At 48.7% G+C, this 57,671-nt stretch carries 52 protein-coding genes and 1 tRNA gene (2 of these 53 only partly in view); 35 read left to right on the top strand and 18 right to left on the bottom strand.

Annotation, left to right across the window (positions count from 1 at the left end):
* The 4 genes in view from I8H75_00865 to I8H75_00880 are tightly spaced (at most 27 nt apart) and all read left to right on the top strand, a layout consistent with a single transcriptional unit that may run on beyond the window.
* A protein-coding gene (locus I8H75_00865; GenBank protein ID MBH2005892.1) for a hypothetical protein crosses the window boundary here: on the top strand, positions 1-420 show its final stretch. Its footprint begins 1,041 nt before the window's first position; 420 of the gene's 1,461 nt are visible here — the last part of the coding sequence; its start codon lies off the left edge, out of view; its stop codon occupies positions 418-420.
* The gene (locus tag I8H75_00870) at positions 413-1,810 is read left to right on the top strand and encodes a DUF1566 domain-containing protein (GenBank protein MBH2005893.1); all 1,398 of its coding nucleotides are present in this window, start codon (positions 413-415) and stop codon (positions 1,808-1,810) included. The genes I8H75_00865 and I8H75_00870 overlap by 8 nt, the downstream gene beginning before the upstream one ends.
* A gap of 27 nt (positions 1,811-1,837) precedes the next feature.
* A complete protein-coding gene (locus tag I8H75_00875) occupies positions 1,838-3,385 on the top strand; it encodes a group II intron reverse transcriptase domain-containing protein (protein ID MBH2005894.1) in 1,548 nt (515 codons plus the stop codon).
* A complete protein-coding gene (locus I8H75_00880) occupies positions 3,382-3,840 on the top strand; it encodes a DUF1566 domain-containing protein (GenBank protein MBH2005895.1) in 459 nt (152 codons plus the stop codon). Before I8H75_00875 ends, I8H75_00880 begins: the two co-directional genes overlap by 4 nt.
* Before the next feature lie 109 nt (positions 3,841-3,949).
* On the opposite strand, the gene I8H75_00885 is transcribed toward I8H75_00880, so the two are convergent.
* Together I8H75_00885 and I8H75_00890 are read right to left on the bottom strand one after the other, a co-directional pair.
* Complete coding sequence (locus I8H75_00885; GenBank protein ID MBH2005896.1) at positions 3,950-4,906, bottom strand: Rpn family recombination-promoting nuclease/putative transposase; 957 nt, start codon at positions 4,904-4,906, stop codon at positions 3,950-3,952.
* A 62-nt stretch (positions 4,907-4,968) separates the two neighbouring features.
* A complete protein-coding gene (locus I8H75_00890; protein MBH2005897.1) occupies positions 4,969-7,746 on the bottom strand; it encodes a valine--tRNA ligase in 2,778 nt (925 codons plus the stop codon).
* A 40-nt stretch (positions 7,747-7,786) separates the two neighbouring features.
* Here I8H75_00890 and I8H75_00895 point away from each other — a divergent pair, with 40 nt between their 5' ends.
* The 4 genes from I8H75_00895 to I8H75_00910 all read left to right on the top strand — a co-directional run bounded on the left by I8H75_00895 (position 7,787) and on the right by I8H75_00910 (position 11,733).
* Entirely contained in the window at positions 7,787-8,320 is a 534-nt protein-coding gene (locus I8H75_00895; protein MBH2005898.1) for a hypothetical protein, read from the top strand.
* Positions 8,321-8,333: 13 nt separating this feature from the next.
* Positions 8,334-8,975, top strand: coding sequence for a hypothetical protein (locus tag I8H75_00900; protein ID MBH2005899.1), 642 nt, complete (start codon positions 8,334-8,336; stop codon positions 8,973-8,975).
* Positions 8,972-9,649: an SRPBCC family protein gene (locus tag I8H75_00905; GenBank protein ID MBH2005900.1), complete on the top strand. Its 678-nt coding sequence runs from the start codon at positions 8,972-8,974 to the stop codon at positions 9,647-9,649. The genes I8H75_00900 and I8H75_00905 overlap by 4 nt, the downstream gene beginning before the upstream one ends.
* 491 nt (positions 9,650-10,140) lie before the next feature.
* Positions 10,141-11,733, top strand: a complete 1,593-nt coding sequence (locus tag I8H75_00910) for a hypothetical protein (protein ID MBH2005901.1) — start codon at positions 10,141-10,143, stop codon at positions 11,731-11,733.
* Positions 11,734-12,410: 677 nt separating this feature from the next.
* Here the strand turns inward: I8H75_00910 and murJ are convergent.
* Both murJ and I8H75_00920 read right to left on the bottom strand, forming a co-directional pair.
* On the bottom strand, positions 12,411-13,970 hold the full coding sequence (gene murJ, locus I8H75_00915; GenBank protein ID MBH2005902.1) for a murein biosynthesis integral membrane protein MurJ: 1,560 nt from the start codon (positions 13,968-13,970) through the stop codon (positions 12,411-12,413).
* Between the two features lie 4 nt (positions 13,971-13,974).
* Complete coding sequence (locus I8H75_00920) at positions 13,975-15,684, bottom strand: 30S ribosomal protein S1 (GenBank protein ID MBH2005903.1); 1,710 nt, start codon at positions 15,682-15,684, stop codon at positions 13,975-13,977.
* Between the two features lie 92 nt (positions 15,685-15,776).
* Here I8H75_00920 and tilS point away from each other — a divergent pair, with 92 nt between their 5' ends.
* The 6 genes from tilS to miaB all read left to right on the top strand — a co-directional run bounded on the left by tilS (position 15,777) and on the right by miaB (position 21,244).
* On the top strand, positions 15,777-16,709 hold the full coding sequence (gene tilS / locus I8H75_00925; GenBank protein MBH2005904.1) for a tRNA lysidine(34) synthetase TilS: 933 nt from the start codon (positions 15,777-15,779) through the stop codon (positions 16,707-16,709).
* A 41-nt stretch (positions 16,710-16,750) separates the two neighbouring features.
* The gene (secY, locus tag I8H75_00930; protein MBH2005905.1) at positions 16,751-18,106 is read left to right on the top strand and encodes a preprotein translocase subunit SecY; all 1,356 of its coding nucleotides are present in this window, start codon (positions 16,751-16,753) and stop codon (positions 18,104-18,106) included.
* Positions 18,103-18,651, top strand: a complete 549-nt coding sequence (locus I8H75_00935) for an adenylate kinase (protein MBH2005906.1) — start codon at positions 18,103-18,105, stop codon at positions 18,649-18,651. Before secY ends, I8H75_00935 begins: the two co-directional genes overlap by 4 nt.
* A 37-nt stretch (positions 18,652-18,688) precedes the next feature.
* A tRNA-Leu gene (locus I8H75_00940) sits at positions 18,689-18,773 on the top strand.
* A 1-nt stretch (position 18,774) separates the two neighbouring features.
* A complete protein-coding gene (tig, locus tag I8H75_00945) occupies positions 18,775-19,923 on the top strand; it encodes a trigger factor (protein MBH2005907.1) in 1,149 nt (382 codons plus the stop codon).
* 16 nt (positions 19,924-19,939) lie between these two features.
* Positions 19,940-21,244, top strand: a complete 1,305-nt coding sequence (miaB, locus tag I8H75_00950; GenBank protein ID MBH2005908.1) for a tRNA (N6-isopentenyl adenosine(37)-C2)-methylthiotransferase MiaB — start codon at positions 19,940-19,942, stop codon at positions 21,242-21,244.
* Position 21,245: 1 nt separating this feature from the next.
* Here the strand turns inward: miaB and I8H75_00955 are convergent, their stop codons facing one another.
* Both I8H75_00955 and I8H75_00960 read right to left on the bottom strand, forming a co-directional pair.
* A complete protein-coding gene (locus I8H75_00955; GenBank protein ID MBH2005909.1) occupies positions 21,246-22,220 on the bottom strand; it encodes an AAA family ATPase in 975 nt (324 codons plus the stop codon).
* Positions 22,221-22,322: 102 nt separating this feature from the next.
* Positions 22,323-24,425, bottom strand: a complete 2,103-nt coding sequence (locus I8H75_00960; protein MBH2005910.1) for an AAA family ATPase — start codon at positions 24,423-24,425, stop codon at positions 22,323-22,325.
* Positions 24,426-24,533: 108 nt separating this feature from the next.
* Here I8H75_00960 and I8H75_00965 point away from each other — a divergent pair, with 108 nt between their 5' ends.
* Positions 24,534-25,031, top strand: coding sequence for a peptidylprolyl isomerase (locus I8H75_00965; GenBank protein ID MBH2005911.1), 498 nt, complete (start codon positions 24,534-24,536; stop codon positions 25,029-25,031).
* Positions 25,032-25,058: 27 nt separating this feature from the next.
* Complete coding sequence (gene rpmF, locus I8H75_00970; protein ID MBH2005912.1) at positions 25,059-25,247, top strand: 50S ribosomal protein L32; 189 nt, start codon at positions 25,059-25,061, stop codon at positions 25,245-25,247.
* A 125-nt stretch (positions 25,248-25,372) separates the two neighbouring features.
* Here rpmF and I8H75_00975 read toward each other — a convergent pair whose 3' ends face one another.
* Positions 25,373-25,843: a 50S ribosomal protein L9 gene (locus tag I8H75_00975; GenBank protein ID MBH2005913.1), complete on the bottom strand. Its 471-nt coding sequence runs from the start codon at positions 25,841-25,843 to the stop codon at positions 25,373-25,375.
* 2 nt (positions 25,844-25,845) lie between these two features.
* The gene (gene rpsF, locus I8H75_00980) at positions 25,846-26,283 is read right to left on the bottom strand and encodes a 30S ribosomal protein S6 (protein ID MBH2005914.1); all 438 of its coding nucleotides are present in this window, start codon (positions 26,281-26,283) and stop codon (positions 25,846-25,848) included.
* A gap of 127 nt (positions 26,284-26,410) precedes the next feature.
* Here rpsF and I8H75_00985 point away from each other — a divergent pair, with 127 nt between their 5' ends.
* Positions 26,411-28,084: a long-chain fatty acid--CoA ligase gene (locus I8H75_00985; protein ID MBH2005915.1), complete on the top strand. Its 1,674-nt coding sequence runs from the start codon at positions 26,411-26,413 to the stop codon at positions 28,082-28,084.
* Here the strand turns inward: I8H75_00985 and I8H75_00990 are convergent.
* Positions 28,081-29,328 (bottom strand): APC family permease, encoded by a 1,248-nt coding sequence (locus I8H75_00990; GenBank protein MBH2005916.1) that lies wholly within the window; start codon positions 29,326-29,328, stop codon positions 28,081-28,083. The genes I8H75_00985 and I8H75_00990 overlap by 4 nt on opposite strands.
* 184 nt (positions 29,329-29,512) lie before the next feature.
* Here I8H75_00990 and rpsO point away from each other — a divergent pair, with 184 nt between their 5' ends.
* The 4 genes from rpsO to I8H75_01010 are packed head-to-tail and all read left to right on the top strand — an operon-like array spanning position 29,513 to position 34,990.
* Positions 29,513-29,776, top strand: coding sequence for a 30S ribosomal protein S15 (gene rpsO, locus I8H75_00995; GenBank protein MBH2005917.1), 264 nt, complete (start codon positions 29,513-29,515; stop codon positions 29,774-29,776).
* 12 nt (positions 29,777-29,788) lie between these two features.
* Positions 29,789-31,915, top strand: a complete 2,127-nt coding sequence (locus tag I8H75_01000) for a polyribonucleotide nucleotidyltransferase (GenBank protein MBH2005918.1) — start codon at positions 29,789-29,791, stop codon at positions 31,913-31,915.
* Positions 31,893-34,634, top strand: coding sequence for a hypothetical protein (locus tag I8H75_01005; protein MBH2005919.1), 2,742 nt, complete (start codon positions 31,893-31,895; stop codon positions 34,632-34,634). Before I8H75_01000 ends, I8H75_01005 begins: the two co-directional genes overlap by 23 nt.
* Positions 34,622-34,990 (top strand): Smr/MutS family protein, encoded by a 369-nt coding sequence (locus tag I8H75_01010; GenBank protein ID MBH2005920.1) that lies wholly within the window; start codon positions 34,622-34,624, stop codon positions 34,988-34,990. The genes I8H75_01005 and I8H75_01010 overlap by 13 nt, the downstream gene beginning before the upstream one ends.
* Positions 34,991-34,998: 8 nt before the next feature.
* Here I8H75_01010 and I8H75_01015 read toward each other — a convergent pair whose 3' ends face one another.
* From I8H75_01015 to coaBC, 4 genes are all read right to left on the bottom strand, one after another.
* The gene (locus I8H75_01015) at positions 34,999-35,892 is read right to left on the bottom strand and encodes a hypothetical protein (protein MBH2005921.1); all 894 of its coding nucleotides are present in this window, start codon (positions 35,890-35,892) and stop codon (positions 34,999-35,001) included.
* Positions 35,893-36,244: 352 nt separating this feature from the next.
* Positions 36,245-38,284 carry a polyphosphate kinase 1 gene (gene ppk1 / locus I8H75_01020; GenBank protein ID MBH2005922.1) on the bottom strand — a complete coding sequence of 680 codons (2,040 nt, stop codon included), beginning with the start codon at positions 38,282-38,284 and terminating at the stop codon, positions 36,245-36,247.
* 11 nt (positions 38,285-38,295) lie between these two features.
* On the bottom strand, positions 38,296-39,711 hold the full coding sequence (locus tag I8H75_01025) for a DEAD/DEAH box helicase (GenBank protein MBH2005923.1): 1,416 nt from the start codon (positions 39,709-39,711) through the stop codon (positions 38,296-38,298).
* Positions 39,704-40,885 carry a bifunctional phosphopantothenoylcysteine decarboxylase/phosphopantothenate--cysteine ligase CoaBC gene (gene coaBC, locus I8H75_01030; protein ID MBH2005924.1) on the bottom strand — a complete coding sequence of 394 codons (1,182 nt, stop codon included), beginning with the start codon at positions 40,883-40,885 and terminating at the stop codon, positions 39,704-39,706. The genes I8H75_01025 and coaBC overlap by 8 nt, the downstream gene beginning before the upstream one ends.
* 61 nt (positions 40,886-40,946) lie before the next feature.
* Between coaBC and pdxH the strand changes: the two genes are divergently transcribed.
* From pdxH to I8H75_01075, 9 genes are all read left to right on the top strand, one after another.
* On the top strand, positions 40,947-41,543 hold the full coding sequence (gene pdxH / locus I8H75_01035; protein ID MBH2005925.1) for a pyridoxamine 5'-phosphate oxidase: 597 nt from the start codon (positions 40,947-40,949) through the stop codon (positions 41,541-41,543).
* A 27-nt stretch (positions 41,544-41,570) separates the two neighbouring features.
* The gene (locus I8H75_01040; GenBank protein MBH2005926.1) at positions 41,571-41,966 is read left to right on the top strand and encodes a sulfite exporter TauE/SafE family protein; all 396 of its coding nucleotides are present in this window, start codon (positions 41,571-41,573) and stop codon (positions 41,964-41,966) included.
* 61 nt (positions 41,967-42,027) lie between these two features.
* Positions 42,028-42,264 (top strand): preprotein translocase subunit SecG, encoded by a 237-nt coding sequence (gene secG / locus I8H75_01045; GenBank protein MBH2005927.1) that lies wholly within the window; start codon positions 42,028-42,030, stop codon positions 42,262-42,264.
* A gap of 4 nt (positions 42,265-42,268) precedes the next feature.
* Positions 42,269-43,048, top strand: coding sequence for a hypothetical protein (locus I8H75_01050; protein MBH2005928.1), 780 nt, complete (start codon positions 42,269-42,271; stop codon positions 43,046-43,048).
* On the top strand, positions 43,041-43,280 hold the full coding sequence (locus tag I8H75_01055; GenBank protein MBH2005929.1) for a FliM/FliN family flagellar motor switch protein: 240 nt from the start codon (positions 43,041-43,043) through the stop codon (positions 43,278-43,280). The genes I8H75_01050 and I8H75_01055 overlap by 8 nt, the downstream gene beginning before the upstream one ends.
* Position 43,281: 1 nt before the next feature.
* Positions 43,282-43,539 carry a flagellar biosynthetic protein FliO gene (locus tag I8H75_01060; protein MBH2005930.1) on the top strand — a complete coding sequence of 86 codons (258 nt, stop codon included), beginning with the start codon at positions 43,282-43,284 and terminating at the stop codon, positions 43,537-43,539.
* Between the two features lie 38 nt (positions 43,540-43,577).
* The gene (gene sctR, locus I8H75_01065) at positions 43,578-44,357 is read left to right on the top strand and encodes a type III secretion system export apparatus subunit SctR (protein ID MBH2005931.1); all 780 of its coding nucleotides are present in this window, start codon (positions 43,578-43,580) and stop codon (positions 44,355-44,357) included.
* Entirely contained in the window at positions 44,354-44,629 is a 276-nt protein-coding gene (sctS, locus tag I8H75_01070) for a type III secretion system export apparatus subunit SctS (protein MBH2005932.1), read from the top strand. The genes sctR and sctS overlap by 4 nt, the downstream gene beginning before the upstream one ends.
* Before the next feature lie 3 nt (positions 44,630-44,632).
* The gene (locus tag I8H75_01075; GenBank protein MBH2005933.1) at positions 44,633-45,406 is read left to right on the top strand and encodes a flagellar biosynthetic protein FliR; all 774 of its coding nucleotides are present in this window, start codon (positions 44,633-44,635) and stop codon (positions 45,404-45,406) included.
* On the opposite strand, the gene mnmA is transcribed toward I8H75_01075, so the two are convergent.
* On the bottom strand, positions 45,327-46,502 hold the full coding sequence (mnmA, locus tag I8H75_01080) for a tRNA 2-thiouridine(34) synthase MnmA (GenBank protein ID MBH2005934.1): 1,176 nt from the start codon (positions 46,500-46,502) through the stop codon (positions 45,327-45,329). The genes I8H75_01075 and mnmA overlap by 80 nt on opposite strands.
* 79 nt (positions 46,503-46,581) lie before the next feature.
* On the opposite strand from mnmA, the gene I8H75_01085 reads away from it, so the two are divergent.
* A complete protein-coding gene (locus I8H75_01085) occupies positions 46,582-47,109 on the top strand; it encodes an OmpH family outer membrane protein (GenBank protein MBH2005935.1) in 528 nt (175 codons plus the stop codon).
* On the opposite strand, the gene I8H75_01090 is transcribed toward I8H75_01085, so the two are convergent.
* The 3 genes from I8H75_01090 to I8H75_01100 all read right to left on the bottom strand — a co-directional run bounded on the left by I8H75_01090 (position 47,080) and on the right by I8H75_01100 (position 49,362).
* A complete protein-coding gene (locus tag I8H75_01090; protein ID MBH2005936.1) occupies positions 47,080-48,306 on the bottom strand; it encodes a hypothetical protein in 1,227 nt (408 codons plus the stop codon). The two genes, I8H75_01085 and I8H75_01090, sit on opposite strands and share 30 nt — an antisense overlap.
* Complete coding sequence (locus I8H75_01095) at positions 48,303-48,911, bottom strand: hypothetical protein (GenBank protein MBH2005937.1); 609 nt, start codon at positions 48,909-48,911, stop codon at positions 48,303-48,305. The genes I8H75_01090 and I8H75_01095 overlap by 4 nt, the downstream gene beginning before the upstream one ends.
* 190 nt (positions 48,912-49,101) lie before the next feature.
* Positions 49,102-49,362 carry a hypothetical protein gene (locus I8H75_01100; GenBank protein ID MBH2005938.1) on the bottom strand — a complete coding sequence of 87 codons (261 nt, stop codon included), beginning with the start codon at positions 49,360-49,362 and terminating at the stop codon, positions 49,102-49,104.
* A gap of 546 nt (positions 49,363-49,908) precedes the next feature.
* Between I8H75_01100 and I8H75_01105 the strand changes: the two genes are divergently transcribed.
* The 4 genes from I8H75_01105 (at position 49,909) to I8H75_01120 (ending at position 57,011) form a co-directional block, all read left to right on the top strand.
* A complete protein-coding gene (locus tag I8H75_01105) occupies positions 49,909-52,266 on the top strand; it encodes a DUF1566 domain-containing protein (GenBank protein ID MBH2005939.1) in 2,358 nt (785 codons plus the stop codon).
* Between the two features lie 402 nt (positions 52,267-52,668).
* Positions 52,669-55,209, top strand: a complete 2,541-nt coding sequence (locus I8H75_01110) for a DUF1566 domain-containing protein (GenBank protein ID MBH2005940.1) — start codon at positions 52,669-52,671, stop codon at positions 55,207-55,209.
* Between the two features lie 398 nt (positions 55,210-55,607).
* On the top strand, positions 55,608-56,672 hold the full coding sequence (gene rseP, locus I8H75_01115) for an RIP metalloprotease RseP (protein MBH2005941.1): 1,065 nt from the start codon (positions 55,608-55,610) through the stop codon (positions 56,670-56,672).
* 75 nt (positions 56,673-56,747) lie between these two features.
* Positions 56,748-57,011 carry a hypothetical protein gene (locus I8H75_01120; protein MBH2005942.1) on the top strand — a complete coding sequence of 88 codons (264 nt, stop codon included), beginning with the start codon at positions 56,748-56,750 and terminating at the stop codon, positions 57,009-57,011.
* On the opposite strand, the gene I8H75_01125 is transcribed toward I8H75_01120, so the two are convergent.
* Positions 56,968-57,671, bottom strand: partial view of a hypothetical protein gene (locus I8H75_01125; protein ID MBH2005943.1) — the 3' portion only. Its footprint extends 115 nt past the window's final position; only the last 704 of its 819 coding nucleotides appear in the window; its start codon lies off the right edge, out of view; the stop codon is at positions 56,968-56,970. The two genes, I8H75_01120 and I8H75_01125, sit on opposite strands and share 44 nt — an antisense overlap.

Below are 57,671 nucleotides of genomic sequence, written 5' to 3' on the forward strand. Positions count from 1 at the left end.
TATATGATGATGATTAAGACCTTGTTTGACATGGGTTTGCGCGTCAAGAGTTGGTACGATCGATACTACCGGCTCCATTCGGTTTCACTTCCGAAGCAGTCTGCTGGGTTGTCCACCCCGCAGCAAAATACGCCGTTGGAGGAGATGCTATCGGTTGCTTTCGTACCGCCTTCGCAAGATACGTTGGTGGGTGAAATGCTACCCCTTGCTTGTGTACCGCTTTCGCTGGACTCCTTGGAGCCTATTGTTCCAGAGGCTTTGTCTCCGAGCGCATCGGTGTCGGGCGAAGAAAATTTGAAAGCGACTTTAGTCAGCGACTTTGGTTTCTTGGTCGAACAGAGCTCTTCAGTGGCTCCTGTGCCCAAAAGTTTAAATGAGGTCATTGCCGAACTGATGCAACAGGAGAGTGATCTTGAATAAACAATGGCTGTTTTGTTTGTTGTGGTTGTCCCGTTTTGGGTTGGCTGGATATTTCAATGTGAGCGAAGTGCAGGACTCCATGGCGAATGAAGCGCTTTTTCAGCTGATTTCGAATCAGACCTGGACTGTGAACCAACAACAAGCATTGATGTCGACGGGTCTTCGCGCTCTATTTCAATCGGTTTCGCCGCAAATCAAGTCGATGCCCGATTACACCGGGCAGTTTGTCGCAAATTGTTCGATTTTTCTGAATCTGCGCATCGAAGGAGTCGCTTGTGACGTGACGTCGGTCTCGACAGCGATGAAGCCGAGCGGTTATGATTTGAACTCGGCCCTTCGCTTGCCTCTGGAATACGCGACGCAGATCACACAAAGCGACATCATCTTGGTCAATCTTTACGCGGATTGGAGAGGTAAGACGACGGCTTACTCGGAGCAATATACGCTTGGTCCATTTGCTCGAATGCGAACTTGTACGTCAACGCTCAGCGTGACGGATTCACCCGAAACCCCAAGCGGTTTGCTGAGTTCGAGTGAGAGCCTCGAAGAGTCTCAAACAGCCGCCCCGAGTGTGTCCAAACCCTTCAGTCTTAGTCCCAATGTTCTGGTTTCGGATTCTCACAGCATGAGTTCTACGAGTTCTGGCAGTAGTGCGTCGGTATCACTTTTGGTTTCTTCAAGCGCGAGTTCATCCGGCTGGTTCAGCGAGTCCAAAAGCCTGACCGAAGCCTTATCACTCAGCCAGAGTTCAAGTATTCAGGTTTCGGACTCTCGCAGCATGAGTTCTACGAGTTCTGGCAGCAGTGTATCAGCATCGCTTTGGGTTTCTTCAAGCGCGAGTTCGTCGGGTTGGTTCAGCGAGTCTCAAAGCTTGAGCGAAGCCTTATCACCGAGCCAAAGCTTCAGCAAAATCCTTTCGGGGACTTGTAGTCCGAGTGTGTGGGGCAGTTGCTTGGGCAATTCTACGGGTTTGGCTTATATTTGGTCTGGTAGTGCCATTTATTCAAACCCAACCAATCAAGCATCGCGTTATACGACCCCTGCGTCCGGGGTTGTAGGAGATAGTTTAACCGGTTTGCAGTGGGAGCAAGCCGCAAGTAGTAGCACGATGACTTGGAGTGCAGCAGGGACCTATTGTGCGGGCCGTACGACGGGTGGATTGAGCGGCTGGCGTTTGCCAAACGTGGATGAGCTTCAAACTTTAGTGGACTACACCACCTCCAGCCCAAGTATTAACTCGGCCGCATTTCCCAGTACACCGAGTAACTATTTTTGGACCTCGACCCTCTACCAACCGAACCCAACTTCCGCGTGGCTCGTCTATTTCTTTCGTGGCGACGTCGGCTTCAGTGATATGAGCAATAATGGCTTTGTCCGTTGCGCGCGTTGAGGATGGGAGAATGAACAGGATGGGACTGTGAAAAAAGGTTGGCCAACTTGGGAAAGCGTCGATCGAGCTGCGGCTGCTTGCGCCAAGCGCAAGCGAAGCAGACCCGATGCGATTGTTTTTCGGGCCCGCTACACAGAAGAGGTGCTGGACTTGTGCCAGCGCATTCGATCGGGAGAATACCGGCCCTCCTCGGGGACGGTTTTCGTGACCGATCGCCCAAAGACTCGTGAAATACACGCCTCTCATTATCGAGATCGAGTGGTTCACCACCTGCTCCATGACCTGATTGAACCGCACTTTGAACAATCGTTTATTAAAGATTCGTACGCTTGTCGTAAAGGCAAAGGTTCTCATGCTGCGGTAGAAGCCTTGCAAAAACACATGCAGCGAGCGACCTGTTATGGCAAAATACGTGCTTATGCCCTGCATCTCGATATTAGAAGTTTTTTCTTCTCCATTCATAAACCCACCTTGCTGGCTATTTTGGAGTCGAAGCAATGGTTTCGTGAGCAGGCGGAATTGCGGCATTTGACCACTTTGGTGATCAATCACCCCACTGCGCTGCATGCGAAGCCCTTGGGGCCACCAAGCTCGTTTGAACGAATTCCTCCGTTGAAGCGGCTTGGAGCTTTGGGGGAGGATCGAGGACTCCCCATCGGCAATCTGACCAGCCAGTTGTTTGCGAATATCTACTTGGATGTCTTGGACCAGATGATCAAGCGTACTTTAGGGGCTCAATATTACGTCCGGTATTCAGATGATCTGGTCTTGTTGCACCGCGATGCGGATCAGCTCGCGAGCTGGAAGCAACAAATCATCGAGTTTTTGCAGCAAAGGCTAAAACTGGAGACGCATGAGAAAGCGCCAATTCATCCGGTGAGCGAAGGTGTCGATTTTGTCGGGTATGTCATTCGTCCTGCTTACAAATTGTGCCGTGCACGCGTGATTCGGCACGCTCACCAACGTATTACCGAGCTCGAAAAACCGCTACACCCTGAAGAACGAGAAGGTTATCAGTTCTGGCGAGTACGTCACAAGGACATCGAGGCTTTGCGTGCTTGTTGGGCAAGTTATGCGGGTCATTTGAAACATGCCAGTGCTTATCGAGTGGCTCAAAAGTTGCTCAAGCGGCACCCTATCTCTCAATTCTATTTGCGCTTTGAGATTGCGAAGCATGGAATTTCTGTGGCTCGGCGATTTGCTTTGCCTAAGATTGAGTCTTGTTGGAATCACCAAATCCATTCGTTGCATCAGAGCGTCTCGAAACCAGCGCTCCGATCGGCAGAGGGTTCTGCGGTGTTGTTGGTTCAAGTGGGTCGTTATGCCGAGTGTCCTTTGCAGAAGGATGCAGAGCGTTTGGAACTTCGTCGGGGCTTACCGTGGCGTCGCTTGCCTGAGATCATCGACCGAGCGGTTCAAAAGGGTCTGAAAGTGGCAGTGGCTGTTGAGTTTAAAAAATGCACAGGGCGTATTAGAGCTCGTTATTTGGCGTACTGGGTAGAACCCGTGGCGCGGCCGGTACTGCTTTCTGAAGGTTCTCCCAAGGCTGTGCAGTTGGAATTCGGGTTTTCATGAAATTTGCACTAGGTTGCCGAATCGCTTTACTCTTGAATATTGGCTTGCTCGCTTGGCCCTTGCTGGCCATTTGTCGTTATACCAATGAAAATGGAGCAGCTCTGACCCCGAGTGATCAGACCGTTCGAGACAGCGTGACAGGGCTAGTCTGGCAAAGAACTCAAGCTGCTTCGACCATGTCTCAAACGTCTGCAGCCAGTTACTGCGCGTCTTTGAATCTCAATGGCTTTTCATTCCGTTTACCGACGGTTCGTGAATTGTCCAGCCTCGTGGACTTCAATACCTCCAGTCCCAGCATTGACTCAACGGCTTTTCCGGGAACCTCTTCTAACTATTTTTGGACCTCGACTACTTACCAACCGATCCCAACTTACGCGTGGGTCGTCGATTTCTATGGTGGCTTCGTCGACTTCAATGCTATGGGCGGTGATAACTCTGTCCGTTGCGCGCGCTGAGGATGGGATGTTGACCCTTTGCCTCTTCGACCTTTTAAAAAGGAAACGGAAGACAAGGGGGGCGAGACAAGCTCATGATGGACGATACTCTCTGCCAATCGCTTGTCGTTTAAGGCAATTGAGCCGGGTCAATTAATCCAGCTTCGAGCTGCTCAATTTGCTCTCGCGGTAACTCGGTGGCGGTTGCGATAACAGACTTATCGAGCCCCAACTTTAAGAGTTTCACCGCTGTTTCTACCTTGGCCTCTGCTTTGCCTTTCTCCAATCCGATAGCTTTGCCTCTTTCGAGTCCGACGGCCTCTCCTTCTGCTTGCCCCTGCGCCCGTCCTTTTGCTTCAGCGCAGAGATAGTAGTCTTGTTCTGAGACGCTTTGTTTGAGGTAGCGCCAATACTCGTTGCGTTCGGCATCGGTCATCTTGAGGACTTGAAGGCGTTCAGCCACTTTGTCCATGCCTTTGGACTGAAAGTCTGCTCGGATTTGTTCGTTTTTGGCCATGTAAAGCCACTCATCGATTTCGCTTTGCACTTCATCGTTAAATTTTGGAATGCAAATGAAAAAATATTCTGGAAACACATTGTAGATATCCAAGTTTTTCGAAGCGCGAGTGGACAGATGCAGCGATACCGGGTTTTGGGTGTCTATTTCATGAATAATCGTTTGCCCAAAGGCCAAGGCGTGGTTCATCTGAGGGACTTCAAAATACAACAAGCTGATGTGAAAGACTTTCTTAATCTGGGTAAAATCTTGACCTAACTCGAGACTGTCGATGATTCTGCGGGAAGTGTTAAAACAGGCTTTATGAGCAAAGTGGGTGGTATAAGAACGTTCAATCTCAACCATGTATTTGACACCATTGGCGTCTTCTACCACCAAGTCTGCGATGCTTCGTTTTTGATTTTTGGCTTCTTTCTGGCTTTCTGGATCGATTAAGGCCTTAATCTTAACGGGTGGGTAACCCTCGGTGGCTAAAAGAGCGGATAAGAAACTTTCAATAATGTCATAATCGGCCTGGTTTTTGAGCAGGTACTTAATGGCATAATCGAAACTGACTAAGGGCTTCTCCATAGGTACTGTATAGCATATTCCGGGATTGAACTCAAGATGAGGAGCTTTTGTGAAACCCAGGCCTAGCCGTTTTTTAAGCGATTGAGGCTGTCGGAGATCTGGCCTTCGCGTTCTGCTAAGAGCGACTGCTGTTTGCGATATTGCTCTAGAATCTCGACTGGCGCTTTCGCAATAAAGCCTGGGCTTTGAAGCCGCTGTTCGAGACCTTTTCGCTCTTGAGTGATTTTCTCAAGCTCTTTTTGAAGCCGACGGGTTTCGGTCGCTAAATCGAGCAAGCCTTCCAGGGGAAGCACGATATCGTAGAGGCCATTCGTGTGAGTGGCCGCAAAGCGAGGAGTCGTGTAGTCTTGCCTTGTTCGGAAATCGACCGAATCCAAAAGAGCCAAGCGAAGCAGAGCTTCTTTTTGCTCGGCCAAGAAGTCCAAGTCGGCTGATTGCTCTGCTAGAATCACGGCTGAAAGACGCTTTTGAGCGGGCAAGTTCGATTCTTGTCTGGCGTTTCGAATCATGCCAATGACTTCTTGCAATTGAGCAAAGCTTTTTTCAGCCGCTGGGTCGAGATAAGCTCGATTGGCAACCGGAAATGAGGCAAAAGAACAAGTCCCTTCGGTGCCAGGCAAATGAGACCAAATTTCTTCGGAGACAAAGGGACAAAAAGGGTGCAAGAGCCGGACGCTGGTGGAGACCAGCTCAACCAAGATCGAACGAACGGCGGGAGAATCCATGCGAATCTTCGCAAGCTCGATGTACCAGTCGCAGACCTCGGTCCAGAAGAATTGATAAAGCGCATCGGAAGCGACGCTGAATTCGTAATGAGACAGGCTTTTGTCCACTTGCTCGATGACCTGTTGAAGGCGCGATAAAATAAAACGGTCTTCCAGCATGAAGAGCTCTTGGACTTGCGTGAGGGGCAGAATCGGCTCTGGGCCGATGCGCATGAGCACAAAGCGGGTGGCGTTCCAGACTTTATTCAAAAAGGCTCGATACCCAGAAACTCGAGGAATGGCGAGTTTGACATCTTGGCCTTGGCCCGACAGCATCGCCAGGCTAAGACGTAGACCGTCTGCACCGGAGGCAGGAATTCCGTCTGGGTAATCTTTTTTAAGGCCTTCTAAAACGTGATTGAGCATTTTAGGAGGAACCGGGTAATTTTTGGTTTTGACCAACAAGTCTTCCAGAGAAATCCCTTCGATGACATCGATGGGGTCGATGGCATTGCCCAGAGATTTCGACATTTTTCGGCCGTGAGCGTCTCGTACCATGGCATGCAAATAGATATCCCGAAACGGAACTTGCCCCATAAAATGCAAGCCAAACATCATCATGCGGGCCACCCAAAAGAAAAGAATGTCAAACCCCGTTTCCAGCACGCTGGTGGGGTAGAAGGTTTTCAGGTCGCTGGTTTCATGAGGCCAACCGAGTGTTGAGAACGGCCACAAAGCGGAAGAAAACCACGTATCCAAGACGTCTTCTTCTTGGCGATAGCGCTCTGGGCCAAATTTTTTGACGAGATCCTCACGGCTCGCGACGGAAATTTCACGCATTTCAGCATCGCTTAAGGAGTTCAAATCTCGATCCCCAAGCTTTTGCAGGTCGTAATAGACCGGAATGGGGTGTCCCCACCAAAGTTGACGCGAAATGCACCAATCTTGGATGTTCAAGAGAAAATGGTCGTAGGTTTTTTTCCAGCTTGCAGGCAAAATCCGAGTTTCGCCATTCTCAACCGCTTGATAGGCTTTTTGAGCCATCGAGTCCATGCGAATAAAGTATTGTTTGCTGAGCATGGGCTCAATATCTTCCCCAGAACGTGAGGATACCGAGACTTTGTGTTCGATGCTTTGAGCCCCTCGAACAAGACCCAACGCTTCTAAATCTTTTTTAATTTGGCTGCGCGCTTCTTGCCGAGTGAGGCCTTGGTAGGAACCTCCTTGATGGTTCACCTTGCCGTCTCGTGTGAAAATCGATATTTCCGCTAAACCATGGCGTTTCCCTGCGGCGTAGTCGTTTGGATCGTGCGCAGGCGTCATTTTGACCGCTCCGGTTCCAAAATCCACGTCAACCAGAGTGTCCGCGATGATCGGAATCACGCGGGATTCGAAAAACGGATGCCTGACCTGACGGCCTTGCAAATGTTTGTATCGAGGGTCGTCTGGATGAACCGCAATGGCGGTGTCGCCCAGCATGGTTTCGGGTCGGGTGGTTGCGACAACGATTTCTTCTTCGAGGCCGATGATTGGATAGGCAAAATGGAACAGCTCTCCTGTGCGGGCCACGTGCTCGACTTCTTCGTCGCTGAGCGCTGTCTGAGAACCCGGATCCCAGTTCACCAGGCGCTCTCCTCGGTAGATGAGGCCCTCGTCCCAAAGTCGCACAAAGGCTTCGTTAACGGCTTCGCAGAGTTCGGGATCCAGCGTGAATTTATGCCGGTTCCAATCCGCGGAAGCCCCCAACTGCTTCATTTGGTGAACAATGGTTTTGCCGTTTTGGTCAACCCATTGCCAAATTTTTTTCACAAATTCAGGACGACCGATTTCGTGGCGGGTTTTGCCTTCTTGTTTGAAGACTTCGCGCTCAACGACCGTTTGCGTCGCGATGCCCGCATGATCGGTTCCTGGGAGCCAAAGGGTCTTTCGCCCTTTCATGCGATGATAACGTACCAAAATATCTTGCAGTGTCACGAAAAGCGCATGCCCATTGTGAAGAACGCCTGTCACGTTGGGAGGCGGCATCATGACGGTGTAAGGCACACCGGTTTTTTCATCGGGTGAAAAGAAACCGGGCTTGTCAAAGAGTGCGCGCCATTTTAGCTCAAGGGTCTTTGCGTCGTATTTCGGATCCATGGGGTCTTTAAGATAGCACGCTCAGCTTAGGAGGAAAGACATGTTTCGAGTTCCGGGTAGACTTCTGGCTTTCATGTTCATCGCGCTATCCAGCATGGCGGAAAAATTCGAACTTTCAGAAGGCAGCATGAGCGCTGGCGGGCAGGCCATGCTGAACTATTCAAGTCCGGATATCAGCGACTGGAATGCCGATTATTTGAATTTAGGAGTGGCCGTAAACGGGGGCTTTTTCTTTTTGAAGAATTTGGCTGGGGTGGTCGATGCACAACTGACGGGCCAAATTTCCGATAGAATGGAATCCAAGCGGCGCTATCAATTTGCAACCGGAATCTGGTATGCTGTGGATACGAAGAGCAACTATTACCCCTATGTTCAGCTGCTGGGGTACGTTTCGAACGTCGCCAGTGGCTGGTCTGCTGGACTGATGCCTTCACTTGGATTATTGGTAGGGCTCTCTGCGCAGCTGGCGCTCGATTTTGGGTTTATCTCTCGGATCGATTTTGCGATTTCGCGGGAAGGGTCGACGGCCCTTGAGTTGGGAACTGGTTTTGTCGGGATTCGAGCGTTTTTCTAGAGGAGTTGCATACATGGTACTCAGAGGCTTTATTTGGCTGCTGCCCGCAGCGTTGGCGGTTGCGCAAGACAAGCGTGTGCAGCCTTTCACGGAGCCGCCCAAAATAGATTGGACGACCGAGCAAAAATCAAAACTTGAAAAAGGCGAACTCGTCTTCATCGAACGGCAAGAAGACCGGCCTGGTTCACGGTATTATCGAGAGGGAAGTGCGGGCTTTCGGCTGGATGCGAGCTTTGAGCGGGTTTGGAAAGTGCTCGGCGATTTTGAAAAATACCCGGATTGGGCGTATAAAATCGCATCGGCTGAAGACTATGAACCCGCGCAGAAGAAAGACGGCCACCGGTATTTGGAGTTTAAGGCAGCGGTGGTTGGAAAGAAGTATTACGTCGATCACGACCTTTCGAACCAAGAAAAGGGTTGGATTGTTTGGCAAACCGATCACGCGAAAGCCAATGATTGTGTGTTGGATACAGCGGGAGTGTGGCGCTTAGAACCGGTCAAAAATACGCTTGAAAAAACGGATGTGTTCTATTCGGGAAAAGTGGTCTTAAACAAGCTTTGTGCCAAGGGGTTTCTGGGGATGGGTGGCTTCAATGGCCAAGATATGGCGAAGCAGATGCATCAAGAGCTGAAGAAGCGCGTATCGTCCAAATGATGGCTCAAAAAAGCCTACGGAATCTGATCTGGGTTGGCTTTGGGTGGATCGCGTCCTTTGGGCTTTGGGCGGAATTGAAACCGTACGAAGCAGAACCGCCGGATATCGTCCTCACCGCCCCACAGCAAGCAAATATGGCAGCGGGGAAGCTGGTCTATGTGATGGATCATACGCTGGGCCAGCTCAAAGAAGTGGCGATCGCTTTTCGAGTGAAAGCGTCTCCTGAGAAAGTTTGGCGTGTTTTGAGTGACTTTGGTCAGTATCCCCAATGGTCGTACCGTGTTGGAAGTGCGGTGGGACAATTTTTGGGGAATGATCACTGGTTGGTCGACTTTACAACCCATCTCAAGCAACACTATTATCTCGTTCACCATGTTCCCATGAAAGATTGGCTGAGCTGGCATACCGATCATTCTCAATTGAACGATTGCGTGTTGGATACGGTTGGATTTTGGCGCGTGAAAGCGGTCGAGGGTTTCGATCATCTTTCCGATGTATTTTGGTACGGGAGGATGCGTTTCAGCAGACTGTGTGCGAACGGAATTTTTGAAATCGGAGGATTTGATGCGCGCAGCATGGGGCAGATCATTTACAAAAACCTTCGTTTGCAGGCAGAGTCTCTGTTGATTTCTGGCCCTGATCCTAAGCACACCGTTTTGCCGATCGAGCCATAACTTGCTACGTTGGCTGCGCGCCTCTTCGAAATCGTAGATGTCAGGTAACTGCATAAAGAATAGAAGTGTAGCACACGAGGCTGTAGCTCAAATTATCCAAACGTAGGAGATAGCAAGCTTGAATGAGTGCCGAAGGCGATAGCTGCTTTCGGCCTGAACTAGAAAGCGATTTCATTCTTTGGGTGGATCATGTTTTGATTTTCTTAGCAATAAGCTCCAAAGTTTACGAAAGTAATTTAGAAGCTCATTTATTACAGTGCGTCTAAACGCCATAATTTATTTTGGCGGGCATCGCTGTTGAACCCGGACAATTTCTTGACTGGTTATCTAAAGAAGAGTAGAGATTTTATCAGATTGTTGACGTTGCTAAAAAAACCAGTTTTTCTAATTCTCGATCTGGATAAAATCTAGTCCTATAGTGGGGTAGATTACGATTTTTCCAACAGAATCAAAAGCTGTTTTATATTTCCTAGGGGAAGGTGAGGTGTCATATGGTTATTCTATTTATTCTTCTGTTCTGTCTTTCTCCTCTGGCTGAAGCTCAGCTTTGGACCCTTCAAAATGCAAATCAGCCCTATGTATGGTGTGATTCTTACAAGAATCATCGTTGGGATGATTGGTCTTGGTCTACCTCTGATCCCGAGGAAGACAAATGCCGCTCTCGTCTCTGGAAATTGAAGGTGGAAAATTTCGGGGCCTCTAACAACCCTTGTTTTAAGGAAATATGGGGATTGCTGGAGCCTCAGTCTGGGACCGTGTCTTTTGTCAATGTGTCCATGGCCTATATTCAAGACATGTCTATTGCTAAAAGGCTTGTTGCCTTGGCTGGAAATGGCGCAAAGATTTTTGTGCAGCAAAATGCGAAACCAGAGCAAAACAGTGACGGACAAGATAACTTCTGCGCTATTAAGGTTCGAGAATTTTTTAAATCGAATGAAGGAATCCCCAACTTCAGTTGGGCTCTTAAAAATCTTGGTGAGTACAACCTATATCACCCCAAAATTCTTCAGGTGACCCATGTTGATGAAGGAGGCGTTCAGCAGCATTTTCTGCTCCAGGGGTCGTATAATTTTAACCCTGCGGCTTGGAAAAGCAATGTGGAGGTGATTACGATTCTTAAAAATTCTGGAAACCCACCCCTGAACCCTCTTCTTGAGCAACCATCTGAGACTTTAGGAGAGTGGACGGTGCTTCATCCTTTGTTGGATTGTCTTCCTCAGAATGTCCGGCCCTTGGCATGGAATGATCTTCATAGTGCAGCCTCTTACCCGCCAGGTAACGCTGTATCGCCTGGTTACAAAAATAATCGCTGTTTTAGAATGATATATAACTTGTTAAATCCAGAAGATAAAACACATATTTCTGTAGAAGTGAAAACAGGATATTTCGAAGACAAAAAGCTCGCTCAAATGCTAAAAACACTTATTGACCAGGGGGTTTCCGTTTCTGTAGAGGCGGATCAATCGAAAATATCAGGCATTGATTCGGAAGCGATTCGAACAGAAATCAATGAGCTAAACGCGAAAAAAAAGAACCCGGATGATCCGAAGTTAAAACGCTTGATTTCTGAACTCAAAAAAATTGATGCAATTCAATACATCAAGACTTTGTTGGGTGAAAATGCTACATTCTACGATAAATTTCCTTCGGGTGGCATTTACCACCCTAAATATATGAAGGTTATGTTTGAGAAAAAGGAAGCCGATGAAAAGACATACGTTTATACCTACATCATCGTAGGGTCTTATAACTTTACAGTGGCTGCGTGGCGATTGAACCAAGAGTCTATGACGGTTCTCCTGAAGAAGGAAGAAAAGAAGAAGCAAGAAAAACCTGCTGTATTGTCAGAAGCCCTGGCTGCCACCGATGCAAAGAAACTAGAGGCAGAATTCGAAAAACTAGAGATTCCATCGTTTTCTCAAGGCGTCGTTTCTGGACGACAGAGTACTCGGTCCTTGGATAAGAGTTCTCAGTTGGAGGATGTTGATTCCTTTCTGCCAATGCCGATGGGCACAGGAATTATCGGAGAGCAGCAAAAACTTGGGGGTCTTCTAGAATTTCTTGCCTCGAATAGAATGCTATGAGTCCCGGCATGCTTTCTGGTGGGCTTGTAGGCAGGGCTGTAATGAGTGGGACTCCAAATTACCTTCGTGAACTTTCACGGGGGTAGTTCGCTCTCATGTGTCGGGTGTCACCCAACGTTATTGCTTCCTAAATCAAGTGCGCCTCTAAATTACTTTCTTTTACTCCAAGTGAAATATTCACGACGAAGCTCTAAAATACGCATTCTGTTTCCGAATAGCTAGGATTTTAATCTCCTTGAATTAGTAGCTCTAACGGGTGATCGAGCATCCAAACGCCTAAAATTCTGATAAGCCGTGTGAAAAGTTCGCGTCAATCAATTCAAGAACCCCTCAGGTCTTCTAAAAAAAGCTCCATCTGATGTTCGTCTTTGAGGCTTTCAAAACGGGCTGCAGGGGGGTAAGATACTACGTGTCCTTCGTGCGTGTTGAGCCAGGCAATCGGATCGCTGACTCGAACAAGCGATTACCGAGCAGGATGTTCTCATGGTCTAAGATCACTTCTTTTTTGTCGATCGGGGAATGGATTGCTTCGTTGGCTACGCCGACGATGTTCTAGTTAGACAGAAGTCTCATGAGCCCACTACCGGACCCGGCTTTTCACGAAATCCTGCAATGTAAAATTGCAGGATTTTGCAGGATTAATGAAGCGTGATATTTTTCAGATGATCAGCGCGCTTCTATTTCTTGAGTTTTTTCAAGAAGATTGCTTGAATCAAGGAGGCTTCTTCCATTCTAGAGAAAAGGGTTGCAGCCGCATAAAACCCAATGCTTGAAGTCAGAGCGAGGCCCAATATAGCGCTATTTTTGAGCGTGGGGCCTTCTTGCCAGCTTCCCCAAGAACAAATGCCGTAGGCGATGGCTCCCATGAAGGCAGACAAAATCATTTGTTGAAGCATGGATCGAATGAGTACTCGCCCGCCTAAGAGTCCGATTTTGCGTTTGAGAAAGAACGCAAGTAAGAAAGCTTGAATAAAACTCGACAACGTGAGCGAGCCGGCGAGCCCCACCACTTCATAAGGCATTAATAAAACTCCAAGGGCGAAGTTGACCAGCAGAACGACCGTTGCCACCAAGACGGGAGTACGCATGTCTTGAAGCGCGTAAAACGCTTGAACGGTTGTGCGGCAGAAAGCAACGGTAATAAGTCCGGGCGCAAAAGCGATGGTTGCCCAAGCGGTCAGCTCAGTGGCCTGCCAATCGTAAGCTCCGTGAAAGAAAAGCACGGAAACAATCGGAAGGCCGATCGTGGTTAAACCGATCGAGGCTGGAATCGTAATAAAATTCGTGAGCCGAGTGGAGAAATTCCAGGTCTGAAGGAGCTTGGCATGATCCTGGGATTGTTCGCTCATGGCAGGCAGTGTGGCGGTTGCAATCGAGATGGCAAAGATTCCCAAAGCCAGCTGCATGATTCGATCCGCCGTGCTGTAGCAAGTGATCTGACCTTCGGGCAGATAGCTTCCCAGCTGCCGTAAGACCATGAGGTTGATTTGGTAGATGGCGACCCCAAAAACCGAAGGGAGAAGCATGCGGAGTAATTTTTCCAAAGGCTTGGAGTGAAACTGAAACGAAGGTTTCAACAGCAAACCGTAACGCGCTAAGGTCGGCAATTGAGCTGCTAACTGCAAAATGCCGCCTAGAATCACTCCTAAAGCCAGCGAGTAGATCGGCTGCTGGAAGGCTGTATAAAAGTAGATTGAACATCCCACCATGGAAACATTTAAAAGAACGGGTGAGAAAGCAGGGGTGCTGAAGTGCTTGTGGGAATTCAGAGCGCCCATGGCAAGAGCGACGAAGCTAATAAAGAACACGTAGACAAACATCCAGCGCGTGAGTGAAGTCGCTAATTCGAGCTGGCCTGCATGCTTCGCGAAGCCACTGGCAAAGGCGTAAACCCAATAAGAGGCCCCTAAAATACCCACCAGGACTAAAAGGGTTAACGTGATCAGCAAGAGCCCCAACACCGAACGATAGAACTTCTTGGCTTCTTCCAAGCCATCGGTACGCAAGACTTCGGTGTAAACGGGTATAAACGCGACCGTCAGGGCTCCCTCGGCTACAAACCGACGAAGTGTGTTGGGAATTGTGAAGGCAATATTGAAGGCGTCCATGACCGCATTGGCGCCGAAGAGGTGAGCGGTGACCATGTCGCGTATCAGGCCTGCGAAACGCGAAAGCGTGGTGAAGAATGCCACCACGCCCGCGTTTTTGGTCAATTCAGAGTGAGAGATTGGACTCAAGAGATTATTCGCCCGAAACGTTAAATCCCTTTAAAGCATCTCCCAAAGTTCCCATTCCACCCTTGCTGATTTTCGCCACAGAGCTGTTTTGCTGGGACAAGTAGCTTCGATAATCGAATCCTTTTTCGGCTTTTCGGATGGCTTTCATCGATAAGCCAATTTTGCGATCTTCGGAATCAATATCGATGATCATGACCTCGACCTCATCGCCCGGTTTCACGAATTCATGCGGATTTTGGATGTGTTCATCCGAGAATTCCGACACGTGGCAAAGCCCATCGATGCCGGGTTCAATCTCGATAAACGCACCGAAATCGGTCACCTTAGAGACCAGGCCCTTCACACGGGCACCGCGAGGATACACGTGCGGAATGCGACCCCAAGGATCTTCGTGAAGCTGCTTAATTCCCAAAGAGAAGCGTTCATTGTCTACGTCAATATTGAGCACCACCGCTTCGACCTCGTCCCCTTTTTGGAAAACTTCGGATGGATGCTTCACGCGATGTGTCCAGGAAAGATCGCTGATGTGTACCAAGCCATCGATTCCATCTTCAATGCCGATAAAGATACCGAAGTCGGTGAGATTTCGGATTTGTCCTCGGATAACAGTTCCAACCGGGTATTTGTTTTCCAACAAGGTCCAAGGGTTGGGTTCGATTTGTTTGATTCCCAGCGAAATGCGCTTGTTGGTTTGATCGATATCCAGCACCATCGCGTTCACTTCATCCCCAATGTTCAAGACCTTGGAGGGATGTTTGACGCGTTTGGTCCAGGACATTTCCGAAACGTGGATCAAGCCCTCAATGCCTGGCTTTAGCTCAACAAATGCCCCGTAATCGGTGAGCGATACGACCTTGCCTTTCACCTGAGTCCCAACCAAGAACTCCTGAGGAGCTCCCAGCCAAGGATCTTCTTGAATTTGTTTCATCCCCAAAGAGACACGTTCGTGCTCTGGGTCGTACTTGAGTACTTTGACGCGGACTGGGCTTCCTACTTGAAAAAGCTCGGATGGATTCTGGATGCGTCCCCAGCTCATATCGGTGACGTGTAGCAAGCCATCAACACCGCCTAAGTCCACAAAGGCGCCGTAATCGGTCATGTTCTTGATGGTTCCGTCTAAAATGGCGCCTTCTGCCAAGAATTGCAGCGTGCTTCCACGTTTTTCTTCTCGTTCTCGTTCCAACAAAGATCGTCGGCTAAGAACAATATTGCCGCGCTTCTTGTTGAATTTAATGACTTTGAACTGGAAGCGCTCGCCGATCATCTTGTCCAGATTTCGAATGGGCCGTAAATCAACTTGGCTTCCGGGCAAGAAGGCTCGCACGCCAATGTCTACCTGAAGGCCGCCTTTGACTCGTCCGGTGACAGTGCCTTCCACGATTTCGTCTCGTTCACAGGCGAGTGAAATTTCATCCCAAACCTTCACGCGATCGGCTTTGTCTTTGCTTAAAATGAGGTGACCGGATTCGTCTTCGCGCGACTCCACCATGACGTCAACTTTGTCTCCAACTTGAATTTGGATTTCGCCGTTAACGGAAGGGAACTCGGAGGCAGCGATCAAGCCTTCGGACTTATAGCCAATGTCTACAGACACAAAATCACGGCCCACGGACAGAACGGTGGCCGATACAATTTCGCCTTCTAAGACTTCATCACGGGCATAACTTTCATTCAACAAATCTTCAAACGATAGGGTTTCTTCTTGGGTTCTCACTCAATTTCCTTTAAGATGACCTAACTGAAACGCCTCTTAAAGGAGCGCTCAATTCGTCATGAACGGGTTTCGTACCACGTTCTTATGCTATTATGAAAACGAAAACAAGACGATTGTTACAGCCGCTTTGGAACGCTTTTGAGCGTTCTTTGGGAGCTGCCCCCGTTCTCTTGTGCGTGAGTGGAGGGGCAGATTCCAGAGCGCTTTTGGAGTCGATCGCTCTGTGGCCCAAGCGGCACGCTGGGATTGGCGTGATATCGATTGATCATCGCGTTCGTTCCGAAAGTTTGGCGGAGTCCGAATACATCAAGGCTCGAGCGCGTGCTTTGGGATTTGATGCGGATTGTTTCTCGATTCCACGGACTGAGCGTTTCAACGAAGCCGTGCTTCGCCAAGAACGCTACAGAGTCATTTGGAAAGAAGCCGAGCGCTTAGGAATCCAATCGATTGCGCTGGCGCATACCCAGGATGATTTGGCCGAAGGAATGCTGATGGACTTGATGGGCGTTGGAGGGGGCGCAGAGGGCTCAGCGATGCCTGAAATAGCACAACAGGATCGCGGCCGAGTTTTACGCCCTCTGCTGCGTTTTTCGCGATCTTACCTGATCGCGGTTTTGACGGAGCTGGATCAATTAGACTACTTCGAGGATCCGACCAATGATGAACCTGTTGCAAACCGCGTAAAAGTTCGGGAATTTTTAAAAATTCATCCTTACCCGTCTAAGCGTTTGGCGAAATTATCTGAGCGTCGACGATTGGAAAACGAAGCTTTGGATCATTGGGCTTTGGATTTGATCCAGGAGCGCTCGGCCAAGACCGTGACGATTCGCAATGAACCAAGGATTCCGATGGCCGTTCGAATTCGAAGCGTGAAGCGGGCACTTCAGCTCCTGATGGAAGGACAAGACTTTCGAAGCAGCCTGCCCGTGATCGAGCAAGCGATTAGCAAAGAAAAAGGACACTTTGATCTACCGGGTGTTTGCCTTCAACTGAGCCCAGGAACCGTTTTTATCGAGCGCAAATAAAGTGCTGAAAGAACAGGAAATTGTGTTATAGAAGGGGTCTTATGATGAATCGTTTGGTAAGCTTGTTTAAGATTCCAGAGCTTCGAGTTCGGATGCTTTACACTTTGGGGATGCTTGCGGTCTATCGGATTGGGATTTTTGTCACCACCCCCGGTGTTGACCGAACCGCGACCAAAGCCTATCTGCGCGCTCAAGAGTCGAGTGGCGGCGGATTTTTAAGTTTGTTTAACTTTTTTTCGGGCGGTGCGCTTGAAAATGCCAGTATTTTTGCCCTAGGAATCATGCCCTACATCACGTCCTCGATTATTATGACCATGATGGCGGTCGTATTGCCTGCGGTTGAGCGCATGCAGAAAGAGGGGGAGCAGGGTCGTCGAAAAATCAATCAGTACACCCGTTATGGCACGATTTTGATCTCTGTTGTGCAAGGCGTCATGATTGCCCAGTCTTTTAAAAGCAACGGCGTGGTAAACCCCGATTGGGCCTATGCTTTTGGTGGATTTGGATTTATTTTGATCACCGTCATCACTTTAACGGCTGGAACGGCCTTCATTATGTGGGTGGGTGAGCGAATTACGGAGCGAGGGATTGGAAACGGAATCTCACTGATTATTTTCGCTGGGATCGTCGCGCGTTTGCCGCAGGCAATCTATGCAACCTTTCTAGGGGTTAAGAACCAGACTTACCAGCCTTCTGAAATGTTGTTGCTGGGCTTGGTGATGTTGGCTTCATTGGCTGCGATTGTGTTCATGGAAAAGGGTCAACGTCGCATACCGATACAGTATGCCAAGCGCGTGGTTGGCAATCGTCAGTATGGAGGGCAAGCCACTCACCTTCCTCTTAAAATTAATGTGGCAGGTGTGATTCCTCCCATTTTTGCGAATACAGTTTTGATGTTTCCCATGACGGTGGCTTCCTTCTTGCAAACAGGCTGGCTGCAGTCGGTTCAGCAGTGGCTGATGCCCGGCGGTTGGCACCATGAAACCTTGTTTGTTCTCATGATTATCTTTTTCGCTTACTTTTATACAGCCGTTCAGTTTAATCCGGTGGATGTTGCCGATAACATGAGAAAATCCGGGGGCTTCATTCCGGGTATTCGCCCCGGCAAGCCAACGTCGGACTTTATTGATTTTGTGCTCAGCCGATTGACCTTCTCTGGGGCCTTGTATTTATCCGCTGTTTGCATCATGCCGATCGCGACTCAACAACTGACCTCGAATCAAACCCCTTTCTATTTTGGAGGGACTGGTTTGTTAATTGTCGTGAGCGTTGCTTTGGAAACAGTTCAACAAATCGATGGCCATTTTATCGGCAAGCAATACGAAGGCATGACCGGTGCAGATGTCTCGCAAGGTCCGGTACGTATCCGGGCGCGTGTCGAAGAGAGCCTTGCGTGAGACTGGTTCTATTGGGAGCTCCGGGGTCTGGGAAGGGCACTCAGGCTGCGAAGCTTGTTCAGCGTTTCGGGCTCCGCCACGTGAGCACAGGCGATATCTTTCGAAAGGCAATTTCGGATCGAAGTTCCCTGGGCTGTGAAGCAAAGCGTTATCTCGACGAGGGTTTGCTGGTTCCGGATTCGATTGTTTTGGGAATGATTGGAAGTATTTTGGATGAGCTTTTCAGTACGAGAGGTTTTATTTTAGATGGCTTTCCTCGAACGGTGGCCCAAGCTGAGCAGCTGGATCACGTCTTAGCGAATCAAAAACAGCCTTTGGACGCGGTCGTGGATTTAAAAGTAGCCGATGAGGTTCTTTTTAAACGATTGCTGGCTCGAAAGCGCGGGGATGATACGGAAGAAACGATCCGAGTTCGTCTCAAAACCTTTCGTGAACAAACCGAACCCCTTCGACATTATTACGCGTTGAGGAATCGTTTAAAAGCAGTCGAGGGTGCTCGATCGGTGGAAGAAGTCTTTGAGTCGATCGTAGAACATCTCTCTTGAAACTTGTGCTCAACCTGATACCGTGAAGCCTTGCGTTGCGAGCGTGGCGGAACTGGTAGACGCGCTGGATTTAGGTTCCAGTGGAGCAATCCGTGGGGGTTCGATTCCCTCCGCTCGCACCATATGCATTGTAAATTGGAAGAAGTGTCAACGGTTGTCCGTAAGTTGTCTTTTGTTGTGCCTCAGGAGCGGGTCAATACCTATTTTGATCGAGCCTCTCAACGTGTGAATCAAAAGGTTCGGGTAAAAGGCTATCGGCCGGGCAAAGCCCCCAAAGCTTTGGTGGAACGATTTTATGGATCAGAAGTTCAGCAAAGCGCTGTTGAGAAGTTGGTGGCTGATTTTGTTTCTGAAGCGCTTCGTCAAAATTCGATTCGGCCGATTAGCAAGCCAAAAGTGAATGCAGAAAAGCCCTTGGTGGTGAATGAAGATTTCGCTTTTACGGCTGAAGTTGAGATTATGCCGGAAGTCGTTTTAAATAAATGGGAAGATCTGGAAATTGTGTTGCCGGTTCGATCTGAAATCGACGATCTGGCGATTGCGGAAGAACTAGAGCGGCTTCGGACACGAGCTGCTACCTTTGAAGCCATTGAAGAGCGTCAGGTCGTGGAAGCGGGGGATTACGTCGATTTCGTATTCGAAGAAAAGTGCGAAGATCACGATCACTCGGATCATGACCATAAGCCTCAAAAACGTTTTATCCAACTTGGTACAAAGCTGTTTTACCCAGAAAAACCCGAATACGAACAGGCTTTGATCGGAGCGACGGTCGGCCAACCGGTCGAAGTTGGGGCGATGAAGATGACGGTTGAAATCATCAAACGTTGCCTAAAACCCGAGCTGGATGATGAGTTTGCCAAGGACCTCTCGGAAGAATTTGAGACCTTAGACGATCTCAAGGCCGATGTTCGCGAAAAGCTGATCGAAAACCGAGCCACTCAATTAGCAAACGACCGTCAAGAATCGGCGATTCATGCCTTAATCGAGCAAAATCCAGTTGAAGTTCCAGAAAGTCTTGTCTTGGAGCAGGCTCAGCATATGGCCGCGAATAATTTGGCTCGTTTTCCGAAAGAGATGGCTTTGCAGATGTGGAAAATGTATGGAGCTAGCTTGATTGAATCTGCCAAGCCTCATGCCGCTCGCTTGCTCAAGGCGAATTTGATCATCGATGAAATCGCAAAAACTCAAGGTTTAGAGCGCGATGAAAAAAATGCGAACGAATATTTTGAAAAGATAGTCAATTTGGTTTTAGAACGTGCGCGTTTATCTTGAAACCTTTGGCTGTCAAATGAACATCTTGGATAGCGAGCTGATCCGCAATCAGCTCTTATCCAGAGGTCATGAGTTTGTTTCCGATTCGGGCCAGGCGAACGTGGTTCTTTACAATACCTGCTCGGTCCGGGATTTGAGCGAGCAAAAAGTATTGTCTCGACTCGGGGTCTTAAAAGAACGTAAGGACGCCGGCGAAGATCTAACCGTTGGGCTTCTTGGTTGTATGGCGGAGCGGGCTCATACCGATGTTCTGGAACGCAATCCTCATATCGATTTAATGGTCGGCCCCAGTCGATTGGGTGAACTGGCCGGTCTTTTGGAGAAAGTTCGAGCAGAAAAGATCGGTCGCGAAATTGCGCTGTCGAATTTTCGATCCCGAAAAGGCAAAAGCATCGAATTTGAAGCGATGGACAGTCTGGAAGCTTTGGATGCTGCTCGGTTGAGTGGGCTGAAAGCAGAAAAGAGTCAGGCTTATATTCGCATTACGCGGGGTTGCAATAAATTTTGTTCGTTCTGTGTGGTTCCTCGTACCCGAGGTCCTGAAGTGCATCGAAGCCTCGAGTCCATTTTGGTGGAAGCGAAGCATCTGGTGGATGCTGGTGTGATTGAAATCACGCTGTTGGGTCAAACGATCAATCATTATCCGGAATTCGCAAAGCTGCTTCGAGAAATTCACGATCAAAACCCAAACCTAAAGCGGCTTCGTTTCTTAACCAGCCACCCCAGAGATTTTACCGACGAGGCATTGGATGTCATGGCTTCGTCGGAGCGTATTTGCCAATACCTTCATATTCCTGCGCAATCCGGCAGTGACTCCGTTTTGAAGCGTATGAATCGAGGCTATACGCGGGCTCAATACATGAATCTCATTGAGCGTGCACGGATTCGAATGCCTCATATCAGCATTGTTGGAGATATGATCGTTGGATTTCCCGGTGAGACAGAAGAAGATTTTGAAGCGTCTTTGAGCTTGATTCGCCAAGTCCGTTATCAAAATATTTTCGTCTTTAAATATTCGCCAAGACCTGGGACGGTGGCTGATCGCCAAGAAAAGGACGATGTGCCGGTTTTGATTAAAAAAGAACGAAATAATCGAATGCTAGCCGTGCAAAAGGAAGTCGCACTCGAAGATCACCGACGCGTCATTGGAAAGCGTGTTCGGGTCTTGGTAGAAGGGCCTGCGAAAATCGGTTCTAAGCTTCTGGCTCGAACCGAAGGCGATCAGATTGTTTTGTTTGATGGACCAGATTCTTTAATTGGTCATTTGGTGGATGTGGAAATCCAAGAGGCTTCGGCTCTCACTCTCATGGGAGCCTTGTAAGCTAGTCACGAGAAGTATGGCTGAGAATGTCGATGGTCTCTTTCAAGCGATAGACAACGGGTTCCGTGCTTAGTTTGGGGATCTTTTTCAATTCCTCTTCCTCAGCGCCCATATCTTTGGCCTGTTGTTCCGTCAGACCGCAATAAGCCTTGTGCGGAGAATCAACGGAAATTCGAGAGACGATTCCCAAGGGTTTAAGCATTTTGTAGCGATCCTCTCCCCCTGCAAAGACAACACGGTAGACAGAACGGTTGTCTTTCAAAGCGACTTCAAAAAATCGGGTGAGAAAAGCAGCGACATCGGTTCCAACGAAATCATCCGATGCGTCGGAAGCAGGATTGTCGTAATCATCCAACAAAACGATTACTTCACGTGAATTCGCTACTTGTCCGTAGTGCCTTTCGAGCAGCCCCGTTAAAAACACGAAGTCCATGCCGGCTTGTTCGGCAGAGCGGTTGACCAAATTTTGAGCAATCTCTTGATATTTTTTGCGATCTTCTGTCGGAATTTTAGTGCTGCTGTCCAGCGCCATCTTGAAGTTCCTGAACAAATCGTGGATCTTGCCAGAAAAACTAAGCTGAAAACCTGCAAAAGAAGCGCGATCGATATTCCTGAACGATAGATCAATGACGGGATGCTTGCCAAACTCTCGTCCCGGGTCATGCTGCTCCGCCCCTACATTCAAAGAAGCAAACAGAACCTTTTTATCTCGAGAGTTTTCAGGATCGTAATAGGCTTTGAGCATGCTCAACATCGCGGTTTTGCCCGATTGAGAAGGGCAGGAGATGAGCATAAACGCGCTTCGGCTTTTATCGATGGTTGAAACGAGTCCCGAACGATCGGAAAAAGCGCCTTCCCGAATCAGGGATTCAAAACGGCTCTTTCCCCACACAGGTTTAACAAAACCCGTGCTTGCAATCGCAGACGGTGCGAGTGCAAACCAAAACGCTATCGTCGAAAAGCTAGGTGCATACATTTGTAAAAACCATTCCAAAAAATAGATCTCATTCCAAGATTTCGAACCCGAATGTATCATGCGCAAGAATCAGGTGCAACAAAAAAGGATCGCCGCAGAGGGTCACAGATCGGCATTTTTCCTGCTTTCAGAGCCGCACAATGAAAAAGAAATTGCCCTCATAGAAATGTATGGCATATCCAATGGCTTAAAATGAATTTGAGAGATTAATGGATGATTCTGGCAGGCATTGAGTGTGACATAAGATTCGGGATTGTAACGCAAATACTTTTCAAACTGAATCAGATTCGAAAACTTTTCTGGCTTCGAAATATCAACACTATCGGTCTGGGTGACACAGTGAATGATGATCCCGCCTGTCAGCCCAGCCACCGTAGCGATTAACTTCGAGTAGGCCAGCATAAATGGGCTTAACTTTTCCTTATTCCATTGAAGGATTCCTTCGAATACAGCCACTGCAGCGGCTGCGATGACCGTCTTGCCCGCTACATTCACGGTGTCCATCGACGGAATCGAGAAACAAGAGGGCTGCATCGAATCAATTCGCAATCTTTTGCTGTTCCCGGAACGACCCTGGCCGCCTAAGAATTCAAAGTCATCTCTTCCAAGGTTTTCCCGTGCAAGGAGAGCTTCTTGCTCAGGGAAACGTTTGGCTACCAGATCGTAGACGGCTTTGTTTTTGGCAAGGCTAGCAATATGGAGCCAGTTAAAGTTCCAACGGCCGTCAAATTTGGGAGCGTCTATTTTCAATAGAAGCGATTGTAATTCATCCACTTTCTCTTCAGCGATCAAGGAAAAAACGAGCTCAATTTCTCGGATGATGCGTTCGCTGCCGAGATTTTTGGATTCCAGCCAGCGTCTGAAAAAGTTTGTGAAGGCCGTATGCACTTCCCGGTTTGGAATTTTCAGTGCCGGTAATTGGGTTTCGGAAGGATCTGGAATCTCGGATGAGGTTTCGAAGGTCAGATACCCTGTGTAAAATAGCAATGACCAGAGTGCTTCGTCCGATTGTTCGATATCCGCTAAGAGTAAATTTGTTCGAATTGGCTTAAAGACCGCGTTGCCGGCTCGAAGTGTTTCCAGTTCATTTTGAATGGATTCGCTCAAAATAGCTCGATCAATCATATCGGTACTTCCGGTGTCTACCCAGTAAGGCTCTAGCCTGCCCTCGGCCAAAAAGTTGGCAATCGACCAAGGGTTGTAAAGTTTTACACGATTGATTTGATAGCCATTGTACCACTCTCTGACTTCGTCCAAACGATTCTCTAAACCAGCTTGTTTGAGCAGCTTCTGCGTTTCCGGTTCTGTAAATCCGTAATGAGTGGCATAGCGTCCATTAATAAGATTGGCTTCGACGAAGTTGTTGATACCCGAGAAAAGATTTGCTTTGGCAAAACGGAGAATGCCTGTGAAAACCCCTTGCTCCAGGTGAGGGTTATCTTTTAGCGCTGGGCCTAGAATATCTCTCATGAACTCCAGGGCTTCTTCCGCGTAGTGCTTGTGGAACGCATGGTTGATCGGCGTATCGTACTCATCCACCAAAATGATGACCTTCTTTCCCGTGTGAGCATGAAGAAACTGGCTCAGAACCAGCAGAGAGTCCGATGCGTCGATGGAGCGAATGATATTTTGGTCGTAAACCCCGGTCGCGCACTGGCTGAATGTTTTGAGCAAAGCGGCATACTGTTCTGCTCGCAGCCCGTGATTGTTAAGAGCCGGACTTTCCATTAAGTAAGAGTGCCTAGCGTATTCGTGATACAAGGTTCGAATCAGCTTGTACTTCATTTGAAAGAAATCTTCTCCGCGGATATCTTTGAGTGTCATGAAGATAACCGGGTATTTTCCTTGATACTTATCGACAAATGTCAGCTTCGTGCCTGGGACCATCCGTGAGCCAATGGTGAGTTCACTAAACAGTTGCCTGTAAAGATTGGTGGATAAGGCATTTCCATTTCGATCCACACCGATTTCAAAGAAATACTTCAGCATGCTCAGGTTGGTTGTTTTTCCCCATCTTCGAGGACGTGTGATCAGAGTCACCAGTTGGTTTGACTTGATCAAATCTTCGATGAATAGGGTTTTATCGATTGGAGCGACACTTCCGGAGTGCAGGGCGATAAAGTCGCCGCTGCCAGTAACCGGCGCTTCGGCCAATGTGGTGAGTCCAAAAAACGCGAAAATGAGTGAACACAGTAGCTTTGTCATACAGTTATCCAGCGATTCGATAGTGATTGCGCTCGATATAGCCTGCAAGCACGGATAGCACAAGAAGATCATATTGCCAGATCCCTTAAATATTCTATAAACGGTCCAATGACATCCAAGAATAAGAAAGCGCGTATCAAGACCAATTTGGGAGAACTCGTTCTAGAGTTGTTTGCAGATAAAGCTCCGAAGACGGTTGAGAACTTTGTGAAGCTAGCGGAAGAAGGTTTTTACAACGGGACAATCTTCCATCGAGTGATTCCCGATTTTATGATTCAGGGCGGTTGCCCAGAAGGCTCTGGCCGAGGAGGTCCAGGTTATCGTTTCGCCGATGAGTTTCACCCCGAACTTCGACACGATAGCGCTGGAATACTGTCCATGGCGAATGCAGGTCCCAATACCAACGGTTCGCAATTCTTCATCACAGAAGCCGCCACGCCCTATTTGGATAACCGTCATGCTGTGTTTGGGCGAGTCATTGAAAATCTCGAGTTGGTTTCTCAAATCGCTCGAGTGAAACGCGATCGCCATGACAAGCCTTTAGAAGACATTGTTGTGCAAGAAATCGCGATCGATTTGACATTGATCGAAAAGCTCGATAAGTGAGTCCAGTCTTTTTAAGGAGTTTTTTCCATGGCAGTCCCTTATGGTCGTAAATCCAGAACCCGCAGCCGCATCCAACGCGCGGCAAACATGCGCTATACAGCCAAAGGCCATAGCGTCTGCTCTCATTGCGGTGAGCCCAAACTAGCGCATCACATTTGCAACAAATGCGGTCAGTACGCAGGCCGACAAGTTTTTGAAATTCAAACCGAAAACTAAGATCTAAGCCAAAAACAAAACCAACAATAACCTTGCTAAGCAGAAGGTTTTGTTGGTTTTTTTTATTAAAAAAGCCTCCAAAGTCGGATAAAAGACTCTGGAGGCTGTGGGAGAGATCGAAAAAACTAGGCTGTGGCTTCTGCTTCGGGTACAACCACAAGGTTGATCAGGGCTTTCACATCTCCTTCGAGACGAAGTTCGATGGAATGAAGTCCAACAGACTTGATCGGTTGTTCAAGCTTGATATCTCGATGCGAGATGTTGTGATTTTGAGAGGCAAGCGCTTTCTCAATATCTCGAGTTCCAATGGAACCGAACAACTTGCCCTGTTCGCCAACCTTGACAGAAATCGTCAACTGAGTTTGATTGAGTTTTTGAGCGAGGTCTTGTGAATGTGCTTTACGTTTTTGACGTTGATGCTCAATCAAGCGCTTCTGGTGGTCGAACTGCCTGACGCGCTTTTCTGAAACCGGAAGAGCCAGAGATTGGGGGAATAAAAAATTTCGTGCGTAGCCTGGACGAACCTTAACAACGTCTCCTAAACGTCCCAGGTTCAAAACATCTCGAGCTAAAATAACATTTACGTTGGCAGCCATGATTAATACTCCTGCATCTCGTCGAAATTGCCGTCCATCACGCCTTCATCAAAACGATCAAAATCGGAGGCAAACTTTTGAGGTTCTTTGCGTTCTCGAACAACGACGACTTCAAATTGATCGGCTTGTTCTTCTCGGCTGGCTGGGTCGACATCTTTGGCCAGCAAGACGCTTTGTCGCAAAATAATCGATTCATCGATAGCAAGGCTACGTTCGTATTCCGCCACAAGGCCTGGATTGCCCAGATAGCGATGGTGCACATAAACCCCACGCTGATGGTTACCGCGTTCCCAGGCAAGTTTGCGGCGTCCCCAGCAATCTGCTTTAATATTTTTGCCGCCTTCTCGTGTGACCAAGTCTTTCATCTTGATCATGAATTCTTTGACCCCAAGGTCTGTGACTTCAGGGTTCAATACGTAGATGCTTTCATATTCGCGCATAAACGCGACTTAGAGCACGGTTATAGGTAACTAGCAAGTGGGATCCTCCCGTGAACAAGGAGTCTATGGTCCCAAATATTGTTGTTCGAGACTTGAGTCCCATAGGTACCAGTGCTATGCAGTTTGGATGGCACGATCGGTCTTTGGATTATTGGACGAGGCTGCAACTCATTTTCCCAATCGAACAGCCTTGAAGTACAAAGAGAAGGACGTTTGGAAGGAGCTTAATTGGCGTGAAGTGCGCGATCGGGCCTGCGCGGTTGCTTCTCAATTAATTGAACGAGGGATCCAAAGTGGTGATCGAGTCGTGATCTTATCTCAGACCCGCTTTGAGTGGGCGATTGCTGACTTGGGGATTTTGGCTGCTGGGGGATGTACGGTTCCCATCTATCATTCCAACATCGCATCCGATGTGGCTTATATTGCTCAGGATTGCGATGCTCGATTGGCCATTGTGGAAAACAGTCTTCAAGCTGCCAAGCTTCCCCATCTCCAACAAATTCGAATCGATGACTTGAATCCAACCATCACTCAAGAAAAAGAAATCCGAAAGCGAGTTGCGGCAACGAAAGAAAGCGATTGGGCAACCATTATCTACACTTCAGGTACCACTGGCAATCCCAAAGGCGCTTGTTTGACACACAGCAACCTTCTGTATGAGGCAGAAGCGATCGAAGAGATTGAACTCCTTTCTTCTTCGGATGTTCAGTTGATTTTCCTTCCTTTGGCGCATGTCTTTGCGAGAGTGATGGAAATCGCTTGGCTCAAGACCGCGCATGTTTTGTGTTTTGCCGAAAGCGTGGAAGCCGTTGTCAGCAACATGAAAGAGATTCAGCCCACCTTCATGGCGGCTGTTCCACGAGTCTATGAGAAAGTCTACGCTCGAGTCCTGGTGAAAGCACGTTCGGGGCGTTATTTAAAGCGTCAAATTGCGAATTGGGCCTTCGAGAAACAGAAAAAACCACAGGGTTTAGCCTGGTTGCTTGCCCGTTACCTTGTCTTTTCCAAGATTGAACAGGGCTTTCAGGAGATGTTTGGGAAGCGGCTGCGATTTTTTATTTCGGGCGGAGCGCCATTGAACCCAGAGATAGGAGCTTTTTTTAAGGACGCAGGCGTTCAAATTTTAGAGGGTTGGGGCTTGACCGAAACAGCGGCTGCAACGTGTGTCAATCGGCCGCAGCAAAATCGCATGGGAACAGTCGGTCAACCTTTGCCTAGAACAGAGCTTCGCATTGCAGAAGACGGAGAGGTCGAGGTTCGTGGACCTGGAGTGTTCCAGCAATATTGGAATTTACCCCAGCAGACTGCGGAGGCTTTCAAAGATGGCTGGTTTAAAACCGGTGATATGGGTGTGATTGACCCAGAAGGGTTTTTGCGGATCACGGGTCGCAAGAAAGACATCATTATCACAGCGGGTGGTAAAAAGATTGCGCCTCAAAAGCTTGAAAATGCACTGAAAGCAGCCACAAGCTTGATCTCTCAAGTTTTGGTGTTTGGGGATCAAAAACCTTATTTGATCGGTTTATTGACCTTGGATGCTCAAGTCGTTGAAGGGTTTGCGAAGCGCAAGGGATTCTCTGGGAACTTCGAAGAGCTGATCGGACATCCGGAAGTGCTGAGGCGAATCGAGCAAGCGATCAAGCGGGTCAACCAAGGTTTATCTTCCTTCGAGCAAATCAAAAAGTTTCAAATATTGCCGCAAGACTTTTTAGTTGGAGAAGAACTAACACCGACACTTAAAGTCAAGCGGGGGTACTGCGTTCAAAAATTTCGAACGCATATTGAAAGGCTTTACCGTTAGCGCAGGGTTAGGATTTTGGCGCGATACAAGATTCCGCCGATGGCAAGCCCTGTAAACATCGGAGCAATCGCTAAAAAACGTTCCCCATGGCTTGTGCCTAAATCGAGCCAACAGCAAGCAAACAGAATCGCACAGGATCCAAATCCCAAAGTCATCAAAGCGACTTGAAAATGATGTTTGAGTTTCCAATTTTCGCGCCAAACCGCCACTACGGTGAGTGTGTAGGCCGAACCGACTCCCAGAACCGTAAAAGCAAAAATGGTGCGTAATTCAGAGGTAAAACAAAGCAGACACCAAACAATGAAACCGTGTAACAGCATCGCCATGGGTTGGCTCATTCCGGAGATTCGTGCGATATTGGTGATATTGCCTAGGGAGACTCCGAACAAACTGTTGGAGAAACTCAGGAGTATGGCTGAGCTGATGCCAACTCCTAAGGCGAAAGTAAGCTCCTGAGACCCGCCGAGGTAGCTTGGAAAAGCCATGGCGCCCTCCGCGGCGAGCGAATCAACTCCCATGATCTGGAGCAGGCCAAAGTTAAACACGGTGTACAGGAGTGCAGTGATGAAAAAAGCGGTCAGAACAACTTTACCAACCGATTCAGGCCCATCTTTCAGTAAATGAGTCAATGAGCAGCAAGCCTCGAACCCCAAATAGCCGAAGATGACGGTTGGAATCGTTGCCGGAAGAGAAGCCGTTAAGCTCAAGGGATAGCTTAAGTCCGACTTGTAGAAAAAAGCAGTGAGAGCCACTACAATCAGCAAAGGAATCAATTTGAGCAAAGTGGCACCCGCTTGAATGCGGCTAACCAGCCCTAAGGGCATGAGGTTGAGCAATGAAAACAGAGTCAGAATCATGGCGTGGGTCATCGAAGGATGTTCGGAGGCAAAAGAGAAGCCCAATTGTTGAGCAAGCCCCGTTTGCAGGAGCACGGTCATGGCAGAAGCCGTTCCCATCATGTAGCCCAGCAAAAACATCCATTGTGCCACAAATCCGAAAACAGGACTGATTCCCTGAGCGCAATAGTGATAAAAGCCGCCCTCGCCTGGAAAGAGGACTGGCGCACGAGCAACTGCCCAGACAATGGGGAACATCAAAACAGCTGCGAGTAGCCAAGAAGCAAAACTGAGGCTTCCCGCAAGCGCTGCCATGCTTTGTGGACCGGCGAAGATCCCACCTCCTACGATGATATTGATGCTCATCAAGACGGCAGTCCAAAAAGGGATTTTCTGTTGTAAGCTCATGGGGGCCTCAATAGGGCTTGGGATTCGATGCGTCAACACCGAGTGTTGGTTGGATTGGCTCTGATTGGGCCCATACCCTTATTGACAATGTGCCTTCGCACTGAAAGAGTGCTCCACGCAAAAGACCCAGGCAAAGCGGCAATGAGGCTGCGTTTCGGGTGTCCTCACAAAAGGTGAAAATAATATGGCTCTTCGTCCAAAACAAGAAATCGTTTCGCAATTTGCTCAGCATCCCAGTGATACAGGCTCACCAGAAGTCCAGGCTGCTCTGCTGACCGATCGGATTAATCATTTAACCGAACACTTTAAAATACATTCTCACGATCACCACTCCAGACGCGGATTGCTTAAAATGGTTTCTCAGCGTCGCAGCTTGGTGAAATACTTGAACAAACTCGATCATGGTCGCTACAAGAAGCTCATTGCCGCTCTTGGACTGCGTAAGTAAAAATAAGTATTTATGGATCACAACAGCAAAAAACATTTTCAGGTTAGTGTTCAAATTGGCGACGTTCCCATGGTTTTTGAAATGGGCAAAGTGGCTAAACAAGCCTCAGGAGCCGTATGGGTCCGTTGGGGCGAATCCGTGGTTTTGGTGACGGCTTGTGCGAGCGATCAGCCTCGCGAAGGAATCGATTTCTTTCCGCTGACTTGCGAGTACATTGAGAAAGCCTACGCGGCAGGTCGAATACCGGGAGGTTTTTTTAAGCGCGAAACCAAACCGCGCGATGCTGAGATTTTGAATGCACGCATCATCGACCGTTCCCTTCGGCCTTTGTTCCCCGAAGGGTTTCGCAACGATGTGCAAATCATCGCTACGGTGATGTCCCACGATGGGCAACACAGTACCGATGTCATGGCTCTGTGTGGAGCTTCGATGGCTTTGCATGTGAGCAACTTGCCCTTTGCCCTTTCTTCGGGTCCGATTGCTGGAGTGCGGGTTGGCCGAATTGCTGGGAAACTGGTTGCGAATCCAACGGTTGCGCAAATGGCTCAAAGCGATATCGACATGATGGTTGCTTCTTCGCAAGATGCCATTGTGATGGTCGAAGGAGGCGCTCACCAGGTTTCAGAGTTGGATTTAATTGATGCTTTGTTTTTTGCTCAATCCGAAGGCATGAAAGTGATCAGCGCTTGTCAAGAGATGCGCTCTGAAATGGGTGTGCCGAAACTTAATCTTGAGGCTCCGCAAAGGAAAGAGGAGCTCTTTGCGCGTGTCGAAGCGCTGGCTTCGCACGAAGGGCTTGCTCAGGCGCTTCAGATTCATGAAAAGCAAAATCGTTACGGCAGGATGGATGAAATCAAAGCAACTGTTTTGGCGGCTTTCTCAGAAGAAGAATCCAGCACAGTAGCCCGTTATTTCTCAGAACTCAAAGCGCGTTTGATGCGCTTTAGCGTCCTAGACACCCAGACGCGAATCGATGGCCGTCGATTTGATCAAATTAGGCCTATCTGCGCGGAAGTCGGTATTTTGCCTCGTGCACACGGGTCTGCCTTGTTCACGCGAGGGGAAACGCAAGCGGTTGTCACGGCGACTCTTGGCACACAGGATGACGAGCAAAAAACAGATACCCTTTTAGGGGAAGCTTCTAAGAAGTTTATGCTTCACTATAATTTCCCGCCCTTTTCGGTGGGGGAAGCAAGGCCCTTGCGAGGAACCTCTCGTCGCGAGATTGGGCATGGTGCTTTGGCTGAGCGAGCCGTTGAGAAAATGGTTGAGCAGGGCGATGATTTTCCTTACACGATTCGAATCGTTTCAGAGATTACAGAGTCGAATGGGTCTTCATCGATGGCCTCGGTTTGCGGAGCCACTCTTTCGATGTGGGATGCTGGAATTAAGCTGAAAGCTCCTGTGGCTGGTATTGCGATGGGCTTGATTCAAGAAGGTGATCGAGTCGCTGTTTTAAGTGATATCTTAGGCGATGAAGATCATCTGGGAGATATGGATTTTAAAATCTGCGGGACCGAGCATGGGGTGACGGCCATTCAGATGGACATTAAGATTGATGGTCTTTCCAAAGAGGTCTTAACTCAAGCCTTGGAGCAAGCGCGTCAAGGTCGATTGCATATCCTTGCCGAGATGAAGAAGGGCCTTTCCCAATCGCGAGCAGAACTCTCTGTGTACGCACCGCGTATTACGACGCTTCGTGTACACCCTGATAAGATTCGAGATGTGATTGGACCCGGTGGTCGAGTGATTCGTGACATTGTTGCTCGTTCGGGTGCTAAAATTGAGATTACCGACGACGGTATTGTAAAAATTGCAGCGGTGGGCTCCGAAAGTCTTCGAAAAGCGATTCGTATCATTGAGGATTTAACGAAAGAAGCTGAGATAGGCGTTGTATACCGAGGTCTTGTTAAACGCATTGTCGATTTTGGAGCCTTTGTTGAGCTCTTTCCCGGAACGGAAGGACTCTGCCATGTGTCTGAATTGGCTGAAAACCGAGTGAACCAAATTAGCGATGTTTTACAAGAAGGAGACGAAGTCAACATCGTCGTCTTGAGCATCGACCGAGAAGGCAAAATCCGCCTCAGTCGAAAACGCGCGTTAGGTAAGGAACCCGGTGAAAAAGTCAGTCTTTCTTAGTGTTGTATTTTTAAGTTGCCAAATATTAGCGTTGCAACCTCTTTCTGCAACGGAGCGTCCAGATTTCAAATTGATCGTGACGGGAGGTCTTTTAGGCCTTCAGAGTGGTCGAGAAGGTTTCTGGAGTTCGCCTTTGTTTCGGCTTGGACCAGAAGCTGCGTTAACGATTCAAGATGCAACGGTTCAAGCTTATTCCTTTGGCGATACGGTTTTTTTTTCTGAGCATTCGATTGATTTGGAGAAGCTTTTGGTTGCCGCTAGACCCTCTGCAACCCGATCGATTCAAGGTTTGATCGCTGCGCAACTTTATGGTGTGGCGTTAACGGATGGAGGTTTAAGCTCTGCCGATTCGGATGCTTTCAGCCGTGAGCTTGGAGCCACTCAGACACGCTTTCAGGTACAACCTGTTCCGATCTTGGGCCAAGTGGTATTCGCTGTCGATTTATCGTTGAATCAATCGGGTGTTCAATGGCCATCTAGAGTGAAAGAGTTCTCGCGCGTGGATGGAGTGCTGGCGGTTCAAAAGAAAGCAGGCAGAAGCTATTATTTCTTTCCCAGAAGTTTTCAATCTACCCAGCGAACCTTTGAATTTGTGGATCGATTTTTGAAGAATGGGAACGGCATTCCGACTCGTTATGTGGATTTGGGAAATGCTCTGACGAATAGCGAGCATGAAACACTGGATTCCGCCATCGAAATGAGCCGTTTGATCATGGCGCGAGATCCGGCTGCGTTGGCTTTGGGGCGTTATGATCTAAACGTGCTGATGGGCTTGCCTGAGAAGTCTGCCTACATTGGCGCTTTTACGGGGACAGGAGCTCCTTCGGGCGATCGAAAAGTTCGAATTGGGGATCAAGATATTCGATTCTTGGCCTTGGGTCATTTGTCGGACGTGGCTGCTGGATTTTTAAAAAAGGATTGGCGTTCCATTTCCATTGCGGAATCGATTGCGCGTGTCAAATTGACCGATCCAGATTTAGTCGTTGGCCTGAGTGAGAATAGCCTCTCTGCGGCCCAAGCGATTGAATACCCTGCGCTTGATTTGGTGCTGTCTCTGGCAAACGTTCGAGGAGGAGTCCTTCCAACCGAAGATGATATCCATCTCCGCGGCAATGAACAGCTTGGAATGCGCAGTGTAGCACCTTTGGTTCGCGTGGCTTCTTCGGATGTGACGGAAGTCTCCGTTTGGCTGAGCAAGCCGGGTCAAATCCGTCGCGTGTTGGTGAAGCGTCATCCAATCGTGGATGGAGTTGCGAGCCGAAAGAGCTTTGATCAGCCAGTTTTGGCTAAGAAAAACTGGAAACAAAAAGATTTTGAGAATCTGCTCGGAAATGTGCTGCTGAATGCTTATCCAGATTCGGAATTGGTGATCGTCGAGAAACGAGCTGCACCCACAGCCATCGATGCAGCCTTGCCAATGCCGCTGGCTGAGAAGCTGATTGCTCCCCATGGTCGAAGCATCAAGATTAAATTGGGCGGATACTTCCTGAAGAAAATTCTGACGGCGATCAAGAAAGATCAGTTTGAGTTGAATGTGCTTGTGGTGAACACCCTGAAAAGGCCGGTGTCTTCCACCGAAGTCTATCAACTGGTGGTCAGCGAGCGCGTCCTTGCTGCGATCAGCCATTTTGTCGCTCGCGAGAATCTCTTTGCAAGTACCAGCAATCCATCTCAATCTTTGCAAGTGGCGATGCAAGAAAGCAATCGCGAAGCGCATAAAATTTTCTTTCAGATCCGAAAGAGAGAAAGTCGCGAAACTCAGTCGATCGATGAACGGACTCGCCTGCTAGAAGCGGCACCCAGCATGCGAGAGCTGGTACGGGTTGGTATTCTAGATTTTGCTTGGACCGAAAAACGCCCGGAACGCTCGGTCTTGTTGTTTGAAATCAGCGATTTGGATCTGGGTTTGAAACTTAATAGCGTGAACACGACTCTGCTTCATTGGCAAGAAGAGGGGAAGGCCAATAGTCAAATAGCCTTTGATGAAAACAGGTTTTGGGATTCAAATTATTTGAATTATCTGTTCAACGTCAAGAGCGGGCTTTCTTACTTAAGTCCCAAAGTGGAAGCGAGTCTCACGGGAAGCGTCAAGTTTTACCAATCCAACGCAGACAAACCGAATGCGAAAACAATGAAAGAAGTACAAGGGGCCAGACCGGGGAAAGATTCGGTCAAACTCGAAGCCGAAGTTCGAGTCCCGGTGCCTGTTTACGTATCGCCTCTGTTCAAGCTTGCCTACGAAACCCAGTTGTGGCCGAATGCGCTCTTGACGAAAATCGATCCCCAATATTGGCCTCGCCGAGTTCACGATATGCGACTTTTTTTGGGGCTTTCTCGAAGGCCTGCAATGAGCTTCGAACTGTTCCGAGCTGGAGCGCTTCTGGCTTATGATTTTAGCCGGGATAGGCCTGCTCAGTCCTTTGGATTGGGTTTTGAGCTTGGGGGAGGGTACCGTTATAATTGGCGCTATTTTGGCTTCAAAGTTGACTCCAGTTTTCGAAAGTTGTTTTCGATGGTGAGTGACCCGGCTCCGGGAAGGATGAGTATGATTTGGTTGACCGATGCCAGCATCAGTGTGCCGATTGTGCACGGCTTCAGTGTTTCGGCGATGAGCAATCTAAATATTGGTGAGCGCATGGATATGCCCTGGAAGTTTGGTGTCGGCCTTGTTTTTGGGTTTGCGCTGTCTTATGGCGCCCAGTTCAAATGGTTGCTGTAGAAGAGCGAGAACTGTTTTTGGAATGGGTTCGGAATCTTGAGCGAGTGTCGCCAAAGCCAGAACCCGAGCTGGCCCCTGTGCGGAAAGCCTTGCGTCGCAAGAAACCGCTTCCCTACGAAGCCCGCATTGATCTGCATGGCATGACGGTGGAGCAAGCGTCGTACCGGATTCGAGCTTTTATCGGAGCTTGTCAGGCCAAAAAACTCCGACGTATTTTGGTTATACACGGTAAAGGCAGCGGTATTTTACGCGATGAGATTCGCATGCTCTTAGGTGGCCTGTCTTCCGTGAAAGAAGTTCAAGAAGCGCCACCTCGATTGGGAGGCGAAGGCGCTGTCTTAATTGCGGTCGAATAGGCGGGACTTTATCGGCAAGTCAGAGTATTCAGATCGCACGAACTCCCTAAGCAGCTATTATGGTTACTGACGGTGCAGGGTGTGTTGGCTTTGCCCTCCATCACCATGGCTCCAAGCACGCAATCGAATAACAGCCCATTGTCTGCTGCTCGCTCGCCCGTTTCAGGATTTACACAAGGATCAACGAACTGACACCAGGAATCGGGAGCTTGGTTGTAAATGTCGGGTTTATTGCAGGTGCTTTGGTTGACGCAGATGGATCCAAAATTGATTAAACCCGAACTGCCGCAGTGGGTGTATCGATTCGCTCCTAAATCAAAGCGTTCAACGATTGGCGTGAGAGCAATGTAAGGGTCAGAGCCTTGTAAAGAACCGGTAGCCCAACGAAAAGCAGCGCCAGTGCTGCCTGCGTCACAGTCCTCGGCCGGAAGCGTGTTGGCATCGTAAACCCCATCGTCTAGTTCGGTGGCCTGGTCTAAATTCTGATATCCACAAATGCCATTGCCGGTGGAGCTAACCAGCAAACCGGTTGTTTGGTGTCTATGCTCTTGGTTGTTAAAAACGATGGGGCTAACTCCCAGCTGAAATTGATAATTCCACACCGGCTGATTGCCGAAACGAGTATAACCATATTCCTGGTTGCCGTCCAAATTGAGAACCGTGGCGTAGACTTGCTCATAGTCGTTTGTGCTGTGTAGCCGGACGCATCGCTGTGTATTCCCGGCATCTGCTAAACACAGATCAACCGGATCTTCTGCACTGCTGGGTACCTTGACGCATTTAAGGCCAGGAGTTGGCGCGAGCGCATCGTATAGGCAATAAGGGTGCAAACCGTAGTTGTATGCGGCGATCAGAACGCTTGGGTTGAGAGCAAGGGTTGTAATCCAGAGCAGAATTTTCATTTTTTATCTCCAAATAGTTTCTCAATGATATCATTTTTAATTATTTGTCTTGGAAAAATTTTAAATGAATATAGAAATAAATACGATGAACTCTGTGAGATGCAGCCGCAGCGATTCCTGGCAAAATAAGTTATGGCGTTTAGACAACCGTTTAGCTTCGGAGACTTGGGAGCCAAAAGAATACGACTGCGATCGTCCTGTCCAAAGCTGCGAGGGCTTACACCTTGTTTGAATCGACTAACAATTTCTACCCAAGTCTAAAAAACTCGCGAGTCATTTTGACAGTGGTCAAAAAAATTTGTAATATGAGAGCATGCAGGGACGCTACCACTATTTGCGTCTGCATCCGCTTTCATTGGCAGAATTGCGGTCGGATTCCCAAAGCACCTTGATGGAGCTGCTCCGGTTCGGAGACCGGCGCAACAAGCGCTCTGTACGCATCCAGCAGCCGATTTTGCGCGCCTGTCGAGCCCTTGATCAGATCGCTAGCGATGTAAGTTCCGTCTTCTTGAAGTTCAAAGCGAAATCGGCTTTCTTCTAAATAAATTTCGAAAGTCTCTTTTAAAATTCGAGCTTTCAATTCCGGAGACTCGATCGGCCAGGCTATTTCCACACGTTGTACCAAGTTTCGAGACATCCAATCGGCGCTCGATAGAAATAACTCGGACTGGCCGTTATTTTCGAAGTAGAAAACGCGACTGTGTTCTAAGAATCGTCCCAAGACGGAATAAATTTTTAAATTGGGTCCGGGTTTTAAACAGCAAATTCCTCGAACAGTCAACTCAATCGACACGCCAGCCTCCGCTGCATGATGAAGAGCGTGCATCATATCGTGGTCTGCCAGCGCATTGAGTTTGGCTTTGATGCCGGCTTTCAGGCCATTTTTCGCGTTGATCCTTTCGCGTTCAATTTTCTCCAGCAAACCCGATTTCAGAGAAAACGGCGCCTCCAGACACTTTTGCAAAGGACCTCGTTTCGAGAGACCTGTTAACTGCAAAAAGATTTGATGAACATCCTCGCAAATTTGTGCGTGGGTGGTGAAGAAGCTGTAATCAACGTACAGCTTCCCGGTCTTGGGGTGGTAATTGCCTGTGCCCAGGTGGACGTAGCGCCGCAAACGACCCTTTTCCCTTCGAACCACCAACAGCATCTTGGCATGTGTCTTATAACCGACAATGCCATAGACGACGTGGGCTCCCGCTTCTTGAAGTCGGCTGGCGAGTTGAATGTTGGCTTCTTCGTCGAAACGGGCTCGCAGCTCAATCACGACGGTTACTTCTTTGCCGGCATTCGCTGCTTCAACCAAATGATCCACAATCACAGAATCTGAACCGGTCCGATAAAGGGTTTGCTTGATCACCAACACATGCGGATCGCGTGCCGCTTGTTTTAAAAAATCGCAAACCGAAGCAAACGATTCGAAAGGGTGCAAGAGTGCCCTATCTGCCTTTTTTAAGCTTTGAAAGGTGATTGAAACGGGTTGAGCGATCAAGGCTGGAAACTTGAGATCGGGCCGGTCAACCCAATCGTAAAGAGCCGTCAGCCGAACGAGATTGACGGGTCCTTTGATGCGGTAGATATCTTCTTCTTGGAGCTCAAAGTGGTTGGATAGAAACTGAACCAAACGATCCGGGCAGCTTTCTTCAATTTCCAATCGAACCGCGTTCCCGTATCGCCTCGAGGTCAGCTCACCTTCTAAGCTCTGTAAGAGGTCATCCGCTTCTTCTTCATCCACCGACAGATTGCTGTTGCGAGTCACTCGAAACTGGTACGAATTCACGACCTTTAGATGGGGAAAGAGAGCGGACATGTGAGCGCGAATCATCTGCTCCAGGGACACGATCTCCTTCCCTTCGCCGCCGATCTGCACCAAGCGCGGCAAGGATTTGGGAGCCGGAACCACCGCCATCTCCAGTCTGCGCCCAAATGCATCTTGGCCTTTGAGCGAAACAATAAAATTGAGGCTTTTGTTGGCAAGCAAGGGAAACGGGTGTGCTGGATCAAGACCAATGGGGCTTAAGACGGGCAGCAGCTGGGTTTGAAAGAAAGACTTGAGCCAGGCACGCTGCTTGGGGTTCCAATCCGATTTGTTTTTCAGCTGAATCTGCTCGGACTTGAGTGCTGGGAGCAATTCTTGGTTCAAAATCTCGTACTGCTCTAAGACTAATTGACGCGTTTGGGCTACGAGCTCTTCCAACAAAGGATTCGGAAGCAACTTGTTTCGAATTTTTTCTTTTAAGCTCGCCATGCGAATCTCAAAAAATTCATCCAGATTGTTGCTGCAAATGCAAAGGTATCGAAGCCTCTCTAAAAGAGGCAGGCTTCGATCCTTTGCTAAGGACAAAACTCGAAACTGAAAAAGTAAGGCGCTCAGATCACGATCGCAGTGCATGCCTCATGATATTAGTGCGAACGATTAGATTTGGCTCGATTTCCGAAACGCGGATTGCTTTTGTTGAAGAAACGTTTGCCTCGTGAGCGTTCCGGTTTTTCGGATTCGGATTTTGAAAGACGCTCTGGATTTAAGCCAATCTTTTCTGGACCCGCGATGGGCATTTGGCTTAAGTAAAGCGATAAAAGCTTCAGCAGCGTTTCTTCCAGGTTGGACTTATCTTCCAGTTTCTCTAAAAACAGACGTGCTTCTTTGGAAGTGGGTTGGGCTTCCAGCTTCGTCACCAGTTCTGACAACCGACCTTGTTTGACTTCTTGCAAGCTCGGTACGAATTTCATGGCAATGCGACTGCCCGTGCATTGTTCAATTTGGCGCACACGGCCTGCTTCCTTCGGAACCACCAAACTCAAGGAAACACCGCTTTTGCCTGCACGAGCGGTTCGTCCGATTCGATGAACGTAGGTCTCGCTGGAGCCTGGAAGATGGTAGTTAAAAACATGAGAGACGTCGGTAATATTCAGTCCTCTAGCGGCCACATCGGTTGCAATCAAAACTTGAATGCGTCCTTCTCGAAACGCCGCAGTCACGCGTTCGCGCTGCCGTTGCTCGATATCACCGTGCAAAGCCGCCGAAGCGTGTCCGTCTGAGACCAAACTTTGTTGCAGGGCGTCCACATCGGCTTTTGTTCGGCAAAACACGATCGATTTAAAGGGTCGATAGGCATCGATCAATCGAACCAGAGCGTCTTCTCTTTCGGATTCTTCAATCAAAAATGCGAGCTGCTCAATGTTTTGATTGGTGATTTCTTTGCCAGAGTTGGTGGTGACCACTTCGGGGTTATTTAAAATCTTTTTCGCCAGCTTTTGAATCAAAGAGGGCATGGTTGCCGAAAAAAGCAAGGTCTGGCGCTCTTTGGGAATGTGTTCGAAGATGGCTTGGATATCTTCTAAGAAACCCATGTCGAGCATTTCATCTGCTTCATCCAAGACGACCATCGTGGGTTTTAGTTTGGGAATGCGTCGGCTATTCATCAAATCCAACAAGCGACCCGGTGTGGCTACAATCACATGCGCTCCTTGTTTGACGGAGTCAATTTGACGTGCGTAAGAACTTCCACCGTAAATGGGTACACATCGGATTCCTTGAGTCCGACCGAATCGCTGAATTTCTTCGCACACTTGCGTGCAGAGCTCTCGAGTTGGCGTCAAAACCAGCAATTGAGTGGAGGAAGAATGGGGATCGATTTTTTCAAGCGCTGGTAAACCAAAGGCAGCGGTCTTGCCGGTTCCTGTTTTGGCTTGGCCGATGAGATCGCGACCGGCCATGACCAAAGGGATGGCTTGTTCCTGGATCGGGCTGGGTTTTTCAAAGCCTGCTCGTGCGATCGCTTTTAAAAGGGTTTCTGAGAATCCGAAAGTATTAAACATTTTTTTGCTCCGTTAAAATGACATCCAAAATACGATTGGCAACCGCATTCTTATCTTGCTTTTCCAGAGCGCACACAAGCCCAGCTCGATTGTAAATCGATACTTCATTCAAATTCGAGCCGATACCAAAATCTTCCTGACCGATGCGATTGGCACAAATCAGATCACAATTCTTGCCACGCAACTTTTCTTGCGCGTAGCCTTCCAAACTCGAACTTTCGGCTGCAAAACCAACCAAAAAAGGTCGATTCGTTTGATGCCCCAGAGTTTTCAAGATATCTGAATTTGGAATCAATGCTAGGGAGTATTTTTCAGATAGATTCTTTTTAATCTTTTGGGCCGAATAAACTGCGGGTCCATAATCCGCCACCGCCGCGCATAGGATGGCGATTTGGCACTGATTGCTGAGGGCCAAAACCCTTTCTTGCATGCTGCTGGCATTTTCAACGGGGTAGGCTTCTAGAGATTTAGGGACTGGGATGGACAAGGGGCCGTGCACCAACTTGACCAGGGCTCCTCGCATGGCAAGCGCGCGTGCTAAAGCAATACCCATTTTTCCCGAGGAGCGATTGCTGAGAAAACGAACCGGATCGATCGGCTCAAGGGTGGGGCCTGCCGTTACCAGCACGGTCAAACCCAAGTAGTCTTGAGGGGAAAATGCGGATGCAATCGCTTCATGAATTCGATCGAACTCCGCCAAACGCCCAAGCCCTTCGGCTCCAGAAGCGAGAAAACCTCGCTCTGGTTCAACTATGTAAACGCCTCGTTCTTGCAGGATTCGGAGGTTTGATTGAGTGGCTGGGTGCCTCCACATGTTGGATTCCATGGCGGGTGCAACGATCACCGGTCCCGTGAAAGACAGATAGGTTTGTAGCAAAGGCTCATCGGCTAAGCCCTGTGCCATTTTGGCAATGGTATTGGCGCTTGCGGGAGCCACGAGAAGCAAATCGGCTTCAGCTGCAAGTTTCACGTGATTGAGCGGGTGGGTTGAGCATTCACATCCCCAATTCCCAAGAATCTGCAAGGTGCGTTCGCTGACGAATTCGCGAGCCGCTTTCGTCGCCATCGCTGTCGCGAAAGCCCCTTTTTTCTGAAGGCTTCGCATCAATTCAGGCGCTTTGTAAGCAGCGATGCTTCCTGTAACGCCAAGCAAAATTTTTTTGTTTTGAAACATAAGAATCGGATCCGAGCATACTAAAGTCCAATCGAAGCGAACAGTCCCTGTGAACTGTGTTATGTCAAACACCATGTTCAGCACAAACCCGATAGAGCAATTCAAAAGCTGGTTTCATGAAGCAGAGCAAGCGGGGGTTTTGGTTCCCGAAGGCATGACTTTGGCGACGGTAGACGAAGATGGAATTCCGGACGCTCGTGTTGTCTTGCTCAAAGAGGTCCGAGAAGAAAGCTTTGTTTTTTTTACGAATTATTTGAGCTCGAAAGGGCGGCAGATTCATGTTCATTCACAGGCTGCCCTGGTTTTTTGGTGGGCCTCGATGGAGAAGCAAATCCGAGTTCGGGGCTCGCTCTTCAAAATAGAGCCTGCACAATCCGACGCTTATTTTAAAACTCGGCCAAGGGGTTCTCAGCTCAGTGTTTGGGCTTCGCATCAAAGTGAGATTTTACTGGAACGCTCAATTTTGGAAAAGAGCGTTCAAAGCTATGCTCGTCGCTTTGAAGGTAAAGAGGTTCCGAGACCTCCGCATTGGGGAGGCTATGCCTTGAAACCCAACTCATTGGAGTTCTGGCAAGGGCAAGAAAGCCGGTTGCATGACCGGTTTCGTTACTGTCGAAACTCTGCGGGATCTTGGGCCGTGAATCGTTTGTTTCCTTAAAAGAATTCTCCAAAGGCTATTTAATTCTTGAACGCATCGGTTGATAAAGGCTGGATGGAATGGTTTTGGATGTTTCTGATTGGGATTGTTGCTGGAGTTTGCTCGGGCATTTTCGGCGTCGGCGGAGGAGTGATCCTGGTCCCAAGTCTGGTTTTTGTATTGCGCTATTCCCAGATGATGGCTACGGGCACTTCCTTGGTCGCTCTTTTGCTGCCGGTTGGCTTTTTGGGAGTGCTTGAGTATTACAAAGCGGGCAAAATCACGGGCGAAAACATTCGACTTGGGCTTTTGATCTCGGCTGGTATGTTTATCGGGGCCTATCTCGGGGTTCGTTGGGCGATTCACTTGCCCATCAAGATTTTGACCAAAGCATTTGCGATTCTCTTATTTGCGATTGGAACCAAGTTGCTTTTGAGCAATTAGTTTCTGGGAACAGTTGTGCTTCGCTTTGGCTTGAAGTATAGGTAGCCTTATGCTCGCTTTCATGATTACCCTCCAAGTTATTGTCGCGATCTTTATGATTGGAGTTGTGCTGCTCCAGCCCGGAAACAAAGGCGGAGCGAGCGCAGCGTTAGGTGGGGCAGGTTCGGATACTGCTTTCGGTGGACGCGGTGCGAACACCCTGCTGGCAAAAATCACGTTTGCAGCGGCGGCGGTATTCATGATCACCAACATTCTTTTGTCTCTCATGTCGACTCCTGCTGCTTCTGTGCTTGATTAATAGCATGCCGATTCGCTTGCCGAGTGTTTCAAAGAGCCAGGTCGAAGTTTCGAATTGGCAGGTAGGCAACGCTGATTTTTTGAACGAGCTGGGTTCTTGGCCCAACAAGGCCGCTGAGGTTTTGTCTGAGCTATTGAAAGCAAGATTCTCAATCGATTTTAAACAAGGCTCAGCCGTTCAGGCCTTCGAACCAGTCGGTCAGGTGATTCCGATTTCATGGCCTGTGCGGAACATCACCTTCTTTTTGGAGCTTGAGACCGAATTCGCGCAATGCTGTGCTTATCGTGCGATTGATCGATTCGAAACACCTGTCGGCTTAGACCCGGAACTGTCTGCTTTAGAACAAGGAATTCTAGATTATTTGCTCTCGAAAGTGAGCCAAGCCTTGGGCGAATCGATGGTTGTGGCGCATTCGGCCAGGCCGATCGATGCAGCGATGGTGGCTGTTGTGTGTGAAATGAAGTGTGAAGATCGAAAGTCTTTCGCTCGAATTTGGATTCCTCAGGCGTTTTTTGCTGTAATTCCTGAAACAGAGGCCTTGGAAAGAGGCAAAGCCATTTGTCATTTAGCCAAAACTCAACTGGTGATTGAGCTGGGTTCGATTTCGATTTCTGGCAAAGAATACATCGATTTAGAAATCGGTGATATTTTAGTGTTGGAAGAGCTTTCGCTGGAAAATGTGCAAGGTCGATGTGCTGATTTGCCCATTCAGCTCACCGCCAGTGTGCAAAAAAACGCGGACGTACAAAACTACTCACTGACGCTTAGGAGGGTTCATGGCTGAAAATAAGGTTGAAAATTTATCTGTTCAAGTGACGATTGAGCTGGCTCGAAAGTGGATGACTTTTCAACAAATCGGTGAACTCAAAGCAGGTCAAACGCTTGAGCTGGCTCAGAAAATAAGCGATCCGGTTCAGTTGATGGTCGCAGGACAGCTGATGGGTCAAGGAGAATTGGTCGAAATTGAAGGCCAGCTCGGCGTGAAGATCTTGTCGCTCCTGGAACCCAGGAGTTAACGTGGAGCTCTTGTGGGGATTTTTGCAAGTCGCAGCAATGCTGGCGGCGGTGCTGGCTCTGGCTTACTTGTTGCTCAACAAAGGCCTGGGGAAGATGCTTTTGAAGAATCAAGGCTCTCAGGAGTTGCTTTTGCGAGAGCGCCTGTATTTAGAGCCAAAGAAATCTCTTTACTTGGTTGAAGTGCGGGGCCGTGAATTTGTTCTCGCATCGGGAGAAGGAACCCTGTCGATCGTCTGTGAGCTATCCAAAGTCGATTAGCGGATTAAAGCATCGAGTCTTTTGTGTTTTAGTGGAACATGCGTTCCTGTATTTGGAAGTCTCTGACTCTCACGATTGGGTTTTCACAGAATCTGTGGGCTCAATCCATCCATCTGAATGAGGTCAGCAGCCTTGCGTCTGGAGCGGGAATTGCTTCGAAGCCTTTGTTGCTGATGATGGGCTTGGTGGCTCTGTCGCTGTTGCCTTTTGTGGGGATGATGGTGACCAGCTTTGTGAAAATGGCAGTCGTGTTGTCCATTACGCGACAGGCCATTGGGATGCAGCAAGCGCCTCCCAACACGGTGATCACAGGGCTTTCTATTCTATTGACGGTCTATGTGATGCACCCGGTGGGGCTTGATGTTTATCGAAAATCCGAGCGCTACATGAACTATCGAAGCAGCGAATTTTTCGACAAAGCCAACGTGGATATGCTTTTGAAAGCGGTTCAAGTGTCCGAAGAACCCATAAAGCACTTTCTTAAAACGCAAGCATCCGAAAAAAATCTTCAAATGTTCTATCGAATCGCTCAGAAGATTCGCAAAGCGGAAGACAGACCCTCTTTGTCCATGAACGATTACATCATCTTAGTGCCCGCTTTTGTGATTACAGAGCTGACCAAGGCCTTTCAAATAGGGTTCATGATCTTTCTGCCGTTTATGGTGATCGATATGGCTGTGTCGAATATTCTGATGGCGTTAGGCATGCAGATGCTGGCGCCTACGATGATCAGTCTTCCTTTTAAACTGCTGCTGTTTGTGATGGTGGATGGTTGGCACCTGATTAGCAAAGGCCTTGTGTTAGGTTATCCGCTATGAACGTCGCGGCCTACGTGGCTCAAATGACGAATGAAGCGATTTTGCTGACCATTTTAATTTCAGCTCCATCGATTGTTGCCAGCCTGGTCATTGGCTTGGCAGTGGCTCTCTTTTCCGCGGTCACTCAAATTCAGGAACAAACCCTAAGCTTTGCCCCTAAAATGGTCTTTGTGTACGTCGCCATGGCGGTCTCAGGGAGTTGGATCGGCGGCTTGATGATTCGCTTTGCGACAAAATGCCTGAGTGAATTTGCGAATATGCCCTTGGGTTAATCGATGCCAGAACTCCTGCTGCTTGCACTCATTGCCACACGGATGATGATCTTGGTGACTTGGGTCCCGTTTTTAGGCTCAAAGAATGCTCCAGGGTCGGTTCAAATCGGAATGGCGATTCTGTTGGCTATTTTATTTTGGCCGCTCGCTGTTTCTCAGATGCAGGGCGAATTGCCCAGCACTTGGCTGCCTTTTACGATGTTATTGCTGAAAGAAGCGTTTGTTGGCTTTGTCATCGGATTTGTAGTGACCCAGATTTTCGATGCTGCTGAGATGGCAGGGCAGATCATGGATACAGTTCGAGGGACCAACCAAATCCAGTTAATGGTTCCAGAGTTAGCAGAACGCAGTTCTCCTTTAGGGGATCTGAATTATCAGCTGGCTCTTATCCTTTTCTTGGCCTGTGGATTGCAGGAGGTTTTTTTTGATGGGTTGGTCGAGAGTTTTTATTTGCTGCCTGTGAATCGGTTTCCCCCATTCTCCAGTGGCATTGGGCCTTTCTTCGAAGAGTTTACGCTGCTTTTGGGAGGCGTATTTCAGATAGCCGTATCGCTTTCATTGCCGGTCGTGGCAGTTTGTTTGATCACCAACCTGGCCTTCGGTCTGATCAACCGCATGGCTCCTCAAATTAATGCGTATTTCTTGGCGATGCCAGCCACTGCGGTAGGGGGGCTTTCGATGATGTTCTTGGCTCTTTTCATGACTCTGAGGAAGTTGGAAGCCGACTCCGTGCAGCTTCTGGAGCAATTTCTGAAGACGATTGCTTTGCTGGGTTAGTGGGCAGAATCGATTTTCGGGCGAACTTTCCATCGAGCCGTCCCGTGAGGATACCGCCTCCTAGAAGGACATCGCCATCGTATGCAACGGCTGCTTGTCCAAGTGCTATCGCATGAGCCGGCTCGAAAAATTCGAAGACCAACTCACCATTGGGATCGATCGACCAATGGGCGCGCTGCGGCTCGTGCCTCGAACGAATTTGCACCCACACTTCCTTGGGCCAATCAGCGGTTGGCACGATGGCTTTGATGGGGCTTGCACTCACCTTGGAACAAGCTAACGCAGACTTCGGTCCCAGCGTCACGATTTGTTCGGTTGGATCCAGGTCTACGACATAGCTTCGCTCGCCAAGCCCGATCCCGATTCCACGACGTTGGCCAATGGTAAAGTGATGAATGCCGGAGTGATTTTGAATGTGTTGACCATCCGATCGACGCATTTCTCCTGTGGGCATGGGTCCGGAGGCATTTTCAACCACCTTGGCATGGTCTCCGTCGGGAACAAAGCAGATTTCGTGGCTATCGGGTTTGTCGTGAACTTTGAGGCCCATTTTCTGGGCCAGTGCCCGAACTTGGGGTTTAGGAAGATCGGCTAAAGGCAGGTGAAGGTGCTGAATGACTTCCGGATCGGTGCCGTAGAGATAATAGGTTTGGTCTCGGGAACGATCCAGCGGACGGGATAAAGTTTTATGGCCCTGATAGGTCACGATTTTAGCGTAGTGACCGGTGGCTAGCGAGGCTCCTAAGGCTTTGGCTGTTTGGTAGAGATCGCCGAACTTGACTTCGTGATTGCAAGCGAGGCAAGGAATGGGGGTCTGCCCGGATCGATAAGCTTTTACAAAGGGTTCAAAAACGATTTCTTTGAAGCGCTCGCGGGAGTCGATGGCGTAGAATGGGATCTGAAGTCGATCGCAAATCTGCCGTGCATCCGTCATGTCGTCGATTGAGCAACATCGACCTTCACGCTTCTCAAGAGAGCCATGATCGTCAGGAGCTAAACGAAGCGATACACCAATAACCTCATGACCTTGCTCTTTTAAAAGCAACGCAGCAACCGAGGAATCAACTCCTCCCGAAAGTGCAACAACGATTTTCACAGTGTCTTGCAGGATAAGCTGTTCTTTCAGACTAGGCAATCGGAGACCTGAATGTTAGTGGATTTAAAAGGAGTCTGAAATGCGTATTTTTGTCTTAGGAACCCTGTTGTTGTCTTGGGTCTTGCAGGCGGAGCAAAAAATTGGAGTCGTAGACCTCGAGAGAGCAATCAATGAAGTGGAAGAGGGGAAAGAGGCGAAAACCAAGCTCCAAGGCGAATTCAAAAAAAAGCAGGATCTTTTAGATAAAAGACAGAACAAGTTAAAGAAGCTGCAAGACCAAATTCAAACTCAAGCGATCACACTGACAGAAGAAGCACGGCAACAAAAAGCCATGGAGTTTCAACAAGAAGTCGCGGAGGCACAGCAGCTCTACGCAACCATGCAACAAGATATGGTCAAGCGTCAGCAGGAAGTCATGGGCACCATTCTGAAAAAAATGAACCCAATTGTCGAAGATATCGCCAAAAAAGAGGGCTATACCCTCATTTTAAACAAAAGCGAGGCAACCGTCCTTTATATCCAACCTGGATTGGATCTGACCCATACGGTGACCGAGCGTTATAACGGGCTTCATCCTTTATCCGTTTCCAAGCCTAAAAAGAAATGAAGGCTCTCTCAACAACATCAGCGTGAACGCTTTCGTGAGGAGTAACGCGACTGAACAAAAGACAATCAACGCGGTCTGTCTCGGTTGATGATGCTTGATGAGTTCATGACGGGTTGGTTTGCAGAACATGAAAGCGGCCAAGCGAGCGATCGGGGTCATCGCTAGCACGATCGCTGCGATGGATAAGGCGATGAACCAAATCTTCGATTCTGCGAGAGCTTTCTGGGTGAAAGCCTCGTAGAATGAAAATCCTACTGTAAAGGGAAGACCGCCAATGGAACTGAGAATGGACAACCAGGCAAAGGAGATCCACGGGTGCTTTTGTCCTGCTCCTGCCAAATCTTCCCAATTTTTATCCGATTGTCGCCGATGTTTCCAGAAATGCAGGCCCATAATGGCTCCTGGGACTGAGAACGCAATTTGCAAGTAGAAGATGGGCAGCATGTGAGGGGCATGGAGCGCGGTTAAAATCAATATTCCGCTTTGCGTGGTGAGCAAGAAAGAAACAAGCCGATCGATACGCGTTTGATCCAGAGCCGCAAAAGCAGGTAAGATGAGCGATGCAAACCCAAATGCGGTTAATGGAATCGTCAAGCGCGGGTCTGTTTTGTTGGCACAAAGGACTTGCAGCAAAGGCCCTCCCGAGATTAAAGAACCCGCAAAAAAGTGGATGCTGGCGAATGAGGGAGCGCCGTCGAGCGTGTCTACGAAGCGCAAGACAAATGGAGAAGCTCCAATCCAAAATAGCGCAGCCATCAAGAGGGAAATCTCTAAAAATCCATCGCTTTGCTTCGTGAGTTCTGAAAATTGCAAGGAATAGCCGTGCTGAGTAGCCCAAGCCAGAATGAAAGAGAGAAAGCAAAACTGAGAAAGCGATAGGAAGCTTAGTTTGATGGCGATTTCAGCAACTCGTTTGCCGTGATTGCGAAAATAAGTGAGCCCGATCCAGGCAATATTCAGAACCGAACCCATGCAGGTAAAAGACAAAAGATCGCTGGCTTGGCAAAGCTTAAAGAGTAAGAGCTGCGCCAAACCCAGTAGAAAGTAGGGTTCAAAGCTCTGAAATTGCGCGTTTCGCAGACTGACGGCTGTCGTTATCAGCGTGAGGATTCCCAAAATGCTCAAAGCGCAGAGCAAGATCGAATGGTTCCATTGTGAGCTTAAGGTAAAAAATTCGATTAAAAACGATGAGATCATAGGAGAAAAGCCAGCGTAAAAAGCAAGATAGCAAGGACGGAGTTGTGAACCAGCGAGATCCATTTTCGGGTTGCGAACACGAGCCCCAGGCAAAGATTTAAAAGCGATAGCAGCGTTAAGCAAAGACCTAGAAGCGTTTTACTGGGCTGATGGGTTGTTAGAATCAGAAAAGCGTAAGCGGGGCTTTGCATCATAAAAAGGTAAACAAATCGCTCTTGCCTACTTTGGGTGGAGAGAGAATGAATGAAGGCCAAGATGCAAGAAAAGCCAACGAGCCATTGGAGCAATTCGGGGTGAGGGCATGGGGACGGGACTTGCATAAGCCAGGCGAGTCCAACGGGAGTCATGGTTGCGAAAGTCAAAACTTGAATCGAAGTAGGGCATTCAAAGAGTAAGCTTCGAACGTGCGGAGCTGCCAAAATAAACCACATGCGTGCCAGAGCAGGCAAGAGAATGATCCAGTACGCCCATGAAGTACGAGCGAAATAGGCAAAATAGGCACAGAGATCAATCACGAGAAAATAGATGAACGCTTCGTAAGAGATGCTGACTTTGTAGAGCCCGCCGCGCATGGCAATGACGAAAAGCAAAATACTGATATGCACGAAGGCAAATCCGCAGAGCAAAGAGAAAGGTTCAAGCTCGGACATAGTATAGAGTCCATAGAACGAAGCTTAGCAGGGCCCAGAAAAGAGATTTTTGAGCATTGGCATCGAAAAAGGGGCGTAGTGCCGCTCGCGCGATCGAAAAGAGCATATTCGGGATCGTGATCCAAATCAGGTAAAGAGCGTTCACTCAGTTTCCATATTCCTTGATTTCGTCCATGTGAAGAGTCCCATGATGGCGCCAAAGAAATGTGATTAAAACTCCAAACAGCGTGATCTGTAAACCGAAGACAATCGACAAGAGCCAGGCGATATCCAGAGCCTTGTTCTCCGTTAAAATGCAAGCGATTCCAGCAAAAGTAAGCATGAAAGCCAATGCAATTGCGAATAGATTTCTTCGAACCAAGAGCCCAAGCAGGCCTAACAGGATAAGACTGATTTCAACGAACATGGTGACGTGAGAACAGAAAGGCGACGGTGAAAGTTGCCAAAATAGCTACGGGTAGGATCCAAGTCAGATTGGAGAAAGACGGAACGGAGTAGGTGGGCAGCGAAGTGCTTGCGAAATCCAGATGCCTCATTTCCCAGGCGGCAAAAAGCAGAGTCAGAGCGCGCAGAAATTTCCCCAGCCGGAACCGTCTTTTTCTGAATCTCTGAGGGTCATCCGGAATGAGCCAAGACACTCCCAATAGAAAAGCGGCAGGAAAGATCAAAAGTGGTTGTCCAACCAATGGCATGATCAGGAGGATAAAAGCTACGCTGTAGAGCGAGCTCTTGACGAGGGTTACGAGAAAACTCAGCAAGAGAATCAACCCATGAAGGTCGGGGAATGGTAAATCGGTCATGGCAGGCGCAATCATAGCTTTAAATTTTCATGTTTCGCAAATCCTATTGGAGACCAGTGGCCAGCAAGGATAGCCCTAACGCATATTCTCGATGAGTCTTGCCTCCACCGTAAAGTCTTTTCTCGGTTCCTATCCTGCGGTAGTCATTGCGAATGGCGATTAAGAAAAATCTAAAAACCCAAGCACGGTGCTTTAGGCAAGCAAAGCTGCTGGTATTCTTAATTTGGGGACAAACCGCTGTTGCTGCCTGGCTTAATCAAAGCCAGGTAACGAATGCCGTGGCGAATCAGGCACTAACCCAGCTTGTTTCGAACCAGACATTGCCTGCCGCCCAGCAAAAACAATGGTTCTCGACCGGATTGAAGGCCTTGTTTGCCGAGCTAACTCCGGCGATTCAAGCGATGCCAGATTATACGGGCCAGTTTGTAGCCAATTGTTCCATTTTCATGAACACTCACATCGAGCAGGTTTTGTGCGAGATCAACTCCACGACTGCTTTGGTGAGACCCGAGAGTTGCGGACAGAGTTCCTTACTTCCTTTGGAATATGAGCATCAAATTACCGAAAGCGCGATTTTGCTGGTGAGTTTTTACGCTGATTGGACGCGTAAGACGTCGTTATCCTCCGAATCTTATGCCGTTCGTTTGTTCGATCGGATGCCAACGTGCACCGCGTCTGCGAGCGTTTCAGAGACAGGGCCAATACTCAGCCAAACCTTGAGCCCTACTGAGTCTACCTCTTTGAATTTTACGATAAGCCCAAGTGCTCCTGTGGTTTGGAACCCCGAGTGGGCAAATTGGCAGATAACGACCGGTGTCTATCAAGACAACGCCAATCAAACGGGCCGCTACCTTGAATCGGTTCCAGGAGTTATCACGGATCAAATGACGGGTTTGCAGTGGCAAAAAGTAGGGAGTGCGCCTGCGGGTAATTGGACGGCTGCGCAGGCCTATTGCGCTAATTTGTTTGAGTCTGGGTTTGGGGATTGGCGTTTGCCCGCGCACGTGGAACTTCAGACTTTGGTGGATTATACGATGGATTGCGCTGGTCCCAGCGTGGATCTGAATTTTTTCCCAGGCGCTCAAACCAGCAGTTACTATTGGTCCTCGGACGCTTTACAGGGTTACCCTGGCAGTGCTTGGTGGGTGAGCTACGGTAGTAGTGGTGCCTATTACGCAGGCCTCGTTTGCAGCCAGGGTTATGGTGCTTGTTCTTCAGTGCCTGCGAGCGGCTTTGCCCGTTGTGTGCGACCCTCGTTGGCAGATCGAGAGATAGATCGTTACACCTTTAATAGCACGCAGGTTCTGGACACCGTAACGGGCTTGATTTGGCAGCGAACGGTTTCTGGAACTTATAACTGGGGTGCAGCGCAGGCTTATTGTGCGGGTTTGAATCTGGACGGTTTGATCTGGCGTCTTCCGAATGTTAAAGAGTTATCGACGCTTCTGGATGTTCGCATAGCATCTCCGGGTCCGACGATCAATACGACGGCTTTTCCGAGTACACCTCAGGCTGGGTTTTGGACATCAACGCCTTGTTCGTGTGCGTCTTCATCCGTCGCGTGGCTGGTCGATTTCATCTATGGTTCTGTGTCCTACACTGGCATGGGCACTTTTGACTATGTTCGTTGTGTGCGCTCTCCTCAGGTTTACAATCCCGAGTGGGCGAATTGGCAAGTGACAACGGGCGTCTATCGAGACAACGCTAATCAAACGGGCCGCTACCTTGAATCGGTTCCAGGAGTTATCACGGATCAAATGACGGGTTTGCAGTGGCAGAAAGTAGTGAGTGCGCCTGCTGGCAATTGGACGGCTGCGCAAGCCTATTGTGCTAATTTGTTTGAGTCTGGGTTTGGAGACTGGCGCTTGCCCACGCACGTAGAACTTCAGACTTTGGTGGATTATACGATCAGTTGCACTGGTCCCAGCGTGGATCAGGATTTTTTCCCAGGTACTCAAACCAGCAGTTACTATTGGTCCTCCGACGCTTTGCAGGGTTACCCTGGAAGTGCTTGGTGGGTGAGTTACGGCACCGGTGCCTATTACGCGGGCCTTGTTTGCAGCCAGGGCTATGGCGTCGCTTGTCCTTCGGTGCCCGCGAGCGGTTTTGCCCGTTGTGTGCGACCTTCGTCGGCAGAACGAGAGGAGGATCGTTATGCCTTCAACAGCACCCAGGTGCTGGACACCGTGACGGGCTTAATTTGGCAACGGATGGTTTCCGGAACTTACAGCTGGAGTGCAGCGCAGGCTTATTGTACGGGTTTAAATCTGGACGGTTTGAGCTGGCGCCTTCCGAATGTCAAAGAGCTATCGACGCTTCTGGATGTTCGCATGGCATCTCCGGGTCCGACGATCAATACGACGGCTTTTCCGAGTACACCGCAGGGCGGCTTTTGGACATCAACGCTTTATACGTGTTCCTCATCCAACGCCTGGGCGGTCTTTTTCGATAATGGCTACGTCGCCTTCAATGATATGAGCTCTTCTTACTGTGTCCGTTGCGCGCGTTGAGGATGGGATGTTGATCCTTTGACTTTTGACCTTTTAATAAAGAAAATGGAAGGCAGTAGGGCCCGAAATAGGCACTGGCTCGTTAGCTTCTGGGAAAGATACGTTGCATGAAGTTCTTGAGGAAGACATCGCTGCTGTAGATGTCAAGTCGTTTCTTGGTAAGCGCTGGTCCTTGATGGGAGCGCAATTTCGTGCGAGTCATAGGATGAAATAGTGGTTGTCGCGTTTAGGGAGAGCACTTAGAGTGTATCGAGAGAATTGCTTCCGATTTGAGCGTTCGTTTGTATCCTTGCCTGCGTCGGGGTGGGGGGGGGGTAAATATAGTCATTTTAACTGTTTCATATTTGAATTTAATAATATATACTTGATTCAACTTCGCCCCCATGAGAAGGGGTGTGAACGATGAATCGGTATTTGTGCTCCTGGCTGTTATTGCTGTCTTTACCGGTTCAAGCGGGTTTTGTGCTTCGAGAAGGCTTCTCCGAAGTTCTGAGTCAACAGTTTTCAAATCTGACGCAGCTTAAGAATCAAACGAGCTCTTTATCCAAAGAGCTTGTGACACAAAATGCCATGAGGGGATTATGGTCTCTCATTGGGCCTCATCTTCAAGCCTTACCGGGTTGTTGTAAGAAGCCTTTTAGCTCAAATTGCTCTGTGTTTTTCGATGCCGAAATTGATGAGGTTGTGTGTGATGCGCAATTTGAAGAGGTTCAAGCAATTTCGACATCTTGCGAAGCCGAGCAACGGTTTCCAGTGGGTTATTTGGCGCAGTTACACAAGAGCAATATTCTCCAGACGCGCATTGTCGTGGGTCTGGCGCCTGTGCAACATCCGCAGGTGATGTATTGGTTGTATGATAAATTGCCACCGACGCTTTCACAATCTGTGACACAATCAAATTCCATGAGTGGCCGCAACACTCAAACCGGCACAGATTCCGCAAGCCCGATGAATAGCACCACGGATTCTGTTGGCCCAACGAGTAGTTTTACAGAGAGTTTATTGTCGAGCAGGAGCGTGTCGTTTAGCTCAACTGCCACTGAATCATTGACTCCAAGCCATTCGGTTGCAACAGAATCGGCTAATCTGTCGCATTCTTTGAGTGGGAGCACTGTTCCGTGCACGAGCGAGAGCTTGTCTCATTCTCAAACTTTGAGTTCTACCCAGTACCCATCGTTCAGTTCAAGCCTGAGTCCCAGTGCTCCCGTGGTTTGGAACCCTGAGTGGGCGGATTGGCAAGTGACAACGGGTGTTTATCGAGATAATGCCAATCAAACGGGCCGCTATTTTGAATCCGTTCCGGGGGTTATCACGGATCAGATGACGGGTTTGCAGTGGCAAAAGGTAGGGAGTGCATCTGCGGGCAATTGGATTGCTGCCCAGGCCTATTGCACAGATTTGTTTGAGTCTGGGTTTGGAGACTGGCGTTTGCCCACGCACGTGGAACTTCAGACCTTGGTGGATTATACGATCAGTTGCGCTGGGCCCAGTGTGGATCTGGGTTTTTTCCCAGGCACGCAAACCAGCAGTTACTATTGGTCCTCCGACGCTTTGCAGGGTTACCCTGGGAGTGCTTGGTGGGTAAGTTACGGCAGCGGTGCTTATTACGCGGGTCTCGTTTGCAGTCAGGGCTATAGCGGTTGTTCTTCAGCGCCTGCGAGCGGCTTTGCCCGTTGTGTGCGATCCTCATCGGCGGTTCGAGAGGTGAATCGTTATGCCTTTAATAGCACCCAGGTACTGGACACGGTGACGGGCTTGATTTGGCAACGAACGGTTTCCGGAACTTACAACTGGGGTGCGGCGCAAGCTTATTGTGCGGGTTTGAATCTGGATGGTTTGAGCTGGCGCCTTCCGAATGTCAAAGAATTATCGACGCTTCTGGATGTTCGTGTGGCATACCCGGGTCCAACGATCAATACGACGGTTTTTCCGAGTACACCGCAGAGCGGCTTTTGGACCTCAACGCCTTATTCGTGTGTGTCTTCATCTAACGCGTGGTTGGTTGGTTTTGACTGTGGTTACGTCATCTTCAATGGTTTGAGCCCTGCTGGCTATGTTCGTTGTGTGCGCTCTCCTCAGGTTTACAATCCCGAGTGGGCAAATTGGCAAGTGACAACCGGTGTCTATCAAGACAGCGCCAATCAAACGGGCCGCTACCTTGAATCGGTTCCAGGAGTTATCACGGATCAAATGACGGGTTTGCAGTGGCAAAAAGTAGAAAGTGCGCCTGCAGGCAATTGGACGGCTGCGCAGGCTTATTGTGCTAATTTGTTTGAGTCTGGGTTTGGAGACTGGCGTTTGCCCACGCACGTGGAACTTCAGACCTTGGCGGATTATACGATCAGTTGCGCTGGGCCGAGTGTGGATCCGGACTTTTTCCCAGGCACTCAAACCAGCAGTTACTATTGGTCCTCAGACGCTTTGCAGGGTTACCCTGGCAGTGCCTGGTGGGTGAGTTATGGGAGCGGTGCCTATTACGCAGGCCTCGTTTGCAGCCAGGGTTATGGTGGTTGTACTTCAGTGCCTGCGAGCGGCTTTACGCGTTGTGTGCGACCCTCGTCGGCGGTTCGAGAGGTAGATCGTTATACCTTTAATAGCACACAAGTTCTGGACACCGTAACGGGCTTGATCTGGCAACGAACGGTTTCAGGGAATTACAACTGGGGTGCAGCGCAAGCTTATTGTGCGGGTTTAAACCTCGACGGTTTGAGCTGGCGTCTTCCCAATGTCAAAGAATTGTCAACGCTTCTGGATGTTCACGTGGCATACCCGGGTCCGACTATCAACACGACGGTTTTTCCAGGCACGCCTCAGGCCTGGTTTTGGACATCAACGCCTTATTCGTGCGCGTCCCCGTCCGGTGCGTGGGGCGTGGATTTCGGTAATGGCGGCGTCTTCACGGTTAGCATCAGCAATACTTACTATGTTCGGTGCGTGCGTTGAAGACGGGATTTTTACTTTTTATTTTTATAAAATTGGCAATAAGCTCCAAAGTTTACGGAAGTAATTGAGAACCCAATTCATGACAGCGCGTCTAAACGCCATAATTTATTTTGACGGGAACCGAAAAGAAAACGGAAGGCAGCAGGGTTCGAAATAGGCTCTGAGGCGGCAGCTTGTGGGAAAGATACGTTTAAGTCAGCTTGCCATAGGTCGATAGAGGTGCTGAACCAAACTCACAGCTAGCGGTTCAGGCGATGCTATTTTTTAGGGATCTAAGGTCCGTCTCTTCTCAAGTACCCTCAATTGGTCAAAATGAGGTATCAAAAAATCTGTTGTTCTTCTTGGATAACTTGCGAGTGGATTGGCAATTTTTGCTGTTCAAGGTATAAGAAGGAAATATGGGACTATTTGCGGGCATTCTTCTCTTGTGCGCCTTGGTAATCATTCATGAGCTGGGGCATTTTTTGGTAGCGAAGTGGTTTGGTGTGAAGGTCGAGACCTTTTCCGTTGGATTTGGTCCCAAATTAATCAAGCGACGTTGGAGAGATACGGAATACTGTCTTAGCCTGATTCCTTTGGGCGGATACGTCAAAATGTTGGGTGAAACCCAGGATGAAGAGCTGTCTCCTGAGGACCAGGCGAGAAGTTTCCTAGGTCAAGTTCTATGGAAGAAGTCGCTGATTGCTTTCGCTGGGCCCTTTTTCAATCTTGTGTTGCCGATCATTCTATTTTTTGCGATCGGCATTGGAACTCAACAAATTCCTCGGCCAATTATCGGGATAATCTCGCCCGAACACGCAGCAGAGCGATCCGGACTTTTGCCAGGCGATGAAGTCAAATCGATCAATCAACAACCGATTCAAAGCTTTTTGGAGATGGTTCAGATCGTTTCGGCGCATCCAGAACAGAGCTTGTTGTTCGAAGTAGAACGTGCTGGAGGGCGGATTCAGTTAGAGGTTGTTCCAGAACGTGAACCGAATCCGAACCGACTGAAGAAAAACGAATCAATTGGAAGGATAGGAGCTCAATTGGCGGAACCGATTGCCTATCGTTCGGTTTTTGTCGGTCCTTGGAAGGCCGCGCAGAATGCGGTTCAATCCACCTATGTTTTAGTAGAAATGACGGTGCAGTCGTTGTGGATGTTGATGAAACTGGAAGTCCCGGCCAAGGAATTGGGAGGGCCTTTGATGATTATGAATGCGGCAAGCCAGGCAGCAGACCAAGGCTGGAAGTATTATTTGCAACTCATGGCATTGATTAGCGTGAATCTGGGTTTGCTCAATCTGCTTCCGATCCCGGTTTTAGACGGAGGGTATTTGGTTTTGTTTGGGCTCGAAGCGATTTTGCGTAAACCGATCTCTCCGACTCTCAGGCAAAGAGCCATGCAATTGGGCCTTGCTCTGTTGCTGAGCCTGATGGCTCTCGCTTTGTTTAACGACATTTCCCGAATCTTTTATGGGTGATCTTTTTGGGTATACCATACCCTGGAGATCAAAACTCAGTAGGCTATAACGGTTCTCATGCAAGGGAGGCTTGCGATGGAATCGTTGAATCCGAAAAGTTTTTGCATCTACTTTTTGATCGTTGCTTTGTTGACTCTGATGGAAGAAAAATCAGATTCGCTTCGAAATCGAGTAACGATGAACTGTCTTTCTTTCTGTGTACCTTACGGTCGATCCATTTGCAGTGCGGCCTGTTTAGGCGCTTACTCGCTTGATCGCAGCATTGCGATGGCCTCTCGGTATGTGAAAGAAGCCGCTAAAGATAACCGGCTAGCTCTAATTGCTCGCATCGCTCAATGAGTTCGACTTTCGAGTCGCAGCTCAATTTGCTCTTAAGAGACTCGATGCGATGTTCAATCGAACGCTTCGAACGAAATACTCTGGAACCAATCTGAGCCGGTGTGTAACCTTTTTTGGTCAAGCGCAATACTTCTTGCTCTCCTGAACTCAAGTTATCGGCAAATTCAAACCCAAGGTCTTTGAGAATGAGAGCCCGGATTTGGCTATCTGGGTCAAGCCCTAAGATACGATTTTCGTAGAAGGTATCGCCTAAAATACTGGGCAGGTGCAAGGCGCTTTCTCGCAAGAAGTCAAACATCCGAGAATGCGACTTGAGAAACCAGTTGAGAAAGAGCTTGAGTTCGCCGACGTGATTTAAAATAAAGCGGGCCTGGGTGTCGGTGGCATTGTCTGAGTGAAATCCGAATTCATCCACCGCAGTTTCCGATTTTTGGGAGATTTGGAAAAATAAGTTGAACTCAGATTGTTCGAAAAAACGGCGGGTCTCTTCCATTTGAACTAAGAATGGATTCTCTCTCGTAATTTCTATTTTTAGCTCGCTTTTTCGGTATCTTGGATGGCAATAGTAGACGTGCTTTAAATGAAAATCTTGATCGCCCAGGAATCGTATCACGTCGGTATTGTCGTCGTAGAGGAAAAAATTTCCATCGTTCGTGATTC

This window comes from Myxococcaceae bacterium (assembly GCA_016000045.1).
In the GTDB taxonomy this organism is placed as follows: Bacteria; Myxococcota; UBA727; order UBA727; family JABDBI01; genus AER2-1.

Coding starts and splice junctions, on each gene's coding strand:
- miaB (MBH2005908.1), top strand. CDS start 19,940: ATGAACATCTTGGATAGCGAGCTGATCCGCAATCAGCTCTTATCCAGA.
- tilS (MBH2005904.1), top strand. CDS start 15,777: ATGAAAACGAAAACAAGACGATTGTTACAGCCGCTTTGGAACGCTTTT.
- I8H75_01100 (MBH2005938.1), bottom strand. CDS start 49,362: ATGTTCGTTGAAATCAGTCTTATCCTGTTAGGCCTGCTTGGGCTCTTG.
- I8H75_00890 (MBH2005897.1), bottom strand. CDS start 7,746: ATGGATCCGAAATACGACGCAAAGACCCTTGAGCTAAAATGGCGCGCA.
- rpmF (MBH2005912.1), top strand. CDS start 25,059: ATGGCAGTCCCTTATGGTCGTAAATCCAGAACCCGCAGCCGCATCCAA.
- I8H75_01055 (MBH2005929.1), top strand. CDS start 43,041: ATGGCTGAAAATAAGGTTGAAAATTTATCTGTTCAAGTGACGATTGAG.
- I8H75_01000 (MBH2005918.1), top strand. CDS start 29,789: ATGGATCACAACAGCAAAAAACATTTTCAGGTTAGTGTTCAAATTGGC.
- I8H75_00910 (MBH2005901.1), top strand. CDS start 10,141: ATGGTTATTCTATTTATTCTTCTGTTCTGTCTTTCTCCTCTGGCTGAA.
- coaBC (MBH2005924.1), bottom strand. CDS start 40,885: ATGTTTCAAAACAAAAAAATTTTGCTTGGCGTTACAGGAAGCATCGCT.
- I8H75_01075 (MBH2005933.1), top strand. CDS start 44,633: ATGCCAGAACTCCTGCTGCTTGCACTCATTGCCACACGGATGATGATC.
- secG (MBH2005927.1), top strand. CDS start 42,028: ATGATTACCCTCCAAGTTATTGTCGCGATCTTTATGATTGGAGTTGTG.
- I8H75_01050 (MBH2005928.1), top strand. CDS start 42,269: ATGCCGATTCGCTTGCCGAGTGTTTCAAAGAGCCAGGTCGAAGTTTCG.
- I8H75_01085 (MBH2005935.1), top strand. CDS start 46,582: ATGCGTATTTTTGTCTTAGGAACCCTGTTGTTGTCTTGGGTCTTGCAG.
- I8H75_00960 (MBH2005910.1), bottom strand. CDS start 24,425: ATGACAAAGCTACTGTGTTCACTCATTTTCGCGTTTTTTGGACTCACC.
- I8H75_01090 (MBH2005936.1), bottom strand. CDS start 48,306: ATGATCTCATCGTTTTTAATCGAATTTTTTACCTTAAGCTCACAATGG.
- I8H75_00900 (MBH2005899.1), top strand. CDS start 8,334: ATGGTACTCAGAGGCTTTATTTGGCTGCTGCCCGCAGCGTTGGCGGTT.
- I8H75_01105 (MBH2005939.1), top strand. CDS start 49,909: ATGGCGATTAAGAAAAATCTAAAAACCCAAGCACGGTGCTTTAGGCAA.
- sctS (MBH2005932.1), top strand. CDS start 44,354: ATGAACGTCGCGGCCTACGTGGCTCAAATGACGAATGAAGCGATTTTG.
- I8H75_01110 (MBH2005940.1), top strand. CDS start 52,669: ATGAATCGGTATTTGTGCTCCTGGCTGTTATTGCTGTCTTTACCGGTT.
- rpsO (MBH2005917.1), top strand. CDS start 29,513: ATGGCTCTTCGTCCAAAACAAGAAATCGTTTCGCAATTTGCTCAGCAT.
- I8H75_00895 (MBH2005898.1), top strand. CDS start 7,787: ATGTTTCGAGTTCCGGGTAGACTTCTGGCTTTCATGTTCATCGCGCTA.
- sctR (MBH2005931.1), top strand. CDS start 43,578: ATGCGTTCCTGTATTTGGAAGTCTCTGACTCTCACGATTGGGTTTTCA.
- I8H75_00975 (MBH2005913.1), bottom strand. CDS start 25,843: ATGGCTGCCAACGTAAATGTTATTTTAGCTCGAGATGTTTTGAACCTG.
- rpsF (MBH2005914.1), bottom strand. CDS start 26,283: ATGCGCGAATATGAAAGCATCTACGTATTGAACCCTGAAGTCACAGAC.
- I8H75_01025 (MBH2005923.1), bottom strand. CDS start 39,711: ATGTTTAATACTTTCGGATTCTCAGAAACCCTTTTAAAAGCGATCGCA.
- I8H75_01120 (MBH2005942.1), top strand. CDS start 56,748: ATGGAATCGTTGAATCCGAAAAGTTTTTGCATCTACTTTTTGATCGTT.
- ppk1 (MBH2005922.1), bottom strand. CDS start 38,284: ATGCACTGCGATCGTGATCTGAGCGCCTTACTTTTTCAGTTTCGAGTT.
- pdxH (MBH2005925.1), top strand. CDS start 40,947: ATGTCAAACACCATGTTCAGCACAAACCCGATAGAGCAATTCAAAAGC.
- I8H75_00965 (MBH2005911.1), top strand. CDS start 24,534: ATGACATCCAAGAATAAGAAAGCGCGTATCAAGACCAATTTGGGAGAA.
- I8H75_00905 (MBH2005900.1), top strand. CDS start 8,972: ATGATGGCTCAAAAAAGCCTACGGAATCTGATCTGGGTTGGCTTTGGG.
- I8H75_01010 (MBH2005920.1), top strand. CDS start 34,622: ATGGTTGCTGTAGAAGAGCGAGAACTGTTTTTGGAATGGGTTCGGAAT.
- I8H75_00880 (MBH2005895.1), top strand. CDS start 3,382: ATGAAATTTGCACTAGGTTGCCGAATCGCTTTACTCTTGAATATTGGC.
- tig (MBH2005907.1), top strand. CDS start 18,775: ATGCATTGTAAATTGGAAGAAGTGTCAACGGTTGTCCGTAAGTTGTCT.
- I8H75_00885 (MBH2005896.1), bottom strand. CDS start 4,906: ATGGAGAAGCCCTTAGTCAGTTTCGATTATGCCATTAAGTACCTGCTC.
- rseP (MBH2005941.1), top strand. CDS start 55,608: ATGGGACTATTTGCGGGCATTCTTCTCTTGTGCGCCTTGGTAATCATT.
- I8H75_01015 (MBH2005921.1), bottom strand. CDS start 35,892: ATGAAAATTCTGCTCTGGATTACAACCCTTGCTCTCAACCCAAGCGTT.
- I8H75_00955 (MBH2005909.1), bottom strand. CDS start 22,220: ATGTATGCACCTAGCTTTTCGACGATAGCGTTTTGGTTTGCACTCGCA.
- I8H75_00990 (MBH2005916.1), bottom strand. CDS start 29,328: ATGAGCTTACAACAGAAAATCCCTTTTTGGACTGCCGTCTTGATGAGC.
- secY (MBH2005905.1), top strand. CDS start 16,751: ATGATGAATCGTTTGGTAAGCTTGTTTAAGATTCCAGAGCTTCGAGTT.
- I8H75_00985 (MBH2005915.1), top strand. CDS start 26,411: ATGGCACGATCGGTCTTTGGATTATTGGACGAGGCTGCAACTCATTTT.